Genomic DNA, 57,671 nt, shown 5'->3' on the forward strand with positions numbered 1-57,671 from the left:
GCTCCCGGTTTTGCTCACCGTCGACTCCAGATTATTCAGAGTCGACAGCATGAGCTATCTAGCAAAATCGGACATTTCTACTTTGCTAGAACCGGACATTACTACTTTGCTCTTACACACCCTACGGGATTCTACATATCCCACGTCGATAGTCCCTGCCAATAAAAAAGCGCCTCCGAAGAGGCGCTCTTGCTTGCAGGCTTAACCCACCCACTTCCGCGCATTGCGGAACATGCGCATCCACGGCGATTCATCCGGCCAGCTATCCGGCGCCCACGAATGCACGACGGTGCGGAACACGCGCTCGGCGTGCGGCATCATCGCGGTGAAGCGGCCATCCTCGGTCGTGACGGCAGTCAGGCCTCCCGGCGAGCCGTTCGGATTGAACGGATACATCTCGGTCGCCTGCCCGCGGTTGTCGACATAGCGCAGCGACTTGATTGCCGCGTTGACGTCGCCGGTCAGCGAGAAGTCGGCAAAGCCTTCGCCGTGCGCGATCGCGATCGGCGCCTGGGTGCCGGCCATGCCCTGGAAGAAGATCGACGGCGAATCCAGGACCTCGACCATGCCGAAGCGCGCCTCGAACTGCTCGGACTTGTTGCGGGTGAACTTCGGCCAGGCATGCGCGCCCGGGATGATCGATTTCAGGTTGCTCAGCATCTGGCAGCCATTGCACACGCCCAGGCCGAAGGTATCCTGGCGCGCAAAGAAGCCGGCAAAGGCGTCCGCCAACTGCGGGTTGAACAGGATGGTCTTGGCCCAGCCCTCGCCCGCACCCAGCACGTCGCCATACGAGAAGCCGCCCACGGCGATCACGCCCTGGAAGTCGTCGAGTTTCGCGCGGCCGGCGATCAGGTCGCTCATGTGCACGTCGATCGCGGCAAAGCCGGCCTGGTGCATCGCCCAGGCGGTTTCGATATGCGAGTTCACGCCCTGCTCGCGCAGGATCGCTACGCGCGGGCGTACGCCCGTCGCGATGAAGGGCGCGGCGACGTTTTCCTGCAAATCGAAGCTGATCTTCGGCGAGATGCCCGGATCGCTTTCGTCGAGCAGGCGGTCGAATTCCTGGTCGGCGCAGTCCGGGTTGTCGCGCAGGCGCGCGATGCGCCAGCTGGTCTCGCTCCACAGGCGGTGCAGGTCGGCGCGCTTCTGGTTGTAGATCACCTTGGCGTCGCGCGTGAATTCCACCACGCCGCGGTCGTTGAGCTTGCCGATGATGTGGCTGCAGGCGCCCAGGCCCTGCTCGCGCAGCACGGCCATCACGGCCTGCTTGTCCTCGGCACGTACTTGTACGACTGCGCCCAGTTCTTCGTTGAACAGCGCGCGCAGGGTCAGCTCGTTGCGGCGCTCGGCCACCTGGCCGGCCCAGTTCTTGGCGTCGCCCCAGTCCGCGCCATGCCCGTCTTCCATCGCCAGGATGTCGAGGTTGACCGAGACGCCGGCGCGGCCGGCAAAGGCCATCTCGACCAGGGTGGTGTACAAGCCGCCGTCCGAGCGGTCGTGGTAGGCCAGCAGCTTGCCCTCGCGGTTGAGCTGCTGGATGGCCACGAAGAAGGCTTTCAGGTCTTGCGGCGCATCGAGGTCCGGCACGCTGTCGCCCAGCTGCTGGGTAACTTGCGCAAGCGCGGACGCACCCATGCGGTTCTTGCCGCGTCCGAGGTCGACCAGGATCAGGGCGGTCTCGCCCAGGTCCGTGCGCAGTTGCGGCGTCAGCGAGCGGCGAATATCGGCCACCGGTGCGAAGGACGAGACGATCAGCGACACCGGCGAAATCACGGCCTTGTTCGCGCCATCGTCGTTCCAGGTGGTGCGCATCGACAGCGAATCTTTCCCGACCGGGATCGACACGCCCAGCGCCGGGCACAGTTCCATGCCCACCGCCTTCACGGTATCGAACAGCGCCGCGTCCTGGCCCGGCTGGCCGCAGGCCGCCATCCAGTTGGCCGACAGCTTGATGTCCGAGATGTCGTCGATCGCGGCGGCGGCGATGTTGGTGATCGCCTCGCCCACGGCCATGCGGCCCGAGGCGGCGGCGTTGATCACGGCCAGCGGGGTACGCTCGCCCATCGCCATCGCCTCGCCCACATAGCCCTCGAAGGACATCGCGGTGACGGCGCAGTCGGCGACCGGCACCTGCCACGGGCCGACCATCTGGTCGCGTACCGTCATGGCGCCGACCGTGCGGTCGCCGATCGTGATCAGGAAGGATTTATCAGCGACAGTCGGCAACAGCAGCACGCGGCGTGCGGCTTCCTCGAGCTCGATGCCGGTCAGGTCGACCGCCGGGAAGCTGTAGCTGACGTGCTCGACCTCGCGCAGCATTTTCGGCGGCTTGCCCAGCAAGACATCCATCGGCATGTCGACCGGCGACGCGCCAGTTGATTCCTGGTCGATCACGCGCAGCTGGCGTTCTTCGGTGGCGGTGCCCACCACCGCGTAGGGGCAGCGCTCGCGCTCGCACAGCGATGCAAATTTATCAAGGTCAGATGGCGCAATAGCCAAAACATATCTCTCTTGCGACTCATTTGACCAAATTTCCTTCGGCGCCATACCGCTCTCTTCGAGCGGCACCTTGCGCAGGTCGAACAGCGCGCCGCGCTTGGCGTCGTTGACGATTTCCGGGAAGGCGTTCGACAGGCCGCCGGCGCCGACGTCGTGGATCGAGATGATCGGGTTGTCCCCGCCCATCTGCCAGCAGCCGTTGATGACTTCCTGGGCGCGGCGCTCCATCTCCGGATTGCCGCGCTGGACCGAGTCGAAGTCCAGGTCGGCGGTATTGGTGCCGGTCGCCATCGACGAGGCGGCCGAGCCGCCCATGCCGATGCGCATGCCGGGGCCACCCAGCTGCACCAGCAGGCTGCCGACCGGGATCTCGTCCTTGTGGGTGTGGCTCGAGGAGATGCTGCCGATGCCGCCGGCGATCATGATCGGCTTGTGGTAGCCGTACACGGAGCCGGCTGCGCCGACGTTCTGCTCGTAGGTGCGGAAATAGCCGCCCAGGACAGGACGCCCGAATTCGTTGCTGAAGGCGGCGCCACCCAGAGGTCCGTCGGTCATGATCTGCAGCGCCGAGGCGATGCGTTCCGGCTTGCCGTAGACCGCGTCCGCCCGGCCTGCGTCGCCACCCGTGACATCAAGCGCGTTTTCCCACGGACGCACCGCATCCGGCAGGTGGAGGTTCGAGACAGTGAAGCCGGTCAGGCCGGCCTTGGGCTTGGCGCCGCGGCCGGTCGCGCCTTCATCGCGGATCTCGCCGCCGGCGCCGGTGGAGGCGCCCGGGAACGGAGAGATTGCGGTCGGATGGTTGTGGGTCTCCACCTTCATCAGGATGTGGGTCAGGTCCGTCGCCGGGGCGTATTCCTGGCCAGGTCCGCGCGGGAAGAAGCGCGTCACGCTGGCGCCCTCGATGATCGAGGAGTTGTCGCTGTAGGCGACCACGGTGCCGCGCGGGTTGAGCTGGTGGGTGTTCTTGATCATGCCGAACAGAGACCGGTCCTGCTTGACGCCGTCGATGATCCAGTCGGCGTTGAAGATCTTGTGGCGGCAATGCTCGCTGTTGGCCTGTGCGAACATCATCAGCTCGACGTCGGTCGGGTTGCGCGCGGCCTTCGTGAAGGCGTCGTTCAGGTAGTCGATTTCATCCATCGACATCGCCAGACCCAGCTCGGTGTTCGCGCGCAGGAGCGCGTCGACGCCCTGCCCCAGCACGTCCACCGTTTCCAGCGGCTTGCCTTCGAGCTCGTCGAACAGGCGCGAGGCTTCGGTTGCGGAGCGCAACACGGTCTCGGTCATGCGGTCGTGCAGCAGGCTTGCTACTTGCGCGAGCTGGTCGTCCGCCAGCTTCTTTGGTGCGCCGATGCCGGTGCCGAGCAAACCGCCCTTGAGCACCACGGTGTAGCCGACGCCGCGCTCGATGCGGTGCACATGCGCCATGCCGCAGTTGTGCGCGATGTCGGTGGCCTTCGAGGCCCACGGCGAAATCGTGCCCAGGCGCGGGATCACGAAGAATTCCTCGGTCACGCCCTCGAACAAAGTCTGCGCCGCCGGTTCGCCATAGGTGAGCATGGCGGTGAGGCGCTCGGTATCGGCGGTGGTCAGCGGTGCGCTGGCGTCGATGAAGTGGAAGAAGCGGGCCTGGACTGCTGCAATCGATGGGGCGACTGCTTGGAGTTGCGACAGGAGGCGTTGGCTACGGAAGGCGGACAGGGCATTGGAACCCGGCAGAATCAACATGGCTGAGAAGTCGGTTGATGCAGCGTCGCTGCTTGGGTGGAAGATAGCCCGCCATTATACAGTGTTGCAATGCAGCGTTGCATTCCAGGCAGCGCCGACCTTGTAGTACGGACATTTCTTGATCCTTCTGGAACTTATCGGTATTGTAACGGCTACATAATTACAACAGGTGCGCCGCATTGAGCGCGCCCAAACGGGGACGAGAGCGAAGATGCAAGAAAATGCAAACCTGTCGGTGCTGGTGGTCGATCCGAATCCCGGCATGCGCGCCAGCCTGCAGAACATGCTGAACCAGGCCGGCATCACCAAGGTCGAATCCGCGGTCAATGCCGGCACGGCGATCAAGCAGCTGGGCAAGCGCAGCTTCGACGTGATCCTGTGCGAGTACGACCTCGATGGCCCCGGGGGCGACGGCCAGGACGGCCAGCAGCTGCTGGAAGACCTGCGCCACCACCGCCTGATCACCGCCTCGACCATCTTCATCATGCTCACCTCCGAGGGCGTCTACGGCAAGGTGGTCAGCGCGGCCGAACTCACGCCGACCGACTACGTCCTCAAGCCCTTCACCGTGGACATGCTCAGCGGCCGCATCAAGCGCGCACTCGAGCGCCGCACCGCCCTGCTCCCGGTCTGGCAGCTGGCCGCGCAAGGCAAACCGGTTGATGCGATCCGCGCCTGCGGCACCGCCGCCCTGGCCGCTCCGCGCTACGCGCTCGACTTCCTGCGCCTGAAGGCCGAACTGCATGTCTCGGTGGGCGAACACGTCGAAGCCGGCGGCTTGTATCGCAGCGTGCTGGCCGAACGTCCGCTGGGCTGGGCCGGCCTGGGCCTGGCCCGCACCATGGTCGCGCAAGGCGCGTATGACGAGGCGCGCGAGACGCTCGAGCACCTGGTGCAGGGCAATCCGCGCCTGATGGGCGCCTACGACCTGCTGGCGCGCTGCCACGAGCAGCTGGGGGCGAACAGCGAAGCGCAGAAGATCCTCGAAGAAGCCGTCTCGATCTCGCCGCACATGGTGCGCCGCCTGCGCAAACTCGGCGAAGTCGCGCTCGAAAACGGCGATGCCGAAGCAGCCGAGAAATCGTTCAAGCAGGTGGTGACCAAGGCCCGCTATTCGGAATTCCGCGATCCGGAAGACCACGTCAACCTGGTCAAGGCCATGGTCACGCGCGGCGACGTGCAGGGGGCCGGCGGCGTGATCCGCGATCTCGAGCGCTCGCTGCGCTCAAGCACCAACCTGGACGCCTGCAAGGCCTACTCCAGCGCCCTGCTGCACGAAAAAATGGGCAATGTCAGCGCCGCGGTGGCCGAACTGCAGATGGCCGTGAGCGCCACCCGCGCCAGCAGCGGGCTGTCCTCGAACCTGAAGATCGGCCTGGCCCAGGCCTGCCTGGAGCACCAGATGGACGAGCAGGCGTCGAGCGTGATGATGACCGTGATGGGTGATGCGTCCAGCCCGGTGACGGTGGACCAGGCCATCGGCGTGTTCGTGCGCGCCGGCCGGCCCGATCTGGCCGACGGCATGGGTCAGCAATTGCGCGCCCAGGCCCAGATCCTGCTGGGCGTCGCCGACGAGAAGCGCAACATGGGCGACGTGCGCGGCGCGGTGCAGACCCTGATGGAAGCCCTGCACATGGCGCCCGGCAACCAGCAGGTGATGGTGGCGGTGGCCGGCGGCATCCTGCGCCAGGTGAACGAACTGGGTTGGGACCACGCCCTGGGCGAGGTCGCCGCCGGGCAGATCGATCGCTTGCGCGCGCTCGATGCGAACCACCCGCGGCTGGCGGCGCTGGAGCAGGAATTCCAGCAGGCCAGGCGCAAGTACGGTATTTCGGGCTAGGTCGCGGCTCACCGGCCGCGGCCTGGCCGCAGCCGGTCTGTCAGTCGATGCTGACCTCCTTGCGGTTGTCGCGCGAGACCCGGTCGATCATCTTGTTATAGGGATCGACGCCGACTTCAAAAGGCTGCTCCTTGACCGTGACAGTGACCACCGGCTTGTCGGCCGACAGGACGCGTTTCTCCAGCAGCAGCACCCGCTCGTCGGCTTCCTTGGCGCCCTTGGCGCGGGCAAAGATGCCGATCTCCACCGGCTCGTCGTAGGCGCGCGGCGTTTCCTTGCCCTTGCCGTCGGCTTCCATCTTCGCCAGGTGCAGCTTCATGGTCACGTCCCATTGGCCATCGGAGCGCTTCTTCGCGGTGGCATCGAGCACGCGGTTATCGTAGAAGACGATCTTCTCGAACAGGTCCGTGATCAGGGCGTGCCTGGATTGCGGCGCCTCGGCGCGGATGTAGTCGAGCAGCTCGGCGGACGTGGTGAACGGCGACTCCTGGTAGCCCTTGTCCTGCAAGAAGCGCTTGAGTGCGCGGTTGAGCGCTTCCTCGCCGATCTCGTCGCGCAGACGGTAGAACACCAGGCTGCCCTTGCGGTAGTGAATGTAGTCCTGGTTTTCCACCCGCGCCAGCGGCAGTTCCTCGATGCTCTCGCCGCCGCGCGAGCGCAGGTAGCGATCGAGCTCGTGGCGCAGGAAGCGGCGCATCTTGTCGCGCCCGTATTCCTTTTCCATCACCATCAGCGCCGAATACTGCGACAGCGATTCGATCAGCATGCTCGCGCCCTGCACGTTGGCGGCCGTGACCTGGTGGCCCCACCACTGGTGGGCCACTTCGTGGGCGGTGACGTAGAACACGTAGTCGATGTCTTCCTTGTCGCGCAGGTCGGCGATGAAGCCGATCGATTCCGAGAACGGGATCGTGTTGGCGAAGGATTGGGCGAACGCGCTGTAGTTCGGGAATTCCAGGATGCGCACCTGCTTGTGCTGATAAGGCGTGAACTGGGTGCTGAAATAGTCCAGCGCCTTCTGGGTGCCCGCGATCATCCGGTCGACGTTGTAGGCGTGCCTGGAATCGTGGTAGACCTCGATCGGGATGCCACGCCAGTCGCCCTTCTTCACCTGCCAGTCGGCCGACAGGTAGGCGAAGAACGGCATCATCTTCTGGTCCATCTTGTACTGGTAGTAGTTGCGCCCGTTGGCCTTCCACGACTTCTGCAGGTAGCCCGGCGCCAGCGCGGTCTGGTTGCCGCTGGTCGAGACGACCGTCTCGAAACTGATCCAGTCTGCCTCGCCACCGAACATCGAATTGGCGCGCGCGGCCTGGTCTTCCAGCTTGGCCATGCGTTCGGGCTCGCCCAGGCCGCGCTTGCGGCGCTCGTTGCGGTCGGTCAGCTCGAAGCCGGGCTGGTAGCCGACCATCGGGAAGAACTGGCGGTTGTTGAAGAAGGTGCCGTTCAGGTTGATGGTATCGGGCGTGCCGCCGTTCGAGAAGCCCGGACGGCGCACGTCCACGGTGAAATCAAACGGCAGGCGCGCGCCCGGCTGCAGGGGCTGGGCCAGCTTCAGGATCATGAAGCCCGACTCCTTGTCATTCAGCTCGACCCGGTGCGCCGGCAGGCCCGACAGGGTCGTCTCGACGTCCGAATTGAGCTGCAGGCGCAGGGTGTCGAGCGGCTGCGCGGTCTTGTTCTCGAGGATGTAGCTGCCCTTGATCATCACCCGGCGCTCCTCGGGATAGATGTCCACCGCCGCGCGCACGTCGGTGATCTTTGCATGCGGCAGGTCCTTGTACTTGCGGTAGTTTTTTTCGTACAGCGCCTGCTTGTCCATGCTCACGTCGCGGGCTTCGTAGTGCGCCAGCGTGTTCGTGTTGTGGAAGATCCAGCTGCCTACGCCGGCGAAGGCGAGCAGGCAGGCAGCAAACGCCGCACCGGCAGGACCCTTGAGGCGGCGGCCGGCTTCGCGCACGCGGCTGCGCCACTCGAGCGACAGGCCGCGCACCCAGAAGGCCTGGGCCACGATCAGGGCCGCCACGGTGAACAGGCTCCAGTACAGCGCGAACCATGCCCAGCCCGCGATGAAGTGGCCGAAGCCGTTCATGTCGGAATACGGCGTGTTCGGCAGGCCGCCGAAGTTATACAGGTTGTGGTCGAGGTGCATGACGCCCGCCACCACCTGCCACACCATCAGCACGATCACGAGCAGGTAGCCGATGAACTTGTTGTTGGTGACTACCTGCAGGACCACGGCGATCAGGCCCATGAACACGTAAGGCAGACCGGCGATCAGCACGCCCTTGAGGTAGACCAGCGGCTCGACCGGCGCGCCTCCCTTGAACAGCTGGATAGCGATCGCCGTCGCGATACCGGTGAGCAGGAAGGCCAGCACGACGCCGACCAGGGCCAGGCTCTTGGCCGCCAGCGGCGCCCAGTTCGGGACCGGCATGGCGTCGTTGACGTCGGCGATCCTGGCCTGGCGCTCCTTGAAGATCAATTCACCGGCATAGAAGGTGACGATGATGATGAGCATGAAGTTGAAACTGCCATTGAGCAGCTCGACCATCAGGTGGGTCACCGGATACACGGTGGTGCCGAACATCTCGCCCAGCTGCGATGCGGCGCCGACCATGTTCAGCACGGCGAACAGCAGCATGACGAGGAAAGGCACGCTCCGGAAGACCGCATGGGCGTCGAAGGCGAAGATGTGCCAGCACTGGACCCAGGCGGTCGCGCGCGTGAAGCGCGGCGCGCTGCGCGGCAGGGCCAGTTGCGCCGCGACCGGTGCGCCGGCTGCCTGCACCCTGGCCTTGCCGAACAGGCGTTTCCCGGTGCCGGCGCGCTGCCGCTTGAACAGCACCAGGGTCAGGCCGAACAGCGCGAGGGCGACGACGCCCCACAGGACGCGGTTGGCCAGCATGTAGCCCATGATGTCGGGCAGGCCGGCATTCGATTCGGCGGTGGAGAAATAGCGGGTGGCCCGGCCGAGGGCGCGGATGCCGAAGGGATCGGCCAGCACGGCCACCCATTCGTTATTGATGTTCGAGGTGAATTTGCCGGCGACGATCCACAGCACGAAGAAGGCCAGCACGCCGACGTAGACCAGCATGATCGAGCGCGTGGTGGACGCCAGCAGCATCAGCAGCGCGCCCACGAAGAACAAATTGGGGACCACGATCACGCCCAGCGCCCACAAATAGGCTCCGCCGGGGAAGGGACCGACGCGCTGGCTGTCGACCCAGGGCATCAGGGGCCCGAGCATCATGCCCACCACGACCAGGGCAAAGATGACCAGGCAGGCCACCAGACCGGCGGCGAAGCGGCCGACGAGGTAGTCGCGCTTCTTCATCGGGGTGGCGAACAGCATGTCGGAGATGCCGACTTCGCTGTCGCGCAGCACGGTGCCGGCGATGAAGATGGTGACGACGAACATCGACATCAGGCTGAAGACGCTGAGCAGCTGGGCAAGGACGACCGGCGCATTGCGGTTGACGTTGCCGATACTGCCGCCGACCGTGATCGCGTCGGTGGTGGAGGCGCCAAAGGCGAGCGCGCCGAACAGCAGTGCGCAGACCCACAGCAAGGGCTGGCGCAGCTGGGTACCCAGCTCGAAGCTGAAGAATTCTCTCAACATGTCCGCTCCTTAGGCCGTCACGGGAACGCTGGCCGCGGGCGCCGCCGCGCTGGCCGGCGCGCTGCGCCCGGCATTGCGGATCTGCAGGAAGTAGACGTCTTCCAGGTCCGGCTCGACGCTGCGGAAACCATCGTCGGGCTGCGATTCGGCATACACGTTGATCTGCGGCTGGCCCGCCACCAAACGGGTGGAGAGCACGTTGAAGCGCTCCTGGTACTCAAGCAGCGCGTCCTGGCTCACGGTGCGGCGCCAGACGCGGTTCTTCAGGGTGTCGATCGCCGCCTGCGGCTCGCCCTGCAGCAGCACCGTGCCCTTGGCGATCATGGCCATGCGCGGGCACAGGTCGGTCACGTCCTCGACGATGTGGGTGGACAGGATGACGACCACCTGCTCGCCGATCTTGGCCAGCAGGTTCAGGAAGCGGTTGCGCTCATCCGGATCGAGGCCGGCGGTCGGCTCGTCGACGATCACCAGCCGCGGCGCGCCCAGCAGCGCCTGGGCGATGCCGAAGCGCTGGCGCATGCCGCCCGAATAGGTGCCGAGGCCGCGCTTGCGCGATTCCCACAGGTTGGTCTGGTGCAGCAGCGCTTCGACCGCTTCCTTGCGCGCGCCCTTGCCGCCGATGCCCTTCAACACAGCGAAATGGTGCAGCAGCTTTTCGGCGCTGACTTTCGCATACACGCCGAAATCCTGCGGCAGGTAACCGAGCTGGCGGCGCAGCGCTTCTTTTTCTTTCAGGACGTCGAGGCCGTGGAAATGGATGCTGCCGCTATCGGGATCCTGCAACGTCGCAATGGTGCGCATCAGCGAGGACTTGCCGGCGCCATTCGGTCCGAGCAGGCCGAACATGCCGTTCGGAATCTCGAGACTGACATTGTTGATCGCCTTCACGCCATTGGCATAGGTCTTGTTGAGCTGCTTGATCGATAGCATCGGCTTGTTTCTCCAGGGTTTATAGACAGTTTTCTTCCTTGTCGCGCAGGGCGAACGGAGGGAGATTATTTCCTCTTGGCTAATGTATCGTTAATGGAACGCAATGTCTGCATAATGTGACAGGCGGTGGAAAAGCGGGAATGGACGACGAAAATCGCGGCATATGCATGAGCCATAAATAGGCGCAGGTTGGCCATCTCAAGGCTGCCCGAAGCCGCCCCCGCCCGGCGTCTCGATCACGAACAGGTCTCCCGGCTCCATCCCCACCTTGCCGATATGTCCCAGCGTCTCCACCGTCCCATCGGCCCGCACGACGGTATTGCGTCCCCGTTCGGCCGGCTCCCCGCCCGCCATCCCGAAGGGCGCATGGATCCGGTTGTTCGACAGGATCGCCGCCGTCATCGGTTCCAGGAAGCGCAGCTTGCGCACGCCGCCATTTCCGCCATGCCAGCGCCCTGCTCCACCGGAGCCGTGGCGGATCTCGTAGCTCTCCAGCCGCACCGGGAAGCGGAATTCGAGGATTTCCGGGTCGGTCAGCCGCGAATTGGTCATGTTGGTCTGCACGACGTCGGTGCCGTCGAAGCCCTCGCCCGCGCCCGAGCCGCCCGAGATGGTCTCGTAATACTGGTAACGGGCATTCCCGAAGGTGAAGTTGTTCATGGTGCCCTGGCTGGCCGCCATCGCGCCAAGCGCGCCGTACAGCGCATTGGTGATGCAGGTCGAGGTTTCGACATTGCCCGACACGACCGAGGCCGGGTAATGCGGGTTGAGCATCGAGCCCGGCGGAATGATCACCTTGAGCGGCTTGAGGCAGCCGGCGTTCAGCGGAATCTCGTCGTCGACCAGCGTACGGAACACGTAGAGCACGGCCGCCATGCAGATGCTTGATGGCGCATTGAAGTTGTTCGGCAGCTGGCTTGACGTCCCCGTGAAATCGATTTCGGCGCTGCGCCTGGTGCGGTCGACGCGGATCGCCACCTCGATACGGGCGCCGTTATCGAGATCGTAGCTGTAGCGGCCATCGCTCAGGGCCGAGATCACGCGCCGCACCGCTTCTTCGGCGTTGTCCTGCACGTGGCCCATGTAGGCGCGCACGACGTTTAGGCCGAAATGGGCCACCATCTTGTGCAGCTCTTCGACGCCCTTCTGGTTGGCGGCCACCTGCGCGCGCAAGTCGGCCATGTTCTGGTCCGGATTGCGCGCCGGATAGCGCGCGCTCGTTAACAGCTCGCGGGTTTCCTGTTCGCGCAGGATGCCGTCCGCGCCATCGACCAGCTTGAAATTGTCGATCAGGACGCCCTCCTGCTCGATATGGGTCGAGTCCGGCGGCATCGAGCCCGGCGTGGTGCCGCCGATGTCCGCGTGGTGGCCGCGCGAGCCGACGTAGAACAGGATCTCCGCGCCTGCTTCATCGAACACCGGCGAGATCACGGTGACGTCCGGCAGGTGGGTGCCGCCGTTGTACGGATCGTTGAGCATGTAGACGTCGCCCGCGCGCATGCGGCCGGCGTTCTCGCGCATGACGGTCTTGATGCTCTCGCCCATCGAGCCAAGGTGCACCGGCATATGGGGCGCGTTGGCGACCAGGTTGCCTCCCGCGTCGAAAATGGCGCAGCTGAAGTCCAGCCGCTCCTTGATGTTCACCGAATAGGCCGTGTTCTGCAGGCGCAGGCCCATCTGCTCGGCGATCGACATGAACAGGTTGTTGAAGATCTCGAGCATGACCGGGTCGGCCGTGGTGCCGATGGCGCGCCGCTCGGGCAGCGCTTCCACGCGCTTGAGCACCAGGTGATTGTGCGGCGTGACCTGGGCCTGCCAGCCCGGCTCGACGACCGTGGTGGCATTGGCTTCGGCGATGATCGCCGGGCCGCGCACGATGTCGCCGGGCTTGACGTCCTGGCGCAGGAACACGCCCGTGTCGTGCCAGGCGCCGCCGCTGTACATCGGTACGGTCTCGTTGGGTGCGGGCCGCGCACCGCCGGAGCCTGCTACTGCCGGGGTCTCGAGCGGTGCGTCCGAGCGCCCGATCGCCTCGACGGACACGGCTTCGACCACCAGGCCGCGCGAAGGCATCAGGAAGGAATAGCGCCGTTTGTACAAGGTTTCGAACGCCGCCTGCATGGCCTGGGCATCGGCAAACGGCACGACGATGGCCGAATCCGTGCCCTCGTAGCGCAGGTGCACGCGCTCGACCAGTTCGATACGCTCGAGCGGGACGCCCTGTGCCAGCAGCTGGCCGCGGGCCGCATCGCCCAGCACGGCCAGGCGCGCGGCCAGCAGGTCGGCGCCGGAATCGACCAGGCGCAGCTCGACCGCCTGCTCGCGCATCGCGCTCTGGTCGGCCAGGCCCATGCCGTAGGCCGACAGCACGCCCGCCAGCGAATGGATGAAGACCGTCTTCATGCCCAGCGCGTCGGCCACCAGGCAGGCGTGCTGCCCGCCGGCGCCGCCAAAGCTGGTCAGTGCGTAGTCGGTCACGTCGTGGCCGCGCTGCACCGAGATCTGCTTGATGGCGTTGGCCATGTTGCCGACCGCGATTTGGATGAAGCCCTCGGCCACCGCTTCCGGCGCCGGCCTGCTGCCAGTACCAAGCGCGATCTCCTCCGCCATCGCCGCGAAGCCCGCGCGCACCGCCTCGACGTCCAGCGGCTCGTCGCCGCGCGCACCGAACAGCCGTGGGAAATGGCGCGGCTGGATCTTGCCCAGCATGACGTTGCAGTCGGTGACGGCGAGCGGCCCGCCGCGGCGGTAGCTGGCGGGGCCCGGGTTGGCGCCGGCGCTGTCCGGTCCTACGCGGTAGCGGGTGCCGTCGAAATGCAAAATGGAACCGCCCCCCGCGGCCACCGTGTGGATGCTCATCATCGGCGCGCGCATGCGCACGCCCGCCACCTGGGTCTCGAAGACGCGCTCGAATTCGCCCGAGAAGTGCGACACGTCGGTCGAGGTGCCGCCCATGTCGAAGCCGATCACGCGCTCGAAGCCGGCGAGCTGGCTGGCCCGCACCATGCCGACGATGCCGCCGGCGGGACCGGACAGGATGCTGTCCTTGCCCTGGAAGGCGCGCGCATCGGTCAGGCCGCCGTTCGACTGCATGAATTGCAGGTTCACGCCGGGCAGCTCAACAGCGACCTGGTCGACGTAGCGGCGCAGGATCGGCGACAGGTAGGCATCCACCACGGTGGTGTCGCCGCGCGCGACCAGTTTCATCAGGGGGCTCACTTCATGCGACACCGACACCTGCGTGAAGCCGATCTCGCGTGCGATGCGCGCCACGGCCGCTTCGTGCTGCGTGTAGCGGTAGCCGTGCATGAAGACGATGGCGAGGCAGCGCAGGCCGCGGTCGTGGGCCGCCTGCAGCGCCGTGCGGGCGGCAGCTTCGTCCAGCGGCGTGACGACCTCGCCATGCGCACCCATGCGCTCGGCGATCTCGATCACCTCGCCGTAGAGCAGCTCGGGCAGCACGATGTGGCGGTCGAACAGGCGCGGGCGGTTCTGGTAGGCGATGCGCAGCGCGTCGCGGAAACCGCGCGTAATGGCCAGCACGGTCGGCTCGCCCTTGCGCTCGAGCAGCGCATTGGTGGCGACCGTGGTGCCCATCTTGACGGCCTCGATCTGCCCGGTCGGGATGGTCTGCCCCGTGGCGACGCCCAGCAGGTGGCGGATGCCGGCGACCGCGGCGTCGCGGTACTGTTCGGGATTCTCGGACAGCAGCTTGTGCGTGACGAGCTGTCCATCGGGCTTGCGCGCCACGATGTCGGTGAAGGTGCCGCCGCGGTCGATCCAGAACTGCCAGTCCATGTAAGTACTCCTGCCGATGCTGTTGATCGAATATTGTAGCTTGGGCGCGCGACCGTGCCCGCGAAAATGCAGCACAATCCCTGGCATGGACAATCATCTTTATACCGTGGCGCAGCTGCGCGCCATCGAGGCCTCGGCCTATGCGGACCTGGCGCCCGGAACCCTCATGCAGCGCGCCGGCAGAGCCGCCGCGAAGTTCGCCATGCAACTGCTGGGCGAGCGCCGCGACAAGCCGGTGCTGGTGCTGGCCGGACCCGGCAACAATGGCGGCGATGCGTTTGAGATGGCCGCCGTGCTCGCCGACGCCGGCATCGACGCCCTGGTGCTGCACCTGCCCGGGCAAGGCGACGCCTCGGTCGAGACTGCCAGCGCACACGAGCGCGCACGCGAAGGCACGGTCGGCTTCATCGACATGCTGCCGCCCGACGGCGATTGGGCCCTGGTGGTGGACGGCCTGTTCGGCATCGGCCTGACGCGCCCCATCGACGACGAGTATCGCGAAGCGATCGCCTCCCTGGCCGGCATCCGCTGCCCCATCCTGGCGCTGGACGTGCCCAGCGGGCTCGATGCCGACGCCGGCGCCGTGGTCGGACCGGGCGGCATCGCCGTGCGCGCCACGCACACGATCACCTTCCTGGGCGACAAGCCGGGGCTGCACACGGCCGACGGACGCGATTACGCCGGCCTGGTGCACGTGGACATGCTCGGCATCACGCCGGAGCACCTGCCGCGATCGAACACGCGCCTTGGCACCGACGACGTCTTCTCGCACCGGTTGGCGGCGCGCCGCCACAACACCCACAAGGGCAGCTTCGGGGATGTCGCCATCATCGGCGGCGCCCACGGCATGGCCGGGGCGCCGGTACTGGCGGCGCGCGGCGCCTTGTTTGCGGGCGCGGGGCGGGTGTTCGTGGCGATGATCGATCCGGGGCCCGGCTACGACAGCGTGCAGCCCGAAATCATGTTCCGTGCCGCGGACGAGTTCGACATCGACAAGCCTACGCTCGTCATCGGCCCCGGCATGGGCGGCTCGGCGAGCGCGATGCGGCTGCTCGCCAAGGCCCTCGACAGCGACAGCCCGCTGGTCATCGATGCCGATGCGATCACGCTGATCGGCGCCAGTCCCGACCTGCTGGCGCGCCTGGCCGCGCGCCGTGCGCCGGCGGTGCTCACGCCCCACCCGCTGGAAGCCGCGCGCCTGCTCGGCCGGGAGGCCGGCGCGGTCCAGGCCGACCGCCTTGGGGCCGCGCGCGAGATGGCCGTGCGCACGAATGCCACCGTGATCCTCAAGGGCTCGGGCTCGGTCATCGCGCGGCCCGATGGCGAGGTGGTGATCAACCCGACCGGCAATGCGGGACTGGCGACCGCCGGCAGCGGCGACGTGCTGGCGGGGATTTGCGCAGCGCTGTTGGGACAAGGCTGGCCGGCATGGGAAGCGGCCAGCGGTGCGGCCTGGATCCACGGCGCGGCGGCCGACCTGTTGGTCGCCAATGGCGTGGGCCCGATCGGATTGACGGCCGGCGAGCTGCCCGCGGCGGCGCGGGCGGTGCTGAACATGCTGGTGGCGGAGGCCGCCGAGGAAAATTAAACCAGGCGGCCGGCCGCGATGGTGATGGTGCGCCCGCAGCGCGCCGCCATGGCCGGGTCGTGCGTGACCAGCACGAGGGTCGAGCCGCGCTCGCGGTTCAGTTCGAACATCAAGCCGATGATCGATTCGCCCGTGGCGGCGTCCAGGCTGCCGGTCGGCTCGTCGGCGAACAGCAGCGGCGGCTCGGTGACGAAGGCGCGCGCCAGTGCCACGCGCTGCTGCTCGCCGCCGGACAGGTATTTGGGATAGTGCTTGAGGCGGCTCGACAGGCCGACCCGGCCCAGCATGGCCTCGGCCTTGGCGCGTGCGTCGCCGTCGCCGCGCAATTCGAGCGGCAGCATGACGTTTTCAACGGCGTTCAGGTGGGCCAGCAACTGGAAGGACTGGAACACGAAGCCCAGCTTGGCCTTGCGGAACGCGGCGCGGCCATCCTCGTCCAATGCAAAGATATCGGTGCCGTCGAGCAGCACCTTGCCGCCGGATGGGGTATCCAGGCCGGCAAGCAAGCCGAGCAGCGTGGATTTGCCCGAACCCGAGGCGCCGACGAGCGCGAGCGTCTCGGCCGGTTGCACGGTAAAATCGATGTTTTGCAGGATGGTGAGTTCGCCGCTGGCGTCCGCCACCCTCTTCGAGAGGCCGCTGACTTCGATCGCAGGCGGCTGCCCTGCCGCATGTGCGGCATTCGCCCTTGCACCACCCTTGGAATCCTCGGAGTTATCACGCATGCTAGCTGTTCTTAAAAAATGTTGTGTCGTTGCGGTCCTGACGCTGGCAGCGTCGGCGAGCGCCTATTCTGCACCAAAAACCATACTCGTGGTGGGCGACAGCCTGTCGGCCGAATACGGCATCACGCGCGGCGCCGGCTGGGTCGCACTGCTCGAACAAAAGATGAAAGCAGAAAAGATCCAGGCATCAGTCGTCAATGCCAGCATCAGCGGCGAGACCACCATTGGCGGGCGCACCCGCCTGCCCGCCCTGCTCGACCAGCACCGGCCAAGCGTCGTGGTGATCGAACTGGGCGCCAACGACGGCCTGCGCGGCCTGCCGGTGGCTTCGGCCGAGAGCAACCTGCGCGCCATGATCGCCATGGCGCACAAGAAGAACGCAAAAGTGATGCTGGTGGGGATGCGCATGCCGCCTAACTACGGCCGCGCCTATACCGATAGCTTCTTCAACATGTTCAAGAAAGTCTCGACAGATACCCGCTCGCCGCTGGTGCCCTTCATGCTGGAGGGCGTGGCCGACAAGCCCGCGCTGTTCCAGCAGGACCGCCTGCATCCGACGGCGGCCGCCCACCCGATCATCCTGAAAAACATCTGGCCGCAGTTCGCCACCCTCGTGAAGAAACAATGAAATACCCTGCCGTCCTGAGTTTTGCCGACATCCTTCCCGAACTCGACGCCTTCGACGCCATCATCGATGCGCGCAGCAAGTCGGAATTCGCTTTGGACCGCATCCCCGGCGCGATCAATGCGCCGGTGCTCGACGACGAACAGCGCATCACCGTCGGCACCCTGTACAAGCAGATCGGCGCCTTCGAAGCCAAGAAGATCGGCGCGCCGCTGGTGGCCGTCAACATCGCGCGCCACGTCCAGACCCTGTGGGCGGACAAGCCCAAGGATTGGAAGCCGCTGGTCTACTGCTGGCGCGGCGGCAACCGCAGCGGCTCGATGGCCCATATCCTGGCCAAGATCGGCTGGCCGGTGATCCAGCTCGATGGCGGCTACAAGGCCTACCGCGCGCACGTTGCCGCCAGCCTTGAATCGCCCTCGGAGCTGGACTTCCGCGTCGTGTGCGGCACCACCGGCAGCGGCAAGAGCCGCCTGCTCGAGACGCTCGACGGCATCGGCGCCCAGGTGCTCGACCTGGAACGCCTGGCCGCCCACCGCGGCTCGGTGCTGGGCCACCTGCCCAACGAGCCGCAGCCGAGCCAGAAGATGTTCGAAAGCCTCATCTGGGACAAGCTGCGCCGTTTCGATCCGTCCAAGCCCGTGTTCGTCGAATCCGAGAGCAAGAAGGTCGGCAACCTGCGCGTGCCGGACGCCGTCATGCAGCGCATGCGCGCCTCGACCTGCATTTCCCTCGCGCTGTCGCGCGAGAACCGCGTGCGGCTGCTGATGGAAGACTACGAGCACTTCTGCGCCGATCCCGATTCGCTCAATTCCCAGCTGGACCACCTGGTGCAGCTGCACGGGCGCGCCAAGATCGACGCCTGGCACGCGATGGCCAAGGGCGGCGCCATGCCGGAACTGGTGGCCCAGCTGCTGGAGGAGCATTACGATCCGGCCTATCTGCGCTCGATCGACCGGAATTTCGTGCAGGTGGCGAAGGGGGAAGTCGTGGAATTGAAGGATATTGCGGAAGATGATTTCGTGGCGGCGGCGCGCAGGTTGCATGCGGCGTAGCGGCGACTACGGCCGGCCTCGCGACAACGCGCGAGCTGGTTGAACGCGCGGGCAGGAAACCTGCCCACCCTACGGATCAGCGGCTGCTCGTAGGGTGGGCAAGTCCCTTGCCCGCGCGTTCAACTCCCCGATGATCCGTCGCACAAACAAAAAAGCCCGGCTGCGCAAGCAAGCCGGGCTTTTTTAACACGCGCTGTCTTACTGCGCGTCGGTCTTCACACCCAACTGCGACGGCTGCACATCCACCTTGGCCTTGGCCTTGGTCTTGAGCGCCTCGACATAGTTGAACATCTCCGACTGGCCCACCAGGGTCGAGATCTGCTGCGCTTCCTGCTTGCGGCGGTTCGCGTCCGGCTGGGCAGGCTGCGAGATCTTGCCGATGCGGTAGACGCCATAGCCCTGGCCCGGCACGTCGACACCGACATAGGCAGGCAATTTGGTCACGTCGGCCTTGAGCACGGCGATCGCCGCGGTGGTGTTGATCGATGGCTCCTTGGTGCGCGAGATCATCTTCGCTTCGCCGAAACCGGTGGCATCGCCAGATGCCTTGGCGGCGGCGAGCTTGGCTTCGCCGGCCTGGCGTGCCAGGCGCGCTGCTTCTTCCAGCGTCACGCGCTGGCGGATGGCGGCGTCGACCTCAAGCAGCGGACGCTTGGCGGCCGGCTTGAACTCGACCACGCGGCCGGCGATCAGCACGCTCGGCGCGACTTCGACGGCTTCGGTGTTGCGCTTGTTCTTGACCGCATCCGCACCAAAAATCGCGGCCAGGAATTTCGGATGATTGAACGGCGCCTGCGCCATCTGCGGGCTCGGGGTACGGGTCAGCGCATCGACGGTTTCGATCTTCAGGCCCAGCTTGTCGGCGACGGGCTTGAGGCTGTCCGACTGCTCGTACACCATGTTGGTGAAGATCTCGGCCAATTCCGAATACTTCTTCGACATCTTCTGCTTCTTGAGGTCGGCGGCGATCTGCTCTTTCGCAGCGTCCAGCGGCTTTTGCGCAGCCGGCTTGACCGCGGTGACCTTGATGATGTGGTAGCCGAATTCCGACTGCACCAGGGCGCTCGTCTCGCCTTCTTTCAGGGCGTAGATCGCGTCTTCGACCGGTTTGACGAAGGCGCCCTTCTCCACCACGCCGAGGTCGCCGCCGGCCTGGGCCGAGCCCTGGTCCTGCGACTGCGCCTTGGCGATCTCGGCGAAGTTGGCCGGGTTCTTGCGCACCTCAAGCAGCACGGCTTCGGCCTTGGCCTTGGCCGCTGCCTGGTCGGCCGGCTTCGCGTCGCGCGCCAGGTTGATCAGGATGTGGCTGGCGGTGCGCTGTTCCGGCGTCGTGTAGCTCTTGACGTTCTTGTTGTAGTAGTCGGCCACTTCCGCGTCGGTGACCTGGGTCTGGCTGGCGACGACGTCGGCGTCGAACACGACGTATTCGGCCTTGACCTGCTCGGGCACGGTGAACAGCTGGGCGTTCTTGTCGTAATAGGCCTTGACCATCGCGTCGGTGACTTTCACCTGCGGCAGGTAGGCAGCCACCGGGAACAGCAGCTCCTGGACTTCGCGTTCCTGGTCGTTGATGTCCGACAGGCGGGTCGACACACTGCGCGGTGCGAAGGCAGTCGCTTCGATCGAGCTGGAGATCTGCTGCACGGCCAGGTCGCGGCGCAGGCGCTGGTCGAACATCGCCGGCGTCATGCCCTGCGCGGCCAGCGCGGACTTGTACTGTTCCATGTCGAACGTGCCGTCCGGCTTGCGGAAGGATTCGATCGCCAGGATGCTCTTTTGCAGGGCGGCGTCGCTGACGGTCAGGTTGCCGCGCGCGATCTCGGCGGCGACGGCGCGTTCTGCCACCAGGTTGTTCAGGATCGCCTGCTTGGCTTCCGGGGTCTCGAACAGCTTCTGGTCGAACTGGGCGCCCATCATGCGGCGCGCCTGGTCGATCTGGCGGCGCTGGGCTTCTTCCCATTCCTGCTGGGTGACCTTCTGGCCGGCGACGGTGGCGACGCCGGCTGCGGCGTCGCCGCGGTTCTGGTAGCTCTCGACACCGACCAGGACAAATGACGGCACGATCAGCACGAGCAGCAGGCCCTGCATCACGCGCTTGTTGTTACGGACAAATTCAAACATGGTCAGCCATTCAAGGTTGATAATGTAAAAAAAAAGGCGAACTCGCGTTCGCCCCTTCTTGTTTCCCGCACGGCTTTTGCAAGCTGCCGGGTACTTCTGAATTCTGGCGGAGCGGACGGGACTCGAACCCGCGACCCCCGGCGTGACAGGCCGGTATTCTAACCAACTGAACTACCGCTCCAGAATAATGTTGTGGATGTTGGCGGAGCGGACGGGACTCGAACCCGCGACCCCCGGCGTGACAGGCCGGTATTCTAACCAACTGAACTACCGCTCCAACAAAAACACGTCATTCACTACCTTTTCAGGCAGCTCCCCTGCATGTCACTGCAGAGAAGGCATTAGTTTACAGCATCTTTCAGTGCTTTACCAGCCTTAAATTTTGGAACCTTGGCAGCCTTGATCTTGATGGGTTCCTTGGTGCGCGGATCGCGGCCGGTGCGCGCGGCGCGATCGCCCACGGTGAAGGTGCCGAAGCCGACCAGCGTGACGCTGTCGTTCTGCTTCAGGCTTTCCGTCACAGCGTTGATCATCGCGTCGAGTGCGCGCGTGGCCGAGGCCTTGGTGATGTCCGCGGACTTCGCGATTTCTTCGATCAGTTCTGTCTTGTTCACTCTAACCCTCGTTTATTCGTTCGACGCTCATGCGCCTGCATGCAAAAGTGCAAGCGCGTATTAAACAAGGGCAACATTAGTCTGTCAAGCAACATGCGTGGGGCATGGGGATGCGGTGTGCCTATGTCGTTGTTTGGGCGCTGCCCGGGTCGTCCAAAAAAAACAGGCGCCGCAGGCGCCTGTTTTACCGATCAATACAAGCGATCAGTGCTTGACCACATCCGTCTGCCCATCCACAGCCGCGGCAGGCGCCACGGCCACCGTGGCCGGTGCGTCGACGATCGGTTCCGGCAGGCGTTCCAGGGCGACCTCGAGCACCTTCTCGATCCAGCGCACCGGCACGATCTCGAGCTTGTTCTTGACGTTGTCAGGAATCTCGGCCAGGTCCTTCACGTTCTGCTCGGGGATCAGGACCGTCTTGATGCCGCCGCGGTGGGCTGCCAGCAGTTTCTCTTTCAGGCCGCCGATCGGCAGCACTTCGCCGCGCAGCGTGATCTCGCCCGTCATCGCCACGTCGGCACGGACCGGAATGCCGGTGAAGGCCGAGACCAGGGCGGTGGTCATGCCGATACCGGCCGACGGACCATCCTTCGGCGTCGCGCCTTCCGGCACGTGGATGTGGATATCGTTCTTCTCGAACGCTTCCGCCTTGATGCCGAAACGCTGGGCGCGGCTACGCACGACGGTGCGCGCTGCCTCGATCGATTCCTTCATCACGTCGCCCAGGGTACCGGTGCGGATGATGGCGCCCTTGCCCGGCACGTTGACGGCTTCGATCGTGAGCAGGTCGCCGCCCACTTCGGTCCAGGCCAGACCGACCACCTGGCCGACCTGGTTCTGCTTCTCGGCCACACCGAAATCGTAGCGGCGAACGCCCAGGAACTTGTCCAGGTTCTTGCCGTTGACGATCACGCGCTTTTCCGTTTTCTTCAGCAGCAGCATCTTGACGACCTTGCGGCAGATCTTGGAGATTTCGCGGTCCAGCGAACGCACGCCCGCTTCACGGGTGTAGTAGCGGATGATGTCGCGCACCGCGCTCTCTTCGACCTTGATCTCTTCTTCCTTCAGGCCGTTGGCTTTGAGCTGCTTCGGCAGCAGGTAGCGCTGGGCGATGCTGGTCTTCTCGTCTTCGGTGTAACCCGACAGACGGATGACTTCCATGCGGTCGAGCAGCGCCGGCGGGATGTTGTACGAGTTCGAGGTCGCCACGAACATCACGTCCGACAGGTCGAAGTCCACTTCCAGGTAGTGGTCCGAGAACGTGTGGTTCTGTTCCGGGTCCAGCACCTCGAGCAGGGCCGACGACGGGTCGCCGCGGAAGTCCGCGCCCATCTTGTCGATCTCGTCGAGCAGGAACAAGGGGTTGCGCACGCCGACTTTCGCCAGCGACTGCAGCACCTTGCCCGGCATCGAGCCGATATAGGTACGGCGGTGGCCGCGGATCTCGGCTTCGTCGCGCACGCCGCCCAGGGCCATGCGCACGAACTTGCGGTTCGTGGCGCGGGCGATGGACTGGCCCAGCGAGGTTTTACCCACGCCCGGAGGACCCACGAAGCACAGGATCGGGGCCTTGAGCTTGTCGACGCGCTGTTGGACCGCAAGATACTCGAGAATGCGTTCTTTAATCTTGTCGAGGCCATAGTGATCGGCTTCCAGGACGTTCTGCGCGTTCTCGAGGTCGATGGTGACCTTCGACTTTTTCTTCCACGGCAGCGAGACCAGGGTGTCGATGTAGTTGCGCACGACGGTGGCTTCGGCCGACATCGGCGACATCAGCTTGAGCTTGCGGATTTCGGCCTGCGCCTTTTCCAGTGCCTCTTTCGGCATCCTGGCGGCGATGACCTTCTTCTCGAGCTCTTCGATGTCGGCGCCCTCTTCGCCTTCACCCAGTTCCTTCTGGATGGCCTTGACCTGCTCGTTCAGGTAGTACTCGCGCTGCGACTTCTCCATCTGGCGCTTGACGCGGCCACGGATGCGCTTTTCGACCTGCAGGATGTCCAGTTCGCCTTCCAGCTGGCCGAGCAGGTGCTCGAGGCGCTTGGCGACGTTGAAGATCTCGAGGATGACCTGCTTCTGCTCGAGCTTGAGGGGCAGGTGGGCGGCGACGGTATCGGCCAGGCGGCCGGCATCGTCGATGCCTGCCAGCGATGCGAGGATCTCCGGCGGAATCTTTTTGTTGAGTTTGACGTACTGGTCGAACTGCTGGACGATGGCGCGGCGCATGGCCTCGACTTCGGAGTCGTCGCCGACTTCCGAATCGACCGGGGTCAGTTCGGCGGTAAAGTGGGTCGCGCCATCGGTGATGGTGTCGATGCGCGCACGCTGCGAACCCTCGACCAGGACCTTCACGGTACCGTCCGGGAGCTTGAGCATCTGCAGGATATTGGCCACGCAGCCGATTTCGTAGATGTCTTCGGCCGAAGGTTCGTCCTTGGCGGCTGCTTTCTGGGCGGCCAGCATGATGCTCTTGCCCTGCTCCATCGCGGCTTCGAGGGCCTTGATGGATTTAGGGCGGCCAACGAACAGAGGTATCACCATATGCGGGAACACGACCACGTCGCGCAACGGCAAAAGGGGCAGCGTCGTTTGCTCGGTTAATTTCGGAGTTGTCATGGCGTACCTTATAAAAGCGTGTTGCTGAACTTGGGCACTCGCAGGGTAAATCTCAAGGCCACTGCGAAAATATTTTCTTCAAGTAAAAGTTTATCAATTATTGAAGAATATAGCCGTTCCAATAAAATCCGGTTTTCAAATGAAAAAGCCACCGCCCGGCTTACCCCGGCGAGTGGCTTTTCGAGTGAAGCCCGCGTCTTTTATTGAAGTAAATTGTACCTTCAAGAATCCGTACGGCAAGAGTTTTGTTGCAAGCGTGCAGGCCTTTTTTTAGTTTTCGCCGGAAGCTTTTGGCGATTCACTGTAAATAAGCAAAGGTTTAGCCGCATTCGTGATCGTATTTTCATCGATAACGACTTTTACGACATTTTGCTGACTCGGCAATTCGTACATCACATCCAGCAACGCGTGTTCGAGGATGGAACGCAGGCCGCGGGCACCGGTCTTGCGCGCCAATGCTTTACGGGCAATCGCGTGCAGGGCCGCAGGACGTATTTCGAGTTCGGCGCCTTCCATTTCAAGCAGCTTCGAGTACTGTTTGATCAAAGCGTTTTTCGGCTCGATCAGGATCTGGATCAGCGCTTCTTCGGTCAGCTCGTTGAGCGTGGCGACGACCGGCAGGCGGCCGACCAGTTCCGGGATCAGGCCGAACTTGATCAGGTCTTCCGGCTCGGCTTCCATCATGATCTCGCTGGCCGCACGCTGGGTCTGGCTCTTGACGGTGGCGCCGAATCCGATGCCGCCCTTGTCCGAACGGTTCTGCACGATCTTGGCCAGGCCGTCGAAGGCGCCGCCGCAGATGAACATGATGTTGGTCGTGTCGATCTGGACGAAGTCCTGGTTCGGGTGCTTGCGCCCGCCCTGGGGCGGCACCGAGGCCATGGTGCCTTCGATCAGTTTCAGCAGTGCCTGCTGCACGCCCTCGCCCGACACGTCGCGCGTGATCGACGGGTTATCGGACTTGCGCGAAATCTTGTCGATCTCGTCGATGTAGACGATGCCGCGCTGGGCCTTGTCGACTTCGTAATTGCAGCTTTGCAGCAGCTTCTGGATGATGTTCTCGACGTCTTCGCCGACATAGCCGGCTTCGGTCAGCGTGGTCGCGTCGGCGATCACGAAGGGGACGTTGAGCATGCGCGCCAGGGTCTGGGCCAGCAGGGTCTTGCCGGAGCCGGTCGGGCCGACGAGCAGAATATTGCTCTTCGCCAGCTCGATGTCGTCTTTCTTGCTCAGGTGCTTGAGGCGTTTGTAATGGTTGTACACCGCCACCGACAGGATGCGCTTGGCCGTTTGCTGGCCGATCACGTACTGGTCGAGCAGTTCGGTGATTTCGTGTGGCGTCGGCAGGTCGGACTTGGCGCCCGCCACCGACTCGACATTCGAAGTTTCGTCGCGGATGATGTCATTGCACAGATCGATGCATTCATCGCAGATGAATACCGACGGTCCCGCGATCAGCTTCTTGACTTCGTGCTGGCTCTTTCCGCAGAACGAGCAATACAGAAGTTTTTCGCCGCTGGAGGATTTTTTGTCAGACATGGGGCAGGTTATCTATTTAGTTGCTTGAATATAACGCTAATACGGACGCGCAACAAGTGCGCGTACGAACATGCTACCCGAAATAAAAACGAAACGCCCGAACGTCATGCGCCCGGGCGTTTTTTGGCAACACCTTCGCGGCGTCGCAAGGCGTTTGCTTATGCGCGGTTGGTCAGAACGCGGTCGATCAGACCGTACTCGACCGATTCTTCCGCCGACATGAAGCGGTCGCGGTCGGTATCCTTGTGGATCTGCTCGATCGTCTGGCCGGTGTTGTCGGCCATGATGCGCGCCAGGCGCTCGCGCAGGTACAGGATTTCCTTGGCCTGAATCTCGATGTCCGAAGCCATGCCCTGCGAGCCACCGGACGGCTGGTGGATCATGACGCGCGAGTTCGGCAGCGAGAAACGCTTGCCCTTGGCGCCGGCAGCCAGCAGGAAGGCGCCCATCGAGGCCGCCAGGCCGGTACACAGCGTCGACACATCGGGCTTGATGAAGTTCATCGTGTCGAAGATCGCCAGGCCCGCCGAGACGGAACCGCCAGGCGAGTTGATGTAGAGCGAAATATCCTTGTCCGGATTCTCGCTTTCCAGGAACAGCATCTGGGCCACGATGAGGTTGGCCATCTGGTCGTTGACAGGACCGACCAGGAAGATCACGCGTTCCTTCAGGAGGCGCGAATAGATGTCATAGGCGCGCTCGCCGCGGCCGCTTTGTTCGACCACCATCGGCACGAGGCCGAGTGCTTGGGTATCCAATGCCGGATTATGAATCATACCTGTCTCGTTCCTTGTTAAAAGTGGATTGCAAAAACCCCGGCCACGATACACGTAGGGTGGGCAGCTTCGCTGCCCGCGCGGTGATAGTCGTCGGCTCCGTCATCGAGCATGATGATCTTGCCTCAACCAAAACAACCGTGGGCGTTCGTAATTCAGGTCACTGACCTGAATCACCCCGCCCACCCTACGAAAACCACATCCTACCCTTGCGGGCCGGGTGTTTCAATTAACCCTGAGCGTTGCCACCCATCAGTTCATCGAAAGCGATGGTCTTGGTGCTGACCTTGGCCTTACCGAGCACATAGTTAACGACGTTTTCTTCCAAAACAAGTGCCTCGACTTCGCCCAGGCGGCGACGGTCGCTGTAATAGTACTTGAGGACTTCTTTTGGATCTTCGTAACTTTGCGAGAAGTCTTCGATCTGGGCTTTGACCTGTTCCTGGGTTGCCTGCAGATTGTTGTCGCTAACCAACTGCGACAGGATCAGGCCCAGGCGCACGCGGCGCTCTGCCTTATCGGCGAACATCTCGGACGGGAAAGGCATCGCCTTGACGTCCATGCCACGCTGCATCATGTCCTGGCGGGTCATTTCGGCCAGGCGCTCCGAATCCTGCTGGATCATGGCCTTCGGCACTTCCATCTCGGTCGCCTTGACCAGCGCGTCCATCACGGCTTCCTTGTTGCGGGCCTTGACGCGGGCGGTGACTTCACGCTCGAGGTTGGTCTTGATGTCGTCGCGCATCTTTTCGACGGCGCCGTCTTCGATGCCCAGCGACTTGGCGAACTCGGCGTCGATTTCAGGCATGTGCGCCCACTCGAGCTTGTTCAGGGTGATGGTGAAGTCGGCGGTCTTGCCGGCGACATCTTTACCGTGGTAATCCTCAGGGAAGGCCAGCGGGAAGGTCTTGCTTTCGCCGACTTTCAGGCCGATGGTCGCTGCTTCGAATTCCGGCAGCATGCGGCCTTCGCCCAGCACGAAGGCGTAGTTGTCGGCCTTGCCGCCATCGAATTCGACGCCGTCGATCTTGCCGACGAAGTCGACGGTCACGCGGTCGCCATTGGCGGCCACCGGCTCGCCGCCGTCGCCGTGCTCGCCCGCCACGCCCTTGGTGTGGTAGTGGACGCGCTGCTTGCGCAGGATGTCGATGGTCTTGTCGATTTCAGCGTCGGTCACGTCGGCGGCGACGGTTTCGACTTCCATGGTGGACAGGTCGGCCAGCACGACTTCTGGATAGACTTCGAAGGTCGCGTCGAATTCGAGCATGCCTTCAGGTGCGTCCTGTTTCGGCTCGATTTTCGGGAAACCGGCAACGCGCAACTGGTTCTCGTTGGCTGCTTCGTTGAACGCGCGGCCGACTTTGTCGTTCAGCACGTCCGATTCGATCTGGTAACCGTATTGCGCCGCGACCATCTTGAGCGGCACTTTGCCAGGGCGGAAGCCAGGGGCTTTTGCCGTCTTGGCCTGCTGCTTGAGGCGCTTTTCGACCTCCGTACGGACGTCAGCTACCGGAAAAGAGATCGTCAAGCGACGCTCGAGTTTACCCAGGGTTTCGACTGCAGTTGCCATTATAAAAATCGTCCAAAAAAATAATTATTCGTGGTGCGAGGAGGGGGACTCGAACCCCCACACCATTGCTGGCGTCAGGACCTAAACCTGGTGCGTCTACCAATTTCGCCATCCTCGCGCAGGATTGCATTTTCTGCCACAAAAACAAAGGGCGCCCGACAGTGAAACCGGCCGCCCTGCACTCCTCTGTTTATGGGCTACAACTTCAGCCAATTATTTTACTGGATTTTCTGTCACTATTGGGCGTTTTTTGCTTGGCGTGCGAGGGATGGAGCTCTTCTATATAGGGGAAGCGTGACTCTGCCATATGCATACCCTCGTCGAACGCGCCTGAATTCACGCGAGCTTGGCCCCCACCGGCTTCTTGACCCTGAACCACGCCGCATACAAAGCCGGCAGGAACAACAGCGTCAAGGCGGTCGCCACCAGCAGCCCACCCATGATCGCCACCGCCATCGGCCCCCAGAACACCGAGCGCGACAGCGGAATCATGGCCAGCGCCGCGGCGGCGGCCGTCAGCAGGATCGGCCGGCAGCGCCGCACCGCCGACTCGACGATCGCATCCCAGGCCTCGGCACCGCCCGCGATATCCTGCTCGATCTGGTCCACCAGGATCACCGAATTGCGGATGATCATGCCGAACAGCGCGATCACGCCCAGGTTGGCGACGAAGCCGAAGGGCCGGCCGAACACCAGCAGCGCCATCGCCGCACCGGCAATGCCCAGCGGGCCGGTCAGGAACACCAGCAGCGCCCGCGAGAAGCTGTGCAGCTGGAGCATCAGCAGCGTGAACACGATGAACAGCACCAGCGGCACGTTGGCCATGATCGAGGCTTCCGCGTCCGAGCTGTCGGCCGCCGCGCCTTCCACCGTGACGCGGTAGCCGGCCGGCAGCTTGCCGCGCATGGCGGCGAGCTTGTCGTCCACCTGGGCGGTGACGGTCGGACCCTGGATGCCTTCGACAACGTCGGACTGGACCATGATGGCCCACTCGCGGCCCTCGCGCCAGACCACGCCCGGCTCCCACACGAACTGCACCCGCGCCACCTGGCCCAGCGGCACGAAACGACCGCCGGTCGTGGCTACCTGCGCTTCCGACAGCCGGCTGATGGTCGAGCGCTCCTCCAAAGGCTGGCGCACCACGATGTCGATCAGGCGGTTGGTCTCGCGGAACTGCCCGACCGGGGTGCCGGTCAGCGCGGTATTGACGACCCGGCGCACCGCCTGCGAGGTCACGCCAAGGGCGCGCAGCTTGTCCTGGTCGAGGTCCAGGCGCAGCACTTTCACCGACTCGTTCCAGTTGTCGTTGACGCCCACCGTGTTCGGGTTGGCGCGCAAGGTGTCCTTCACCTGGTCGGCCAGGGTGCGCACGATGCCGATGTCCGGGCCCAGCACCTGGAATTGCACCGGATACGCCACGGGCGGGCCATTCGGGAGCAGCTTGACCCGGCCGCGCACCTCTGGAAAATCATTGCGGAAGGCTTCCTCGATTGTCAAGCGCAAGGCTTCGCGCGCGGCCGCATCGACGGGCAATACCACCAGCTGGGCGACGTTCGACTGCGGGAAGATCTGGTCGAGCGGCAGGTAGAAGCGCGGGCTGCCGGTGCCGACATAGCTGGTCACGCTCTGCACGCCCTTCTGCCCCTTCAGGAAGCCTTCGAAGCGCTTCACCACCGCCTCGTTGGCGGCAAAGCTGGTGCCCTCGGGCGACCACATTTCTACCATCAGCTCGGGGCGGCTGGAATCCGGGAAGAACTGCTTCTCGATGAAATTGAAGCCGAATACGCCCAGCGCGAACACGCCCAGGCTCAGCGCGATCGTGGTCTTGCGCCATTCGACGCAGCGGTGCACCAGGCGGCGGAAGCGTTCGTAGGCCGGGCTGTCGAAGACCTCGTGCGAGGATTCGCCCTGGGCGTGCGGTTTTACCCGCAGCAGAACGTAGCCGATATAGGGCGTGAACACCACCGCCGCCACCCACGAAATCAGGAGGGCCAGCGCGTTCACCGAGAACATCGTGAAGGTGTATTCGCCGGCGGCCGATTTCGCCAGGCCGATCGGCAGGAAGCCGGCCGCTGTGATCAAGGTCCCGGTCAGCATCGGCATCGCGGTCGAGGTGTAGGCGAAGGTGGCCGCCTCGAAGCGCGACATGCCCTCCTCCATCTTCCGCACCATCATCTCCACGGCGATGATGGCGTCGTCCACCAGCAGTCCCAGTGCAATGATGAGCGCGCCGAGCGAGATCTTGTGCAGCGAAATATCCAGCAGGCGCATGAACAGGAAGGTAATTGCCAGCACCAGCGGAATCGTCAGCGCCACCACCAGGCCCGGGCGCACGTCAATGCGCAGCCGGGGCTTGGTATGCAGGCCGAGCGCGATGAAGGAGACCGCCAGCACGATGACCACCGCTTCGGCCAGCACCTTGACGAATTCGTCGACCGAGGCCGTGACGGCGGCCGGCTGGTCGGTGACGCGTTCGAGCTCGATCCCGACCGGCAACTGGGCGCGGATGCGGGTGACGGTCGCGTCCAGGCCTTCGCCCAGCTTGATGATGTTCCCGCCCTTCTCCATCGACACGCCCAGGCCGATCACTTCCTTGCCGTTGAAGCGCATCTTGTCCGCCGGCGGGTCCTGGTAGCCGCGCTTGACGGTGGCGAAGTCGCCCAGGCGGAAGGTGGTGTTCCCCGCGCGCAGCTGCAGGTTTTCCAGCAGGCCGACCGTCTTGAGCGCCCCCGTCACGCGCACCTGCAGGTAGTCGGTGGGCGTGACCAGCACGCCGCTGGCCTCGACCTGGTTTTGCGTCGCGATCTGGCCCACGATCTGCTCGAAGGGAATGCCCAGCTGGGCGAATTTCTTGCTCGAGAATTCGATATAGACCTTCTCGTCCTGCACGCCGAACTGTTCGACCTTCGCGACCAGCGGCACGGTGAGCAGCTGCTGGCGCACGAAGTCGGCGTAGTCGCGCATCTCGGCCTGCGAGAACCCGTCGCTCGACAAGGCGAAGATCGACCCATAGGTGTCGCCGAATTCGTCGTTGAAGAAGGGACCGATCACGCCTTGCGGCAGCGTGCGCGCCATGTCGCCGATTTTCTTGCGCACCTGGTACCAGGTCGGCGCCGTTTCCTCGGGCGGCGTCGATTCGCGCAGCTCGATGATGATGGTCGTCTCGCCCGGCTTGGAAAAGCTGCGGATGCGGTCGATGTACGGGGTTTCCTGGAGCTTGCGTTCGAGCGGGTCGGTGACCTGCTCGGCCATCTGCACGGCGGTGGCGCCCGGCCAGACGGCCTTGACCACCATCGCGCGGAAGGTGAAGGGCGGATCTTCGTCCTGGCCCAGCTGCTGGTAGCTCAGGATGCCGCCGATGAGCAGCGCGGCGATCAGGTAGCGCGTGAGCGGGATGTGCTCCAGCGCCCAGCGCGAGAGATTGAAACCCCTCATCGAGCGCCCCCGCCCACCGCTGCCGCTTCGGTGTCACCCCTGCGCGCCACGTCGGCAGTCAATATGCGTACCTTCTGGCCGGGTTTGAGCAGGTGCACGCCGGCCGTGACGACGGTCTGGCCGGGCTGCACGCCGCTGGAGACCAGCAGGTCGTTGCCGGACTGCCCGGCCAGCTGCACCCGGCGCAGCTGCACCGCTTCTTTTTCAACTACCCAGACGGATGTAGCGCCCTTGTCCTGCACCAGGGCGCTCAGCGGCAGGCGCAGCGCGGCAGCGTTGCCGGCGCCCGTCACCAGCTCCACGGTGGCGGTCATGCCCAGGCGCACATCAAGGCCAGGAGGCAGCGCCACCTTGACCGCATAGGTGCGGGTGGCGGGATCGGCCACCGGCGAGACTTCGCGGATCGTGCCGGGAATGCCAGACTCGCGATTGGCCCACAGCCGCACGGTGACGCCGCTCGCCTGGCGCAGCTGGCCGACCCGGTCTTCGGGAACGCCGATCACGACCTCCTTCTCGAGGGTACGGGCCACCCGCACCACGGGCGCGCCGGCCGCGACCACCTGGCCGACTTCGGCGTCGATGGCGGTGACCACGCCCTCCATGTCCGAGGCCAGGACGGCATAACCGGCCTGGTTCGACTGGCCGCGCAAGAGCGCGCCCGCCGCGTCGACATTGGCCTGGGCCGCGCGCAAGGCCGACTGCTTGGCGTCCAGCACCGCCTGGCTGACGAAATTCGCGGCGCGCAGGCCCTGGTGTCGCTTGAAGTCCGACTGGGCCAGGTCGCGCTGGGTTTCGGCCGCGCGCAGCGCGGACCTGGCCTGGGATTCGGCCAGGCGCAAGTCTTGCGGATCGAGCCGCATCAGCACCTGGCCCACCTTGACGGCGGCGCCGACGTCCACCTTGCGCTCGACGATCTTGCCGCCGACCCGGAAGCCCAGGCGCGACTCGTAGCGCGGACGCACGTCGCCGGAAAATTCCACGTGCTCGGCGCCGTTGCCGGCGGCGAGCCGGATGACGCGCACCGGGCGCACCTCGTCGGTCCTGGGGGCGGGCTTGTTGCATGCAGCAAGCATGGCAAGCAGGAGTGGCGCCACCAGGACGGCGCGCGGCAGGCGGGAAGACTGGAACACGGCGGACCCCTTGTCGTAGGCATGCCCGAGTTTGGGCATTTGTTATCGAGCAATTATAATCTTGGAAACACCGAACAAAATGGCTTTAGAGGCAACCGTCGAATATGCCCGTCGAGCACTACGAAAACTTCCCGGTCGCATCCTTTTTGCTGCCGCGCCGCCTGGCGCCGGCCGTCGAGGCGATCTATGCCTTCGCCCGCAGCGCCGACGATATCGCCGATGAAGGCGACGCCACCCCAAGCGAGCGACTCGCGGCGCTGGCAAGCTACGCCCAGGCATTGGAAGCCATCGAACGCGGCGCGGTTCCCGCGGACCCGATGTTTGCCCGGCTGGCCGGCGTGGTGGCCGAGTTCCGGCTGCCGGTGGCGCCGATGCACGACCTGCTGTCGGCCTTCCGCCAGGACGTGGTCACCACCCGCTATCCCGATTACACCGCCCTGCTCGACTATTGCCGGCGCTCGGCCAACCCGGTCGGGCGCCTGATGCTGGAACTCTACGACGCCGTGGACGAGCGCAACCTGCGCGATTCGGACGCGATCTGCACTGCCCTGCAGCTGATCAACTTCTGGCAAGACGTCGCGATCGACCTCACCAAGGGCCGCATCTACCTGCCGCTGGAAGACCTGGAACGCCATGGCGTCAGCGAGGCGGACCTGCTGGCCCACCCGGCCACCCCGGCCTGGCGCGCCCTGATGCGCTTCGAGGCCGAGCGCGCCCGCAGCCTGATGATGGGCGGCGCGCCCCTGGCGCGGCGCCTGCCGGGCCGCATCGGCTGGGAGCTGCGCCTGATCGTGCAGGGCGGCCTGCGCATCCTGGACGCCATCGAGCGCGCCGATTACGACGTCTTCGGGCGCCGGCCCACCCTGGCCGCAGCCGACTGGCTGGCCGTGGGCTGGGGCGCGCTGCGCATGTAGCTCTACCGTCCCGTCGCACCCAAGCCCGCAACAACGCTAGAATAGCGGGTTAGCATCGCCACCCTGATAAGCAATCATTACATGTCCCCCGACGAATACTGCCAGCAAAAGACCGTCCAGAGCGGCTCCAGCTTCTATTACAGCTTCCTGTTCCTGCCCCAGGAGCGCCGGCGCGCGATCACCGCGCTCTACGCCTTCTGCCGCGAGGTGGACGATACGGTGGACGAAGCGACCGACCCGTCGGTGGCGCGCATCAAGCTGGCCTGGTGGCGCACCGAAGTCTCCAGCATGGTCAAGGGCGCCCCGACCCACCCGGTGACCAAGGCGCTGCAGCCGCACATCGCCGTCTACCAGCTCGAAGAACAGCACCTGCAGGCCATCATCGACGGCATGGAGATGGATCTCGACCAGAGCCGCTACCTCGATTACCCCGGACTGCAGAAATACTGCTGGCGCGCGGCGGGCGTGGTCGGCATCCTGTCGGCCAGCATCTTCGGCTACACCAACCCGCAGACCCTGGCCTATGCCGAGAAGCTCGGCCTGGCCTTCCAGCTCACGAATATCATCCGCGATGTCGGCGACGACGCGCGCAAGGGCCGCATCTACCTGCCGGTCAACGAATTGCAGCAGTTCGGGGTGACCGCCGCCGACCTGCTCAATTTCCGCCACAGCGAGAAGTTCGAGGCGCTGATGCGATACCAGACCGAGCGCGCCCAGCGCACCTATGACGAGGCGTTTGCCCTGCTGCCGAAGGAAGACCGGCGCGCCCAGCGCCCGGGCCTGATGATGGCCGCGATCTACCGCACCCTGCTCGACGAGATCGAGCGCGACGGCTTCCACGTGCTGAACCAGCGCATTTCGCTCACGCCGCTGCGCAAGCTGTGGCTGGCCTGGAAGACCTATGTCCGCACCTAGCGGCGGGCAGCGGGTCCTGGTCGCCGGTGGCGGCTGGGCCGGTTGCGCCGCCGCCGTCGAACTCGCGCGCGCGGGCAGCCGGGTCACGCTGGTCGAGGCCGCGCGCACCCTGGGCGGCCGCGCGCGCGGGGTCGAGGTGCAGGGCAAGATGCTCGACAACGGCCAGCACATCCTGCTCGGCGCCTATGACGAGACGCTGCGCCTCTTGCGGCAGGTCGGCATCGACCCGGAACTGGCCTTGCTGCGCCTGCCCGTGCAGATGCGTTACCCCGAGGGCAGCGGCGGCATGGACTTCGTCGCGCCGCGCTGGCCGGCGCCCTTTCACCTGTTTGCCGCCCTGCTGCGCGCCAAAGGCCTGGGGCGCGCCGACAAGCTCGCGCTGGCGCGCTTTCACAGCGCCGCCAAATGGATGGGCTGGGTGCTCTACCAGGACTGCACGGTGGACGAACTGCTCGAGCGCTTCGGCCAGACCGCGCGCCTGAACCGCCTGCTGTGGCATCCGCTGTGCATCGCCGCCCTGAATACGCCGCCCGCGCGGGCCTCGGCCAAGGTGTTCCTGGCGGTGCTGCGCGACAGCCTGGGCGCGAAGCGCCGCGCGGCTTCGGACATGCTGCTGCCGCGCCTCGACATGGGAGCCTTGTTCCCGCAGGCCGCGGCGCGCTATCTCGAAGCGCATGGCGGCGCCGTGCGCACAGGGGTCAAGCTCACGGCCATCGCGCGGGACGGGGACGGCTGGCAGGCGGCGATCGGCGACGAGCCCCACTCGTTCGATGCGGTGGTGCTGGCCACGCCCGCCAGCCAGTCGGCGGCCCTGCTCGGCGACCATCCGGAAACGGCGGAGCTCTGCGCCCAGTTATCTAGCTTCAGCTACGAGCCGATCGCCACCTGCTATCTGCAATACGATGCGTCCGTGCGCCTGAACCTGCCCTTCTACGCGCTGCTGGACGAGCCCGAGGCCGGCCGTTGGGGCCAGTTCGCCTTCGACCGGGGGCAGCTCGACGCCGCCCACCCGGGTCTGCTGGCGGTCGTGCTCAGCGCCGCGGGCGATGCCGCCCAGATCAAGCAGGACGCGCTGGCGGCGCACATCGCCGCCCAGCTGGCGCAGGATTTTCGGCGTCCCGAGCTGGCCGCGCCCCAATGGACGCAAGTGATCACGGAGAAGCGCGCGACCTTTTCCTGCACCCCCGGCCTGGCGCGCCCCGGCAACGGGACCGCGCTGCCGGGACTGGTTCTGGCGGGCGACTATACCGCCGGCGACTACCCCGCCACGCTGGAGACGGCGGTGCGCAGCGGCGTGCAGTCCGCGGCGCTTATCCGCGCCTGCGGCGCCCTGCCCCGCGAAAAGCGCAGCCCATCGCACGGCGGTGGCGGCCAGGAGCAGGCTTTCATAAAGTAGCAGTATCGAATTCCTTCTTTACGGAAGCAAATACATGAACGTCCGACTCGGTTTACGCACACTTGTCCTGTTGGCCTTTGTCGCCGCCAGCACGGCGGTGCTGGTACAGCCTGAGCTCATCGGCGGATCAAAGACCGCCATGGCGATCGGCAGCATCCCGGTCGTCGGCCACCACTGAATCAAGAGGTAAGCATCACATGGGCAAACTGGAATATCTCGACGCGCTCAAGCGCGCCATGACGGGCCTGCCGCCGGAAACGCAGGCCAAGACGCTGGCCTGGTACGAACAGCGCTTCGTCGACGGCATCGCGGCCGGCCGCAGCGAAGACAGCATCGCGGAAGAACTGGGCGACCCGCGCAAGGTCGCGGTCACGCTGCGCGCCAGCGCCCACATGGACGCCTTCAAGGAAAAGAAGTCGCCGGCCAATGCGCTGCGCATGGTCGTCGCCGGCGCCGGCCTGCTGGTGTTCAACCTGTTCATGGCGATTCCGGCCGCGGTGTTCGGCGCGCTGCTGGTCGCGGCCTATGTCTCCGCGCTGGGCTTTTATGTGTCCGGCATCGCGATCACGGCCAGCGGCCTGGCAGGCGCCAATGAGCTGGTGCTCAACAATCCGCTGCACCGGGTCGAGATCGGTGAGGACGGCGTGCGCCACGAAACCAGCGAAAACCGGCGCACCCGTGTGTCGATCAGCGAACAGGGCATCAATATCTACGACGACGCGCCCGAACCGGTCGAGGCGGTCGACGAGAGCGAAGACGGCGCCAGGTCGGCGGTGGTGATGCGGCGCGCCGAGAAAGTGGCCGACGCCGGCATCCAGATCAGCACCGACATGGACGGCGAGTCGCGCACCACCCAGACCATCGTCGGCGTGGGCATGGTGCTCGGCGGGATCCTGCTGTTCCTGCTGTCGCTGGTGGTCACCAAATACACCCTCATCGGATTGAAGCGCTATATCCGCATGAATTTGTCGCTCTTGAAGGGAGCCTGACCATGCGCTCTCTCCTGAAAGTCGGCTTGAGCCTGCTGCTGCTGGCAGTCGTCCTGGTTGGCCTGAGCTACGGCGTGCTGCGCGCCAACGGCGTCGCGGCTGCCGCCGAGGGCCGCCAGGTGACCACCGAAACCCGCGAGGTGCCGGCCGGCGTGAACGCGGTGGACCTGAACGGCCCGATCGACCTCACGCTGCGCTACGGCGCCACCCCTTCGCTCAAGGTCAGCGGCGAATCCCGCCTGCTGGGCAATGTGGACGTGAACGCCGAAGGCGCCGTGCTGCACATCGATATCCGCGGCATGGTGCTGCGCCACCGCCGTCCGCTCGAAGTCGAACTGGTGCTCCCCAGCCTGGTCGGCGTGACGGTGGACGGCAGCGGCGAGAGCAGCGTCAACGGCTTCTCGGGCGAGCGCATCGAAGTCCGGATGGAAGGCCCGGGCAGCCTGCGCTTCAACGGGCGCTTCCGCCACGTGAACGCGGCCCTGAGCGGCAGCGGGGAGCTGGACCTGAATGCCGGCGCCGGCGTCGAGCGCCTCGAAGCGGCCCTGTCCGGCTCCGGCCACCTGACGGTGGTGGGCAGTACCCGCGAGCTGGAAGCCACGGCAAGCGGTTCGGGCCAGTTCGATGCCCGCCACCTGCGCGCCGAGGCCGTCAAGGTCGGCCTGACGGGTTCCGGCAGCTCGACCGTGCAGGCACGGAGAACCGTGGCGGCCGCGATCTCGGGCAGCGGCGACATCGAGGTGAGCGGCAATCCGGCCGAGCGCAGCGTCAGCCGCACCGGGACCGGCAGCGTCACCTTCTCCGATTAAGCCAGGCCAGCGCGTCGCGCCCCGCGGCGCGCCCGCTGCCGAAGCAGGCGGTCAGCAGATAGCCGCCGGTCGGCGCTTCCCAGTCGAGCATTTCTCCCGCCACGAACACCCCCGGCAGCGCGCGCAGCATCGCGCTGCCGTCCGACAGGGCCTCGAAACGCACGCCGCCGGCGCTGCTGATCGCCTCCGCGATCGGCCGCGGGCGCCGCAAGACCACCGGCAGCGCCTTGAGCGCAGCCGCCAGGCGCGCCGGATCGGCGTAATCCTCTTTCGACAGGCATTCGTGCAGCAGGCCGGCCTTGACGCCCTTGATCCCGAGCCGGCTTTGCAGGTGGCTGGCCAGCGAGCGCGAACCGCGCGGGCGCGCGACCTCCGCCAGGATGCGGGCGCCATCGAGGTCGGGCAGCAGGTCGAGCCAGATGGTGGTACTGCCGGCGGCTGCGATCTGGTCGCGCAGGGGCGCCGAAATCGCATACACCAGGCTGCCCTCGATGCCGGACTGCGTCACCACGAACTGGCCCTGGCGCCGCTTCCTGGCGCCATCACGCCCGCGCCAGGCGATCGCCACGGTGGTGAGCGGCGCGCCCGCATGCTTCGCACTAAAATGCGCGCTCCAGTCGACGTCGAAACCGCAGTTCGACGGCAGCAGCGGCGCCACGTCGACGGCGCGTTCTGCCAGCAGGGGCGCCCAGGCGCCGTCTGAACCCAGGCGCGGCCAGCTCGCGCCGCCCAGTGCCAGCACCGTGGCGTCGGCATCGACCAGGATCTCGCCCGCCAGGGTCGCGATGCGCAGCTTTCCATCCTGCCAGCCCAGCCAGCGGTGCCGCATGTGGAAGCGCACGCCGGATTCGCGCAGGCGGTGCAGCCAGGCGCGCAGCAGGGGCGCGGCCTTCATGTCGGTCGGGAAGACGCGGCCCGAAGTGCCCACGAAGGTATCGACGCCGAGGCCGTGGATCCAGTCGCGCACCGCCTGCGGCTCGAACGCCTCCAGCCAGCGCGCCACCTCATCCTCGCGCGCGCCGTAGCGGCGGCGGAAGTCGGGCATGGCTTCCGAATGCGTGATGTTCATCCCACCTTTCCCGGCCAGCAGGAACTTGCGGCCCACGGAGGGCATGGCGTCATACACGTCCACCTGCACCCCGCCCGCGCTGAGCGTTTCGGCCGCCATCAGGCCGGCGGGGCCGCCGCCGATCACGGCAACGCGTTGGGGTTCCTGGGAAGACTCGGTCATGGCGAAAACGAAGGGCGGGAAAGGAGCGGCATTGTAGTCGAAATGCGCCCCGCCTAAAAATGTAAAGGGAGCTTGACACCATGGATATTCGCGCCCACGATGTAAAGCATACTTTACTTTCCCTGCGTGCTGCGCCGCCTGAAGAGCCGATGAACAACCATATCAGGGCCCTGCGGGCCGAACGCGGCTGGAGCCAGGCCGAACTGGCCGAAATGCTGCAGGTCTCGCGCCAGAGCGTCAACGCCATCGAGACCGGCCGCTACGACCCCAGCCTGCCGCTCGCCTTTGCGATTGCCCGCCTGTTCGGTCAGGCGATCGAATCGATTTTCATTCCCGATGCGCAGACTCCATGAACGCACCGCGCCGGCCGAGCGCTTCGAAGCACCCGTCCGTTTCCTCAACCATCCCTGAAAGAGCACCCATGCGACAGTTTATTTATTGGAGCGGCCAGTACCTGCTGGCCGCCGGTTCGATGTTCCTGCTGATCGAAGCGGTCGACACCCTGCGCGGCGAAGCCTTCGGGGCGGCCTGGCGCGAATCGCTGGCCTGGGCGGTGCTGGCGGCGGCCATCTTCATCGGCTCGCGCTACTACCAGGCGAAACAGGGCGCGCCCTGCGTCGTCTGCCCCGACAAGCCGGCCAAAAAGCGCTGAGCTTTTCATCCTCCAGGGTATGTATTTGCCATATCCACAAGATTCCGCTTGACAATAGATCTGGCAGGAATATTCTTGTACCCGCTACAAGGAACGATGACGCCCGTACAACGAGCTGTAATGTGCGAGGCCGCCACGATTCTACGAGCGTGTTGTCTTATCATCTTGGAGGATGTGTATGTCGGTAATGACCAGGGCAGCAATGTCCCGCAGGGCGATGCTGGGCGCAATCGCGACCACGCCGCTATGGATGCAGTCCGCATGGGCGCAGCCAAACAATCTGAAGATCTCGCACCAGTTCCCCGGCGGCAGCATCGCCCAGGGCGATTTCCGTGACCGCTTGTGCCGCATGTTCGCGGCCGACGTCGAACGCCGCACCCGCGGCGGCCTGAAATTCTCGATCTATCCCGGCTCGAGCCTGATGGGCGCGAACGCCCAGTTCCCGGCGCTGCGCAGCGGCGCGCTGGACATGGCCCTGGTGCCGCTGTCCTATGCCGGCGCCGAGGCGCCGGAAGCGAACATCGGCCTGATGCCCGGCCTGGTGACTTCCTACGAGCAGGGTTACGGCTGGAAGAACGCCCCGGTCGGGCGCGAGCTGACCCGCATCCTGAACGAACAGGGCCTGGTGGTGGTCAGCTGGATCTGGCAGGCCGGCGGCGTCGCCTCGCGCGGCAAGCCGATCCTGCATCCGGAAGACGTGGCCGGCCTGAAGGTGCGCGGCGGCTCGCACGAGATGGACCGCCTGCTGCTCGACGCCGGCGCCACCGTCGTGAACATGCCGTCCAACGAGATCCAGGCCGCGATGCGCGCCGGGACCCTCGACGCGGCCCTCACCTCGTCGACCTCGCTGATGTCCTTCCGCCTGCAGGACAGCGCGCGCTCGCTCACCACCGCGCGCGGCGGCGCCTACTGGTTCATGTTCGAGCCCCTGATGATGTCGCGCACGGTGTTCGACCGCCTGAGCAAGCAGCAGCAGGCAGCCGTGATGGCCGTCGGTGCGGACCTGGAGACCTTTGCATTGAAGGCCGCGCGTGCGGACGATGCAGCCGTGGCCTCGGTCTACCAGGCCACCGGCGCCCGGGTCGTGGACATGAATGCGGAAGCCCTGCGCAAATGGCAGTCGATCGCCCGCACCAATGCCTGGCGCGAGTTTGGCGAGCGAAATAGCAATTGCGCGAAGCTGCTGGAACTGGCCGAGCAATCCATCGCCATGATCTAAATTGTAGGGTGGTCGGCTTCGCCGACCGCGCGTTCTACTAAACGATGAAGAGTCGCGCTACGTCTTTTCATGCTCGGTTTGAACGCGCGGTCGGCAGAGCCGACCACCCTACCCGCCTGTCACGGGCGGAAAAAAGGCGACTTCGGCGCCGTCGTCGACTTCCTGGCTTGGGGCGCACATCACCTGCTTGTGCGCCATGCGCACCGCGCGCTCCGGCCCGAGGGCCTCCGCCCACGCGCCGCCGCGCGCGACCAATGCCTCGCGCACCTCGCCGACCGTAACCGCCTCGCCCGGCAATTCAATCGCTTCCTGCCCCATTCCCACCGCTTCGCGTACCGACGCGAAGTACCGTAACGTGATCTTCATGCTTTTCCTAATGCTGTAATTCCGCGAACGGGATGAAGCGAACCAGGTCGCCCTCGCTAATGGCCTGGCCCGGCGGATTGTCGACCAGCCCGTCGCCCCAGACCGTCGAGGTCAGCACGCCCGAGCTCTGGTTCGGGAACAGGTCCAGCCCCCCGGCGGCGTTCAGGCGCACGCGCAGGAATTCGTTGCGGCGGTCGGCCTTTGGCAATGAAAAGTCGGCGCGCACCGAGTAGCCGCGTGGCTCCACCGCCCCGCCGGCGCCCTGAAGGCGCAGCAGGAAAGGCCGCACGAACAGCAGGAAGGTGATGAAGCTCGAGACCGGATTGCCCGGCAGGCCCATGAAGTACGCTGAACCTTCGTTCTCCCGGCGCACTTCGCCAAAGGCCAGCGGCTTGCCCGGCTTGACGGCGATCTGCCACATGTTCAGCCGCCCTTCCGCCTCGACCGCCGGCTTGATGTGGTCTTCCTCGCCGACCGACACGCCGCCCGAGGTGATGATCAGGTCGTGCTCCTGCGCCGCGCGGCGCAGGGTCGCGCGGGTGGCATCCAGCGAATCGGGCACGATGCCGAAGTCGCTGATCTGGCAGCCGAAATTCTCCAGCAGGCCACGCAAGGTGAAGCGGTTCGAATTGTAGATGGCGCCCGGCTTGAGCGGCTCGCCCGGCATGGCCAGCTCGTCGCCCGTAAAGAAGACCGCGACCCGCACCCGGCGCAGGACCGGCAACCGGGCCAGACCGACGGATGCGGCCAGGCCCAGCTCCTGGCTGCGCAGGCGGGTGCCGGCCGGCAGGATGACCGCGCCCTCCATCACGTCCTCGCCCGTGCGGCGGATCCATTCGCCGGCGCGCGGCGCGTGGTGCACGGTGACGCTGTCGCCCACCGCTTCGCACTGCTCCTGCATCACCACCGCGTCCGCACCTGGCGGAATCATGGCGCCGGTGAAGATGCGCGCGGCGGTGCCGGGTTCCAAAGGCTGGCCGACGCTGCCGGCCGGGATGCGCTGGGCCACGCGCAGGGTCGCGCTGCCGCTCGCGCAATCTTCGGCGCGCACGGCATAGCCATCCATCGAGGTATTGTCGGCCGAGGGCACGTTGAGAAGCGAGCGCTGGTCTTCGGCCAGCACACGGCCGTTGGCCTCGAGCGTCGGCACGCGCTCGACACCTTCTACGGCACGCGCGGCATCGAGCAGCCGGGCCAGTGCGTCGCGCACGGAAAGCATGGGTGGCTTCATCTCACAGCCCCGTATGTTCGGCGATATACGCCTTCATGCGCTCGACCTCGGCCGGCATCACGACAAAGCGCTGCGGCAGCGACTCGATGTCCTCGAAACCTGGCGGACGCTCGGCATCCGTGCCCAGTGCGTCGAGGATGGTCTCGTTGAATTTGGCGGCCAGCGCGGTCTCCAGCACGATCATGGTCACGCCAGGCGCCATGTGTTCGCGCGCGACCTTGATGCCGTCCGCGGTATGGGTGTCGATCGTGATGCCATAGTCGTCTGCCGCATCGCGGATCGTCTGCAGTCGGTCGGCGTGGGTGGATTTGCCCGAGGCGAAGCCATACTGCTTGCTGAGCTTCCATTCGTCGCCATCGCTGCCCGGACCGCCCGAGAGGTCGAAGCCGCCGTGGGTGTCCACCTTGCGGAACAGCGCATGCGTGCGCTCGGAGTCGCGGCCCACCAGCTCGTAGACGAAGCGCTCGAAATTCGATGCCTTCGAGATGTCCATCGACGGGCTGCTGGTGTGCCAGGTCTCGGAAGGCTTGCGCACCCGATAGCGGCCGGTGCGGAAGAATTCGTCGAGCACGTCGTTCTCGTTGGTGGCGGCGACCAGCTTGTCGATCGGCAGGCCCATCATGCGCGCGATATGGCCGGCGCAGATGTTCCCGAAATTCCCCGACGGCACGGTGAAGGAGACTTTCTGGTCGTTGCTGGAAGTGGCCCCAAGATAGCCGCGGAAGTAATAGACCACCTGCGCGACGACGCGCGCCCAGTTGATCGAATTGACGGTGCCGATCTTGTGGCGCGCCTTGAAGGACAGGTCGTTCGACACCGCCTTGACCAGGTCCTGGCAGTCGTCGAATACGCCCTCGACCGCGATGTTGTAGATGTTCGGGTCCTGCAGGCTGAACATCTGGGCGGTCTGGAAGGCGCTCATCTTCCCATGCGGCGAGAGCATGAATACGCGCACCCCGCGCTTGCCGCGCATCGCGTATTCGGCGGCGCTGCCGGTGTCGCCCGAGGTGGCGCCGAAGATGTTCAAGGCATCGTTGTTTTTCGCCAGCGCATACTCGAACAGGTTGCCGAGCAGTTGCATGGCCATGTCCTTGAAGGCCAGGGTCGGGCCGTTCGACAGCGCCTGCAGCACCAGCTTGCCCTGCGGGCCTTCTTCCAGCACGCGCAGCGGAGTGATCTCGGCGGCCGATTCGTCGGGACGCGCGTTGCGGTAGACCTCCGGCGTGTACGTTTTCGCGGTCAGGGCGCGCAGGTCGGCGTCAGGGATATCGGTAGCGAACTTGCGCAGGATCTCGAAGGCCAGGTCGGCATAAGACAGCGAACGCCACGCATCGAGCTCTGCCTTGCTTACCTGCGGATAGTCTTCGGGCAGGTAGAGGCCGCCGTCCGGGGCCAGGCCGGCGAGCAGGATGTCGGAAAAGTGCTGGGGATTGCGTGCTGCGGACGCGCTCGTGGCGCGGGTGGACACATATTGCATACGTTGAACGATCCGATGACGGCACAAGTGGAAACTTGATTATAGCGCCTGTCGCGAAGGGTACCCCGGCGCTCCATCTTTCCTCCACATTCGCGCGTCAGGATGAGTCCGTCGTACTCCCCCGTCAACCCACCTGGAACGAATAAACAAGATGCCCCTACTTCGCAGCGCACTCAGCCTGGCCCTCCTGCTCGCCCTTCCCTGTGCCGTCCACGCCGGTCCCGTCAAGGATCACCAGGGCCGCTGGCTCGGCGACATGGTCATTCCCAAGGGCCCGACCCTCAAGATCGGCGCCGAGTTCTACGCCCGCGCCGATGGCTCGCTGTGGGCGAGCATCGCCAGTCCCGACCAGGGAGCCTACGACCAGCCGGTGTCGAGCGTCAAGGAAGATGGCAATACGGTCGAGATCGACCTGAACGTCGCCACCCTGAAGATGACCTGGGCGAACGACCACTTCGATGGCGTGTTTTCCCAGGGCGGCCGGTCCTTCTCCTTCCCTCTGCATCAGGTCGCGGAATACCCGCGCAAGTCGCGCCCGCAGACTCCCAAGGGTCCTTTCCCCTACTCGGAGCAGGAACTGAACTTCACCGCCCCGGATGGCATCGTGCTCAGCGCGACCCTGACGACTCCCCGCGGCAAGACCCGTCCGAACCTGGTGGTGCTGGTCACCGGAACCGGGCCGGCCACCCGCGACAGCGAGGTGGCCGGGCACCAGCAGTTCCTGGTCATGGCCGACTACCTGGCGCGCCGGGGCATTGCGGTGCTGCGCTACGACAAGCGCGGCAATGGCCGCTCGACCGGCGACTATGCACAGCTGACCACCAGCCAGCTGGTCGGCGACCTCGGTGCGATCATGAAGGGCATGGATGGACGCAAGGAATTCGGGCGGGTCGGCATCGTCGGCCTGAGCGAAGGGCCGGGCATTGCCGCCGCGGTAGCCGCGCGCGCCCCTGGAACGGTCGACTTCATCGTCTCGCTGGCGGGGGTGGGACTGTCCGGCCATGAACTGATCCTGCTGCAGGACCGCATCGTCGCCAAGGACAACGGCGCCGGGCCGGCTGAAGTCGAGCGGCTGATGTCCTATGTCCGCGCCTGGTACGAAACGATCCTCGCCCATGCCGAGCCGCAGCCGCGCATGGCGGCGCTCAAGGCGCTGCATGCGAGCCTGAGCCCGGAAGACCAGGCACTGGTGGAAAAACACGGGATGAACGTCGGTTCGCTGTCGATGGCGGAAGCCGGGAAGCCACACCTGCGCACCATGCTGCTGCAAAATCCGCAAACGGACTGGCGCAAGGTGAAGGCGCCGGTGCTGGCATTGAACGGCAGCCTGGATCACCAGGTGCCGGCCGAAGAAAACCTGGCGGGGATCGCCAAGGCGCTCAAGGCGGGCGGCAACCGCCGGGTTGAGTCAGCGGTCATGCCCTCGCTGAACCACCTGTTCCAGACCGCGAAGACCGGCAATACGAACGAGTACGACAAGATCGAGGAAACGATCGCGCCAGCGGCGCTGGCGCGGATCGCGGCCTTCGTCAGGCAGCAGCGCTAAGGCTTAACAAGCGGCGTGGTTGACGGTGATGACGTGTACCGCCAGCCCGCCCAGCGAGGTTTCCTTGTACTTCACCTGCATGTCGGCCCCGGTCTGGCGCATCGTCTCGATGACGTTGTCCAGGCTGACGAAGTGGGTGCCGTCGCCTTTCATGGCCAGCGAGGCGGCGGTGATCGCCTTGATCGCGCCCATGCCGTTGCGCTCGATGCAGGGAATCTGCACCAGGCCGCCGATCGGGTCGCAGGTCATGCCCAGGTGGTGCTCGATGCCGATTTCGGCGGCGTTCTCGATGCGCTCGTTGGAGCCGCCCAGCGCCGCCACCAGCCCGGCCGCCGCCATGGCGCAGGCCACGCCGACTTCGCCCTGGCAGCCCACTTCGGCGCCCGAGATCGAGGCGTTCTTCTTGCACAGCATGCCGATCGCGGCGGCTGTGAGCAGGAAGACGCGGATGCCCGCCACCGCATCGCTCGGGCGGCAGTCTTCGGCGTAGTAGCGCACGACGGCCGGGATGATGCCGGCCGCGCCATTGGTCGGCGCCGTGACGACGCGCCCGCCGGCGGCGTTTTCTTCGTTCACCGCCATCGCATACAGCGTCACCTGGTGGGTGGCGTCGTGCGGCAATTCGTTAATGCGGTTGCCGAGATCGCAGTGCGCCGCCTTCCACAGCTTGGCCGCGCGGCGCTTGACGTTCAGGCCGCCCGGAAGCTGGCCTTCGGTGACGAGACCATGAGCGATACAGTCGCGCATCACGGCCCAGATGCGGTCGAGGCCAGCATCGAGCTCGGCTTCGCTCATGCGCGCCAGTTCGTTCGCACGCAGCATGTGCGGGATCGACAGCCCGTGCTCTTTGCCCAGCGCCAGCAGCTGCTCCATGGTCGCGAACGGGAACGGAATGTGCACCGTCGGCGCTTGTTCCGCGCGCGCCTGGCTTTCGCCCGCGGCGGTAATGAAGCCGCCGCCGACCGAGTAGTAGATGCGTTCGATCAGGCTGCCGTCCGCCAGCTGCAGCACGAAGCGCATGCCGTTCGGGTGTTCCGGCAGGGTCGAGGCCTTGTGCCAGACCAATGAGGCCTTCTGCGTGAACGGCACCTCTTTCGTGCCGAGCAGGCGGATCACGCCGTCGAGCTCCGCTTCGGCCAGCTTGTCCTCGACCGTATCCGGATCGATGTCCTGCGGGGTTTCACCCATCAGGCCGAGAATCACGGCCTTGTCGGTCGCGTGGCCGACGCCGGTCAGGGCGAGCGAACCATACAGGTGGGCCTCGACGCCGACCGCATTCTCGAGCGAACCGCATTCCAGCAGAAAGCGGCGCGCCGCCACCATCGGGCCCACGGTATGGGAGCTCGATGGGCCAATCCCGATCTTGAACAGATCAAATACACTCATGTCCATCAGTTTGTCTCGACTATTTTCGTTTTTTATTGTTGTGGTTTTACGCCGACGCTCAGGCAGTGATACCGACGTCGATGTTCTTCAGCATGCTGGCGACCATCTCCTCGATGCCGATGCTGGCCTTCCAGCCCCAGTCTGCCGTCGCGCGGCTGTCGTCCAGGCTCTTCGGCCAGGAATCGGCAATCGCCTGGCGGCTGTCCGGCTTGTAAGCAACCTCGAATTCCGGCTGCGCCTTCTTGATGGCGGCAGCCAGCTCGCGCGGGTTGAAGGACACGCCGGCCACGTTGTACGAAGAGCGGATCAGGACTTTTTCTGGCGCCGCGTCCATCAGCTCGATGGTAGCGCGGATCGCGTCCGGCATGTAGATCATCGGCAGGGTCGTTTCCGGTCCCAGGAAGCATTCGTAGGTCTCGCCCTTGAGCGCCGCGTGGAAGATGGCGATCGCGTAATCGGTGGTACCGCCGCCCGGAGGCGACTTGTAGCTGATGATGCCCGGATAGCGGATCGAGCGCACGTCCACGCCGTACTTGCTGTGGTAGTACTCGCACAGGCGCTCGCCGGCCAGCTTGCTGATGCCGTAGATCGTGGTCGGGTCCATCACCGTGTACTGCGGGGTGCTTTCAGCCGGGGTGTTCGGACCGAAGGCGGCGATCGACGAGGGCCAGAAGACTTTCAAGGGCTTGCCCGCTTCGCCGCGCTCGCGCGCCACTTCCAGGATGTTGAGCAGGCCGTCCATGTTCAGCGACCAGGCCTTGAGCGGCGCTTTTTCGCCGGTGGCCGACAGCAGCGCCGCCAGCTGGTAGACCTGGGTGATGCCCTCGGCATCGACGAGGCTGGCCATTCGGTCCTTGTCCATCACGTCCAGCTGCATGTAGCGCGCCGCGCCGTACACATTGTTCGTGCTGATGTCCGAGGCGATCACATTGTCCTGGCCGTGCTGCTCTGCCAGTGCCGTGACCAGTTCGCTGCCGATTTGGCCGTTTGCGCCGATGATGAGGATGCGTTCCATGTCGTTTCCGTTCTAAAGCTTTGATTAGTTATTCTTGAGGATGCCGAGTTCGCGGCCGGCCTGCTCGAAGGCAGCCAGCACGGTGTCGAGCTGCTCGCGGGTGTGGGCGGCGGAGAGCTGCACGCGCACGCGCGCCTGGCCCATCGGCACCACCGGGTAGAAGAAGCCCGACAGCAGCACGCCCAGTTCGAACATGCGGGCGGCGAATTTCTGCGCAATCGGCGCCTCGAACAGCATCACCGGCACCACCGGGTGGGTGCCCGGCTTGATGGTGAAGCCGATGCGCTCGATCTGCTTGCGGAAGTAAGCGGTGTTATCCATCAGGCGGTCGCGCAGTTCGGTCGACTTCGAAATGCGGTCCAGCACCGCCAGGCTGGCGCCGGCGATCATCGGGGCCAGCGTGTTCGAGAACAGGTAAGGACGCGACTTCTGGCGCAGGGTCTCAATGACTTCCTTGCGGCCCGAAGTGAAACCGCCCATCGCGCCGCCCAGGGCCTTGCCCAGGGTGCCGGTGATGATGTCGATCTTGCCGATCACGCCGCAGTGCTCGTGGGTGCCGCGCCCTGTCGCGCCCATGAAGCCGGAGGCGTGCGATTCGTCGATCATGGTCAGGGCGCCGTACTTCTCCGCCAGTGCGACGATCTTGTCCAGCTGGGCGATCGTGCCGTCCATCGAGAACACGCCGTCGGTGACGATGATCTTGTGGCGCTTGCCGGCTTCGGTGGCGGCGATCAGCTGCTTTTCGAGGTCCGCCATGTCGTTGTTGGCATAGCGGTAGCGCGCCGCCTTGCACAGGCGCACACCGTCGATGATCGAGGCGTGGTTCAGGGCGTCCGAGATGATCGCGTCGTTCTCGTCGAACAGCGGCTCGAACACGCCGCCGTTGGCATCAAAAGCCGCCGCGTACAGGATGGTGTCTTCGGTGCCGAGGAATTCGGACAATTTGGCCTCGAGTTCCTTGTGCACGGTCTGGGTGCCGCAGATGAAGCGCACCGAGGACAAGCCGTAGCCGTATTTTTCCAGCGCGGCGGCGGCGGCCTTCTGGGTTTCCGGGTCGCCCGACAGGCCCAGGTAGTTATTGGCGCACATGTTGATCAAGGTACGGCCATCTTGCGCGACGACTTCAGCGCCCTGGCGCGAGGCCAGCACGCGTTCCGGCTTGAACAGGCCGTCGCTGCGCAGGGTTTCGAGCTTCTGTTGAAGGCCGCTATAGAATGCTTGATCGCTCATGTGTCCCACTCCCTAATTGTTCCGGCTTGACCGGCGGTTGGCGGTGTTGTACCGTTGGATCCGTTCGATTCAAAGAACCGAGTTCTGTATGCCGAACGAAAATTCAATATATTGAATATTACCCCTAGCTAATGTACTTGGCAAGCCGCCGGGGCAAACGCAGCGAACTATGACGGCAATGACGAAAACCATAACAAATAACGCCCCGCCCGAGGTGGGCGCCACGCTGCAGCGGATGCGCCTGGCGCGCGGCCTGACCCTGGAAGACCTGTCGCGCATCGCGGGGGTGTCCAAGTCGATGCTATCGCAGATCGAGCGCGAAAAGGCCAATCCGACCATTGCCATCACCTGGCGCCTGGCCAATGCCCTGGGCGTGGAGATCGGCGAGCTGCTGTCGTCCGAGGTGCGCTCGGTGGACCTGATCCGCGTGGTCGACGCCCATGAAACCCCTACCCTGCCCGGCGCCCATGCCGGCTATTCACTGCGCATTCTGGGCCCGATGGACCTGGCCGGCAAGTACGAATGGTACGAACTGACCCTGGCGCCGGGTGGCGAGCTGAAATCGCAGGCGCACGATCCGGGCACCAGCGAGCACCTGACCGTGCTTTCAGGGGCGGTCGAACTGGAAGTGGGGGCGGAGAAGCGCAGGATCAAGCATGGCGGGACGGCGCGCTATCCGGCGGACCATGATCATGTGATTCGCAATGCGGGGAAGACGGAGGCGAAGGCTTTGCTGGTGGTTGTGCAACGGTAATCAGCGCCGCGTCGCCGCGTCACCGCGTTGTGCGCGGCTCGCACAGACTTAGGTCCCGGCGCAGGCCGGGACCTCAGTTCGTCGCGAACCACAAGCATCCGAAAACAACAACGGCCGCCCGATCACCCGGGCGGCCGTTGTCATTTATACCCGGCATACGCCGGGCACTTGCGGCTTAGTGGCTACCGCCCACCGCCTTCTCGCCTTCACCCACCTTCAGCTCGCGCGCCAGGAAACCCCAGCGATCCGCCACTTCCTCGATCTGCTTGGTGGTCGGCTTGCCCGCCCCATGTCCCGCCTTGGTGTCGATGCGGATCAGGATCGGGGCGCTGCCGGCCTGCGCAGCCTGGGCCGCGGCGGCGTACTTGAAGCTGTGCGCCGGGACCACGCGGTCGTCGTGGTCGGCGGTGGTGACCATGGTCGCCGGGTAGCAGGTGCCCGACTTCAGGTTGTGCAGCGGCGAGTACTTGACCAGGGCCTTGAACTCTTCCGGGTTCTCCGACGAGCCGTAGTCCGAGGTCCAGGCCCAGCCGATGGTGAACTTGTGGAAGCGCAGCATATCCATCACGCCCACGGCAGGAATCGCCGCGCCGAACAGTTCGGGGCGCTGGGTCATGGCCGCGCCCACCAGCAGGCCGCCGTTGGAACCTCCGCCGATCGCCAGCTTCTTCGGCGAGGTCACCTTGTTGGCGACCAGCCATTCGGCCGCGCCGATGAAGTCGTCGAACACGTTCTGCTTCTGCAACTTGGTGCCGGCCTGGTGCCAGGCTTCGCCGTATTCGCCGCCGCCGCGCAGGTTGGCCACCACATAGACGCCGCCCATTTCCATCCAGGCCAGGTTGGCCGGCGAGAAGCCCGGGGTCATCGAGATGTTGAAGCCGCCGTAGCCGTACAGATAGGTCGGGTTCGAGCCATCCATCTTCAGGCCCTTTTTCGACACGATGAACATCGGCACCCTGGTGCCGTCGCGGCTCGTGAAGAACTGCTGGCGCGTTTCATAGTCCGCCGGGTTGAAGTCGACCTTCGGCTGGCGGAACACGGTGCTCTTGCCGGTCTTCATATCGAGGCGGTAGATCGTGGTCGGGGTGGTGAAGCCGGTGAACGAGTAGAAGGTTTCCGCTTCACCCCGCTTGCCCGACAGGCCGCCTACCGAGCCGATGCCCGGCAGGGCGATCTCGCGCACCGGTTTGCCCTTGAGGTCGTGCACGCGCACGACGCTGCGCGCATCCTTCAGGTATTCCAGCACCAGCTGGTTGTTGATGATGTCGGCGCCGGCCAGGGTGTCGGCGTTCTCGGGAACGATCACCTTCCAGTTGGCTTCCTGCGGCTTGGTGACGTCGATCGCGACGATGCGTTTCTTCGGCGCGTTGCGGTCGGTGGAGAAGTAGAACACGCTGCCGACGTTGTCGATGAAGGTGTAGCCGGCGTCGAAGTTGTCGACCAGGTCGATCACCTTCGAATCCGGTTTGCTCAGGTCCTTGTACGACACGCGGTATTTCGGCGCGGTGCCCTTGGTGGTCGTGATGATCAGGTAACGGCCGTCGTCGGTGGTCTGGCCGCCGAAGCCCCATTCCTTCTGGTCGGCGCGGTCGTACACGAGGGTGTCGGCGCTTTGCGGGGTGCCGATGCGGTGGAAGTACAGCTTCTGGAAGTAGTTGACGTCGGCCAGCTTGGTGGCTTCCTTCGGCTCGTCGTAGCGGCTGTAGAAGAAGCCCTTGCCATCCTTCGTCCAGGCGGTGCTCGAGAACTTGACGAACTTGACGTGGTCTTCCAGATCCTTGCCGGACTCGATGTCGCGCACGCGGATCTCGTTCCAGTCCGAACCCGAGGCGGCAGTGCTGTAGGCCAGCAGCTTGCCGTCGGGGCTCACTTCGATGCCGGCCAGCGCGATGGTGCCGTCCGCGGCCAGGGTGTTCGGGTCGAGCAGCACGCGCGGGGTGTCGCCCAGGCTCTTCTGGGTGAACAGGACCGACTGGTTCTGCAGGCCGTCGTTGCGGGTGTAGAAATAGCGCCCGCCTTCCTTGCCCGGGACGCTGAAGCGCTCGTAGTTCCACAGCCTGGTCAGGCGCTCGCGGATCGCCGCGCGTTGCGGGATCTGGGCCAGGTAGGCCTGGGTCACCTTGTTCTGGGCCGTGACCCACTCCTTGGTCTCGGCGCTGTTCGCGTCTTCGAGCCAGCGGTAAGGGTCGGCCACCGTGGTGCCGTGGTAGTTATCAAGCTGGGCGGTCGTTTTCGTGACCGGGTAGGTCACGGTTGGGCCAGATGCGGTTCCGTTAGCCGGGCAGTTTTGTGCCGGCGCCGCGTTGGCGCCGAAGGCTGCAGCCAGCAGGGTGACGAGCGTTGCGTGTCTCAGGATCATGTAGGTCTCGTTCGAGTTATTCATGGGGTCGGCAAGTGCCGCAGGCCATCATAACGCGAATTTCGGCCCCCGCCTATGGATGGGAAAGCCCGTGAATACGGGCGCGCCGGGCGGCTACCCGGCAGGCATGGAAGTCGAGGGTCGAACCTCAGTGACTTGCGCCCGGACGGCGCTGGCGGCGCGCCGACTGCACCCGGCTGGCCAGCGCCCTGCCCCAGGCGCCGCCGCCCGTGCCCGGCTTGTCCGGCCGCGGGCCGCGCGGGCGGCGCGCGCCTTGTTCGGCCCCGGCGGCGAGCAGCATCCACATGTAGGCGCGCAGCGGGTCGCGCTCGACGCCGCGCCCGCTGTTGACCATGCCGCCCAGGTTGTACTGGGCCAGCGCATGGCCCTGCTCGGCCGCCTGTCGGTACCAGTAGGCGGCGAGGGTGTCGTCGTGCGGGAGGCCCTGGCCGTTGGCGTACAGCACGCCGAGGTTGTTCTGGGCGCTGGCGTCGCCCTGCTGGGCCGCGCGCCGGTACCATTCGGCCGCGCGCGCCTCGTCGCGCGCCACGCCCTCGCCTTTGGCGTACATGACACCCAGGCTGAACTGGGCATTGGCCGCGCCCTGCTCGGCGGCGCGCAGATACCAGTCGACCGCGCGTCCCGGGTCGCAAGGCGCGCCGCGGCCGGTGGCCAGCATCGCGCCGGCGCAGTACTGGGCCTGGGCGTGGCCGCGGTCGGCCGCGCGTACGAACCAGGCCAGGGCGCGCTCGTCGTCGCCGGAGCCGTGGCCGGCCGCCAGCAGGGTGGCCAGCGCATACTGGGCGTCGGTGTCGTTTTTCAGGGCGGCGCGCTCGAGCCAGGCGACCGCGCGCTCGGGATCGGGCTGCACGCCCAGCCCTTGTGCGTAGGCGACGCCGAGGTAGCGCTGGGCCACCGGGTCGCCCAGTGCGGCGGCCTGGCGGAACCAGCACAGCGCCTGGGCGTCGTCGGCCTCGACGCCTTCGCCGCGCCGGTACATGAGGGCGAGATTGAGCTGGGCCGGAGCATGGCCCTGGCGCGCGGCCTTGCGGAACCAGGCCATGGCCAGCGGATGGCTGACCGGCACGCCCAGCCCGCGCAGATAGCATTCGCCCAGCACGTTCTGGGCGCTGGCCAGGCCCTGCTCGGCGGCGCGGTAGAACCAGCCGAAGGCCATGTCGTGGGATTGCGCCACGCCGCGCCCCTTACGGTAGAGCAGGCCCAGGTTCTGCTGGGCCGATGGATCGCCCTGCGCGGCGGCGCGCCCGAACCACCAGGCGGCCAGCTCGTCGCTGCGCTGGGCGCCCTTGGCATTGCAATACATGGCGCCGAGATGGTTCTGCGCCGCCGCCAGTCCCTGGCTGGCGGCGCGCTTCATCCATTTGAGGGCGAGGGTTTCGTTACGCTCGACGCCCTCGCCCTGCTTGTAGAGCAGGCCGAGGTTGTACTGCGCGTAAGCGTTGCCGCGCACGGCGGCGGGATGGAACCACAGGAAGACTTCGTACCCGTCGCGGGCAGCGTTCTGGCGATTCATCCCTTCCCCCTCCACCCTTGCAGCACGCTCGGCGATTCCGGCAACGCGGGAAGCAGCTCGAACACGAAGCTCCCGTCGTTGCTAAAATTTTAAGAGAGTTGGGCGTCCAGGGTTTGCGTGGGAACAATCGAGCGGACGGATAGTATTTACACCGGCAGGTTTTGCGGACGCGGGCCGAGCGAATATCCCAGTATGGCGAGCGCGGCCAGGCACCAGGGGACGCCGAGATGCGCCGGGCCGAGGCATCGGGTGCAGCTGCGGTCGTGCGCGAAGGCGCTGGACAATTCGGAGTCGTCGGCCACCTGGTTTCGCCTCAAGCGGCGCGCGCCTCTTCGATCCGCTGGCGCTCGAGCTTCATGTATTTATCGAGGAAGACCGGCACCTTGGCGGCGGCGACCTTGTTGACCGAGACCAGCAGGTCGGGCGCGACCTGCGCCAAGCCGTGGGTCGTTCCGAGATGGCGCGCCGCGTGCAGCAGTACTTCGGCGGCGACTTCGGCATCGGCCTCGGCCCGGTGGGCCGTCCCGCGAAACTGGATGCCCAGGCGGCTGGACAGGTTGCCCAGCTTGTAGCTCGGCAGGCCCGGGAACAGGCGGCGCGAGAGTTTCAGCGAGCACACCAGGCCCGTGTGGGCGGTGGGCCGGCCGATGCGCCAGCCTTCGGCCTTCAGGAATTTCTCGTCGAAGCTGGCGTTGTGGGCCGACAGCATGTCGCTGCCGATGAAGTCGAGCAGCTCGGGCACCACGCGCCCGGCGGACGGCGCCGAATCGACCATCTCCTGGGTGATGCCGGTGAGCTGGGTAATGAACGAGGGAATCCGCACCCCGCAGTTCACCAGCGAGACATAGCGTTCGCGGATCTCGCCGCCGACAATGCGCAGCGCGGCCACTTCGGTGATGCGGTCGCCCATGTCGGGCGAGAGGCCGGTGGTCTCGAAGTCGAGCATCACGATCGGGCGTTCAAACACACTCATCTTGTTTCCTTGTCGCTTGCAGGTGCTACAAAAGGATTGGCTCAGCCGAACTTGCGCAGCGCGTCGAGGGCCAGGCCGGCGCCGATGCTGCCGAACAGGTCGCCCTCGACCTTGCGCGCGCCGGGCACCACGGCCGCGATGCGCTCGCGCAGCAGCGACACGCCGCTGGAGCCACCGGTGAAGAATACCGTATCCACGTCGCCCGGCTCCACCCCGGCTTCGGAAAACAGCCGCAGCACGGTGGCGCCGACGCTGTCGACCAGCTGGGCGATCGCCGCTTCGAAGCCGGCGCGCTCCACCAGCAGCGACTCGCTCGGGGACAGGCGGTCGAGTTCGAGCGTGACAGTCGGGCTGCCCGACAAGCCGATCTTGGCGCTTTCCACCTGCATCGCCAGCCAGTGGCCGGCGCGTTCGTCGATCAGGTTCTGCAGGCGCGCCAGCTTGGCCGGCTCGCGCGCGTCGCGCGCCAGGTCGGCCAGCTGGGCGATGCTCTTGCGCGTATAGGCCTGGTTGATCGTGTGCCAGGTGGCGAGGTTGAAGTAATAGCTGGACGGGATGGCCGCGCCCGAGAGCATGCTGCTGCCATAGCCGAGCAGCGGCATCACGCTCGCCAGGCTCAGGTATTTGTCGAAGTCGGTGCCGCCGATGTGCACGCCGCCGTTGGCCAGGATGTCGTCGCGCCGCTCGATGCGGCCGGCGCGTCCGGGCCCGAGGCGCACCAGCGAAAAGTCCGAGGTGCCGCCGCCGATGTCGGCGATCAGGACCAGTTCCTCGCGGTCGATCTGCGACTCGTAGTCGAAGGCGGCGGCGATCGGCTCGTACTGGAAGGAGATCTCGCGGAAACCAACGGAGCGCGCCACTTCCTCGAGCGTATCCTGGGCGCGGCGGTCGGCGTCGACATCGTCGTCGATGAAGAACACCGGGCGGCCGAACACGGCGCTGGAGAATTCGCGCCCGGCCTGGCTTTCCGCACGGCGCTTGACCTCGCCGATGAACTGGCCCAGCAGGGCCTTGAAGGGCAGCGCGCGGCCGGCGACTTCGGTCTGGCCGTCGATCAGGCTGGTGCCGAGCAGGCTCTTGAGCGAGCGCATCAGGCGGCCTTCATAGCCTTCCAGGTAGTCGGCCAGCGCCGCGCGGCCATAGCTGACCTGTTCGTCGTCGGCATTGAAGAACACGACCGAGGGCAAGGTGGCCTTGCCGTCTTCCAGTACCAGCAAGGACTGGCTGCCCGGCTGCAGGCTGCTGCCGGGCAGCCAGCCGACTGTGGAATTCGAAGTGCCGAAATCAAGGCCGCAAGCGAGCGCCATAAGAACCTTTGTCTTTAAAGGGGCGGTATGGTAACAGATAACGGGCGGCATCAACTGCCCGGGCCGGCCTATTTTCAGGGCTGTGGCAAACTGGTAAACATTGGCATTGACGCCTATTTACCGATGAGCACCGGTCCCAGCCCAGGCGCGCAGCCCCTCCCGGCGGAGTGGCTCATGAAGCGCAACTGTTCGATGACGCCGCGCCAGGCGCTGCTGGTCTACGCCCTGCTGTGCTGCGCCACACTCGGCATCGCCCTGGTGTTCACGTTGCGCGGCGCCTGGATGGTGCTGGCCTTCGCATTGCTGGAAAGTGCAGCGGTCGGCGCGGCCCTGCTCCACTACAGCCGCCACGCGCTCGACCACGAACGCATCCGCCTGGCGGGGAGCGAGCTGCTGGTCGAGCATGCCGAGGGCGCGCGCCGCCGGGTGGTGCGCCTCGACCCGCATCACGCACGGGTCAGCCTGCCGGACACCCGGATGCGCACCCTGGTCGTGATCGAGGCGCGCGGCGTGCAAGTAGAGATAGGGCGTTATCTGACACCCTCCGCGCGGCTGGAACTGGTGCGCACCCTGCGCCGCGCGCTGCGCAGCAACGCATTCTTCGAGCCCCCGCGCGGATCAGTCCTGTAAGCAACTTCTTACACAAACACGGCAACACTACCGATATGGCGCGCCGGGCTTGTTGCGGATAATGCGTTATTGACTGCGTGACAATATTTTCACGCGAAGCACAGTACACAGGATCACCCAACCCATGAGCAATACCCAACAAGCCGGCGCCGTCGTGGTCCATGGCGGCGCAGGCGCGTCGTGCGAGCACGAAGACGGCTGCGTGCAGGCCGCGCGCCGCGCCCTGGCGCAACTCGAAGCCAGGGGCGACGCGCTCGACGCCGCGATCGAAGCCGTGACCACCCTGGAGGACGACGGCCGCTTCAATGCCGGCAATGGCGCCGCCCTGGGCCTGGACGGCGCCACCATCGAGATGGACGCCTCGATCATGGACACGCGCGGGCGCCTGGGCGCCGTCGCCTGCGTGCGCGACGTGAAGAATCCCGTGCGCCTGGCGCGCGCGATCGCCGACACCCCGCACGTGATGCTGGCCGGCGAAGGCGCCCAGCGCTTTGCGCGCAGCCTCGGCATGCCGGAAAGCGCGCCGGTCTCCGAACGCCAGCGCGCCGACCACCGCCGCCTGACGGCAGAGCTGGCCGGCTCGGTGCCCCTGATGGCCGGCATCGACAACCGCCTGTTCGACCGCTTCTGGAACTACAAGACCCCGCTGCAGCTGCCGAAATCCACGGCCTGCGATACGGTGGGCGCCGTGGTGCGTGGCCCCGACGGCCATTTCGCCGTGGCCTGCTCCACCGGCGGCTCGGCCCCCGCGCTGCTCGGCCGCGTCGGCGACAGCCCGATCATCGGCTGCGGCTTCTATGCCGGCCCGTTCGGCGCGATCGCGGCCACCGGCATCGGCGAGCACATCATGCGCCACCTGCTGGCGCGCACCGTCTACGGCTGGATCGAAGGCGGCATGCCGCTCGAGCAGGCGCTGGCGCGCGGCATCGGGCTGTTCGACAAGGACGTCAGCATCGGCCTGATCGCCGTGACCCGTACCGAAGCCGGCGCCCATTCCAACCTGGGCATGCCTTATTCGAAGATGACACAGCGATGAACGAACCAGCACCGAAGAACGGTCATCTCGTGATCATCGGCGGCCACGAAGACCGCCATCACGACATGCACATCCTGAGCCGCTTCGTGGAACTGGCGGGCGGCGTTGACGCGAGCATCGTCGTCATCACCGCCGCCAGCCAGATCGCGGCCGAAATGTGGGAGGTTTACGACCGGGCCTTCGGAGCCCTGGGCGTGAAGCGCTGCAGCCACCTCTTCATCGACAGCCGCCAGGATGCCAACAGCGACGAATTCGTGAAGCTGGTCGACGAAGCCACCGGCATCTTCATGACCGGCGGCGACCAGAAGCGCCTGCTGGCCCTGATCGGCGGCAGCGCCCTGGACTCGGCCATGCATGCGGCGCTCAAGCGCCGCGGCGCCACCATCGGCGGCACCAGCGCGGGCGCCTCGGCCATGTCCGGCCACATGCTGGCCCAGGGCCGCGCCGAGACCCTGCCCGAAAAAGGCTCGGTCAGCCTGGCCGCC

General features: G+C 65.5%; 43 protein-coding genes and 3 tRNA genes (1 of these 46 running past the window's edge). 18 read left to right on the forward strand and 28 right to left on the reverse strand.

The window, feature by feature from the left end; genetic code table 11:
* Positions 1 to 201 precede the first annotated feature (201 nt).
* Positions 202 to 4,233: a phosphoribosylformylglycinamidine synthase gene (gene purL, locus AC56LR_RS18245; protein ID WP_497132387.1), complete on the reverse strand. Its 4,032-nt coding sequence runs from the start codon at positions 4,231 to 4,233 to the stop codon at positions 202 to 204.
* Positions 4,234 to 4,444: 211 nt separating this feature from the next.
* Between purL and AC56LR_RS18250 the strand changes: the two genes are divergently transcribed.
* Positions 4,445 to 6,073: a response regulator gene (locus AC56LR_RS18250; protein WP_497132388.1), complete on the forward strand. Its 1,629-nt coding sequence runs from the start codon at positions 4,445 to 4,447 to the stop codon at positions 6,071 to 6,073.
* 40 nt (positions 6,074 to 6,113) lie between these two features.
* Here the strand turns inward: AC56LR_RS18250 and AC56LR_RS18255 are convergent, their stop codons facing one another.
* From AC56LR_RS18255 to AC56LR_RS18265, 3 genes are all read right to left on the reverse strand, one after another.
* Entirely contained in the window at positions 6,114 to 9,695 is a 3,582-nt protein-coding gene (locus tag AC56LR_RS18255) for a M1 family aminopeptidase (RefSeq protein ID WP_497132389.1), read from the reverse strand.
* A 9-nt stretch (positions 9,696 to 9,704) separates the two neighbouring features.
* On the reverse strand, positions 9,705 to 10,628 hold the full coding sequence (locus AC56LR_RS18260) for an ABC transporter ATP-binding protein (protein ID WP_497132390.1): 924 nt from the start codon (positions 10,626 to 10,628) through the stop codon (positions 9,705 to 9,707).
* Between the two features lie 198 nt (positions 10,629 to 10,826).
* Positions 10,827 to 14,426: a hydantoinase B/oxoprolinase family protein gene (locus tag AC56LR_RS18265; protein ID WP_497132392.1), complete on the reverse strand. Its 3,600-nt coding sequence runs from the start codon at positions 14,424 to 14,426 to the stop codon at positions 10,827 to 10,829.
* A gap of 85 nt (positions 14,427 to 14,511) precedes the next feature.
* On the opposite strand from AC56LR_RS18265, the gene AC56LR_RS18270 reads away from it, so the two are divergent.
* The gene (locus AC56LR_RS18270; protein ID WP_497132394.1) at positions 14,512 to 16,014 is read left to right on the forward strand and encodes an NAD(P)H-hydrate dehydratase; all 1,503 of its coding nucleotides are present in this window, start codon (positions 14,512 to 14,514) and stop codon (positions 16,012 to 16,014) included.
* Here the strand turns inward: AC56LR_RS18270 and AC56LR_RS18275 are convergent.
* Complete coding sequence (locus tag AC56LR_RS18275) at positions 16,011 to 16,739, reverse strand: ABC transporter ATP-binding protein (RefSeq protein WP_497132396.1); 729 nt, start codon at positions 16,737 to 16,739, stop codon at positions 16,011 to 16,013. The two genes, AC56LR_RS18270 and AC56LR_RS18275, sit on opposite strands and share 4 nt — an antisense overlap.
* Here AC56LR_RS18275 and AC56LR_RS18280 point away from each other — a divergent pair.
* Together AC56LR_RS18280 and mnmH are read left to right on the forward strand one after the other, a co-directional pair.
* A complete protein-coding gene (locus AC56LR_RS18280; RefSeq protein ID WP_497132398.1) occupies positions 16,738 to 17,367 on the forward strand; it encodes an arylesterase in 630 nt (209 codons plus the stop codon). The genes AC56LR_RS18275 and AC56LR_RS18280 overlap by 2 nt on opposite strands.
* Positions 17,364 to 18,419 carry a tRNA 2-selenouridine(34) synthase MnmH gene (gene mnmH / locus AC56LR_RS18285; RefSeq protein WP_497132399.1) on the forward strand — a complete coding sequence of 352 codons (1,056 nt, stop codon included), beginning with the start codon at positions 17,364 to 17,366 and terminating at the stop codon, positions 18,417 to 18,419. Before AC56LR_RS18280 ends, mnmH begins: the two co-directional genes overlap by 4 nt.
* 198 nt (positions 18,420 to 18,617) lie before the next feature.
* Here mnmH and AC56LR_RS18290 read toward each other — a convergent pair whose 3' ends face one another.
* From AC56LR_RS18290 to AC56LR_RS18340, 11 genes are all read right to left on the reverse strand, one after another.
* Positions 18,618 to 20,540, reverse strand: coding sequence for a SurA N-terminal domain-containing protein (locus AC56LR_RS18290; RefSeq protein WP_497132401.1), 1,923 nt, complete (start codon positions 20,538 to 20,540; stop codon positions 18,618 to 18,620).
* Between the two features lie 104 nt (positions 20,541 to 20,644).
* A tRNA-Asp gene (locus AC56LR_RS18295) sits at positions 20,645 to 20,721 on the reverse strand.
* Positions 20,722 to 20,740: 19 nt separating this feature from the next.
* A tRNA-Asp gene (locus tag AC56LR_RS18300) sits at positions 20,741 to 20,817 on the reverse strand.
* A 64-nt stretch (positions 20,818 to 20,881) separates the two neighbouring features.
* Positions 20,882 to 21,154 (reverse strand): HU family DNA-binding protein, encoded by a 273-nt coding sequence (locus AC56LR_RS18305; RefSeq protein WP_497132402.1) that lies wholly within the window; start codon positions 21,152 to 21,154, stop codon positions 20,882 to 20,884.
* A gap of 204 nt (positions 21,155 to 21,358) precedes the next feature.
* Complete coding sequence (lon, locus tag AC56LR_RS18310; protein WP_497132404.1) at positions 21,359 to 23,767, reverse strand: endopeptidase La; 2,409 nt, start codon at positions 23,765 to 23,767, stop codon at positions 21,359 to 21,361.
* A gap of 270 nt (positions 23,768 to 24,037) precedes the next feature.
* On the reverse strand, positions 24,038 to 25,306 hold the full coding sequence (clpX, locus tag AC56LR_RS18315) for an ATP-dependent Clp protease ATP-binding subunit ClpX (protein WP_497132406.1): 1,269 nt from the start codon (positions 25,304 to 25,306) through the stop codon (positions 24,038 to 24,040).
* Positions 25,307 to 25,464: 158 nt separating this feature from the next.
* Complete coding sequence (gene clpP, locus AC56LR_RS18320; RefSeq protein WP_091875986.1) at positions 25,465 to 26,082, reverse strand: ATP-dependent Clp endopeptidase proteolytic subunit ClpP; 618 nt, start codon at positions 26,080 to 26,082, stop codon at positions 25,465 to 25,467.
* A 229-nt stretch (positions 26,083 to 26,311) separates the two neighbouring features.
* Entirely contained in the window at positions 26,312 to 27,652 is a 1,341-nt protein-coding gene (tig, locus tag AC56LR_RS18325) for a trigger factor (protein WP_497132408.1), read from the reverse strand.
* Positions 27,653 to 27,683: 31 nt separating this feature from the next.
* A tRNA-Leu gene (locus AC56LR_RS18330) sits at positions 27,684 to 27,770 on the reverse strand.
* A gap of 218 nt (positions 27,771 to 27,988) precedes the next feature.
* Positions 27,989 to 31,087 carry an efflux RND transporter permease subunit gene (locus tag AC56LR_RS18335; protein ID WP_497132410.1) on the reverse strand — a complete coding sequence of 1,033 codons (3,099 nt, stop codon included), beginning with the start codon at positions 31,085 to 31,087 and terminating at the stop codon, positions 27,989 to 27,991.
* Positions 31,084 to 32,256, reverse strand: coding sequence for an efflux RND transporter periplasmic adaptor subunit (locus AC56LR_RS18340; RefSeq protein WP_497132412.1), 1,173 nt, complete (start codon positions 32,254 to 32,256; stop codon positions 31,084 to 31,086). The genes AC56LR_RS18335 and AC56LR_RS18340 overlap by 4 nt, the downstream gene beginning before the upstream one ends.
* 65 nt (positions 32,257 to 32,321) lie before the next feature.
* On the opposite strand from AC56LR_RS18340, the gene hpnC reads away from it, so the two are divergent.
* From hpnC to AC56LR_RS18370, 6 genes are all read left to right on the forward strand, one after another.
* Positions 32,322 to 33,131 carry a squalene synthase HpnC gene (hpnC, locus tag AC56LR_RS18345; RefSeq protein ID WP_497132413.1) on the forward strand — a complete coding sequence of 270 codons (810 nt, stop codon included), beginning with the start codon at positions 32,322 to 32,324 and terminating at the stop codon, positions 33,129 to 33,131.
* Between the two features lie 81 nt (positions 33,132 to 33,212).
* A complete protein-coding gene (gene hpnD / locus AC56LR_RS18350) occupies positions 33,213 to 34,046 on the forward strand; it encodes a presqualene diphosphate synthase HpnD (RefSeq protein WP_497132415.1) in 834 nt (277 codons plus the stop codon).
* Complete coding sequence (gene hpnE, locus AC56LR_RS18355) at positions 34,033 to 35,442, forward strand: hydroxysqualene dehydroxylase HpnE (protein ID WP_497132417.1); 1,410 nt, start codon at positions 34,033 to 34,035, stop codon at positions 35,440 to 35,442. The genes hpnD and hpnE overlap by 14 nt, the downstream gene beginning before the upstream one ends.
* A 34-nt stretch (positions 35,443 to 35,476) precedes the next feature.
* Positions 35,477 to 35,620 (forward strand): hypothetical protein, encoded by a 144-nt coding sequence (locus AC56LR_RS18360; RefSeq protein WP_497132419.1) that lies wholly within the window; start codon positions 35,477 to 35,479, stop codon positions 35,618 to 35,620.
* A gap of 19 nt (positions 35,621 to 35,639) precedes the next feature.
* Positions 35,640 to 36,431, forward strand: coding sequence for a DUF1700 domain-containing protein (locus AC56LR_RS18365; RefSeq protein ID WP_497132421.1), 792 nt, complete (start codon positions 35,640 to 35,642; stop codon positions 36,429 to 36,431).
* Between the two features lie 2 nt (positions 36,432 to 36,433).
* Positions 36,434 to 37,240, forward strand: a complete 807-nt coding sequence (locus tag AC56LR_RS18370; protein WP_497132423.1) for a GIN domain-containing protein — start codon at positions 36,434 to 36,436, stop codon at positions 37,238 to 37,240.
* Here the strand turns inward: AC56LR_RS18370 and AC56LR_RS18375 are convergent.
* On the reverse strand, positions 37,224 to 38,471 hold the full coding sequence (locus AC56LR_RS18375; RefSeq protein ID WP_497132425.1) for a TIGR03862 family flavoprotein: 1,248 nt from the start codon (positions 38,469 to 38,471) through the stop codon (positions 37,224 to 37,226). The genes AC56LR_RS18370 and AC56LR_RS18375 overlap by 17 nt on opposite strands.
* A 149-nt stretch (positions 38,472 to 38,620) precedes the next feature.
* Between AC56LR_RS18375 and AC56LR_RS18380 the strand changes: the two genes are divergently transcribed.
* The 3 genes from AC56LR_RS18380 to dctP all read left to right on the forward strand — a co-directional run bounded on the left by AC56LR_RS18380 (position 38,621) and on the right by dctP (position 40,342).
* A complete protein-coding gene (locus AC56LR_RS18380; RefSeq protein WP_497132427.1) occupies positions 38,621 to 38,824 on the forward strand; it encodes a helix-turn-helix transcriptional regulator in 204 nt (67 codons plus the stop codon).
* A gap of 68 nt (positions 38,825 to 38,892) precedes the next feature.
* Positions 38,893 to 39,123 carry a hypothetical protein gene (locus tag AC56LR_RS18385; protein ID WP_497132429.1) on the forward strand — a complete coding sequence of 77 codons (231 nt, stop codon included), beginning with the start codon at positions 38,893 to 38,895 and terminating at the stop codon, positions 39,121 to 39,123.
* Between the two features lie 202 nt (positions 39,124 to 39,325).
* On the forward strand, positions 39,326 to 40,342 hold the full coding sequence (gene dctP / locus AC56LR_RS18390; protein WP_497132431.1) for a TRAP transporter substrate-binding protein DctP: 1,017 nt from the start codon (positions 39,326 to 39,328) through the stop codon (positions 40,340 to 40,342).
* A 108-nt stretch (positions 40,343 to 40,450) separates the two neighbouring features.
* Here dctP and moaD read toward each other — a convergent pair whose 3' ends face one another.
* The 3 genes from moaD to thrC are packed head-to-tail and all read right to left on the reverse strand — an operon-like array spanning position 40,451 to position 43,416.
* A complete protein-coding gene (gene moaD, locus AC56LR_RS18395; RefSeq protein WP_497132433.1) occupies positions 40,451 to 40,708 on the reverse strand; it encodes a molybdopterin converting factor subunit 1 in 258 nt (85 codons plus the stop codon).
* 7 nt (positions 40,709 to 40,715) lie between these two features.
* A complete protein-coding gene (locus AC56LR_RS18400) occupies positions 40,716 to 41,927 on the reverse strand; it encodes a molybdopterin molybdotransferase MoeA (protein ID WP_497132435.1) in 1,212 nt (403 codons plus the stop codon).
* Positions 41,928 to 41,940: 13 nt separating this feature from the next.
* Positions 41,941 to 43,416: a threonine synthase gene (thrC, locus tag AC56LR_RS18405; protein WP_497132437.1), complete on the reverse strand. Its 1,476-nt coding sequence runs from the start codon at positions 43,414 to 43,416 to the stop codon at positions 41,941 to 41,943.
* Between the two features lie 151 nt (positions 43,417 to 43,567).
* On the opposite strand from thrC, the gene AC56LR_RS18410 reads away from it, so the two are divergent.
* Positions 43,568 to 44,962: an alpha/beta hydrolase family protein gene (locus tag AC56LR_RS18410; protein WP_497132439.1), complete on the forward strand. Its 1,395-nt coding sequence runs from the start codon at positions 43,568 to 43,570 to the stop codon at positions 44,960 to 44,962.
* Between the two features lie 3 nt (positions 44,963 to 44,965).
* Here AC56LR_RS18410 and AC56LR_RS18415 read toward each other — a convergent pair whose 3' ends face one another.
* The 3 genes from AC56LR_RS18415 to AC56LR_RS18425 are packed head-to-tail and all read right to left on the reverse strand — an operon-like array spanning position 44,966 to position 48,593.
* Positions 44,966 to 46,354 carry an L-serine ammonia-lyase gene (locus tag AC56LR_RS18415; protein ID WP_497132440.1) on the reverse strand — a complete coding sequence of 463 codons (1,389 nt, stop codon included), beginning with the start codon at positions 46,352 to 46,354 and terminating at the stop codon, positions 44,966 to 44,968.
* Positions 46,355 to 46,406: 52 nt separating this feature from the next.
* On the reverse strand, positions 46,407 to 47,363 hold the full coding sequence (locus AC56LR_RS18420) for an NAD-dependent epimerase/dehydratase family protein (RefSeq protein ID WP_497132442.1): 957 nt from the start codon (positions 47,361 to 47,363) through the stop codon (positions 46,407 to 46,409).
* Positions 47,364 to 47,387: 24 nt separating this feature from the next.
* Positions 47,388 to 48,593: a glycine C-acetyltransferase gene (locus AC56LR_RS18425; RefSeq protein ID WP_497132444.1), complete on the reverse strand. Its 1,206-nt coding sequence runs from the start codon at positions 48,591 to 48,593 to the stop codon at positions 47,388 to 47,390.
* Positions 48,594 to 48,771: 178 nt separating this feature from the next.
* Between AC56LR_RS18425 and AC56LR_RS18430 the strand changes: the two genes are divergently transcribed.
* On the forward strand, positions 48,772 to 49,347 hold the full coding sequence (locus AC56LR_RS18430; RefSeq protein WP_497132446.1) for a helix-turn-helix domain-containing protein: 576 nt from the start codon (positions 48,772 to 48,774) through the stop codon (positions 49,345 to 49,347).
* A gap of 175 nt (positions 49,348 to 49,522) precedes the next feature.
* Here AC56LR_RS18430 and AC56LR_RS18435 read toward each other — a convergent pair whose 3' ends face one another.
* The 5 genes from AC56LR_RS18435 to AC56LR_RS18455 form a co-directional block, all read right to left on the reverse strand.
* Positions 49,523 to 51,706 carry a prolyl oligopeptidase family serine peptidase gene (locus tag AC56LR_RS18435; RefSeq protein ID WP_497132448.1) on the reverse strand — a complete coding sequence of 728 codons (2,184 nt, stop codon included), beginning with the start codon at positions 51,704 to 51,706 and terminating at the stop codon, positions 49,523 to 49,525.
* A 148-nt stretch (positions 51,707 to 51,854) separates the two neighbouring features.
* Positions 51,855 to 53,240 (reverse strand): tetratricopeptide repeat protein, encoded by a 1,386-nt coding sequence (locus AC56LR_RS18440; protein WP_497132450.1) that lies wholly within the window; start codon positions 53,238 to 53,240, stop codon positions 51,855 to 51,857.
* Positions 53,241 to 53,386: 146 nt separating this feature from the next.
* Entirely contained in the window at positions 53,387 to 53,557 is a 171-nt protein-coding gene (locus AC56LR_RS18445; RefSeq protein WP_497132452.1) for a hypothetical protein, read from the reverse strand.
* Entirely contained in the window at positions 53,554 to 54,213 is a 660-nt protein-coding gene (locus AC56LR_RS18450; RefSeq protein WP_497132453.1) for a 3'-5' exonuclease, read from the reverse strand. Before AC56LR_RS18450 ends, AC56LR_RS18445 begins: the two co-directional genes overlap by 4 nt.
* A gap of 41 nt (positions 54,214 to 54,254) precedes the next feature.
* Complete coding sequence (locus tag AC56LR_RS18455; RefSeq protein ID WP_497132455.1) at positions 54,255 to 55,520, reverse strand: Hsp70 family protein; 1,266 nt, start codon at positions 55,518 to 55,520, stop codon at positions 54,255 to 54,257.
* A gap of 174 nt (positions 55,521 to 55,694) precedes the next feature.
* Between AC56LR_RS18455 and AC56LR_RS18460 the strand changes: the two genes are divergently transcribed.
* The 3 genes from AC56LR_RS18460 to AC56LR_RS18470 form a co-directional block, all read left to right on the forward strand.
* Complete coding sequence (locus AC56LR_RS18460; RefSeq protein ID WP_497132457.1) at positions 55,695 to 56,150, forward strand: DUF2244 domain-containing protein; 456 nt, start codon at positions 55,695 to 55,697, stop codon at positions 56,148 to 56,150.
* 124 nt (positions 56,151 to 56,274) lie between these two features.
* Positions 56,275 to 57,186, forward strand: a complete 912-nt coding sequence (locus AC56LR_RS18465; protein WP_497132459.1) for an isoaspartyl peptidase/L-asparaginase — start codon at positions 56,275 to 56,277, stop codon at positions 57,184 to 57,186.
* A protein-coding gene (locus tag AC56LR_RS18470; RefSeq protein ID WP_497132461.1) for a cyanophycinase crosses the window boundary here: on the forward strand, positions 57,183 to 57,671 show its 5' portion. 387 nt of this gene lie beyond the right edge of the window; only the first 489 of its 876 coding nucleotides appear in the window; it begins with the start codon at positions 57,183 to 57,185; its stop codon lies off the right edge, out of view. Before AC56LR_RS18465 ends, AC56LR_RS18470 begins: the two co-directional genes overlap by 4 nt.

Source organism: Telluria sp. ZT3P39 (assembly GCF_059685935.1).

What these genes read in the sequence shown, in the direction of transcription:
- AC56LR_RS18440 (WP_497132450.1), bottom strand. Translation starts at nt 53,240, where the DNA reads ATGAATCGCCAGAACGCTGCCCGCGACGGGTACGAAGTCTTCCTGTGG.
- AC56LR_RS18430 (WP_497132446.1), top strand. Translation starts at nt 48,772, where the DNA reads ATGACGAAAACCATAACAAATAACGCCCCGCCCGAGGTGGGCGCCACG.
- moaD (WP_497132433.1), bottom strand. Translation starts at nt 40,708, where the DNA reads ATGAAGATCACGTTACGGTACTTCGCGTCGGTACGCGAAGCGGTGGGA.
- AC56LR_RS18385 (WP_497132429.1), top strand. Translation starts at nt 38,893, where the DNA reads ATGCGACAGTTTATTTATTGGAGCGGCCAGTACCTGCTGGCCGCCGGT.
- hpnC (WP_497132413.1), top strand. Translation starts at nt 32,322, where the DNA reads ATGCCCGTCGAGCACTACGAAAACTTCCCGGTCGCATCCTTTTTGCTG.
- AC56LR_RS18255 (WP_497132389.1), bottom strand. Translation starts at nt 9,695, where the DNA reads ATGTTGAGAGAATTCTTCAGCTTCGAGCTGGGTACCCAGCTGCGCCAG.
- AC56LR_RS18340 (WP_497132412.1), bottom strand. Translation starts at nt 32,256, where the DNA reads ATGCCCAAACTCGGGCATGCCTACGACAAGGGGTCCGCCGTGTTCCAG.
- AC56LR_RS18270 (WP_497132394.1), top strand. Translation starts at nt 14,512, where the DNA reads ATGGACAATCATCTTTATACCGTGGCGCAGCTGCGCGCCATCGAGGCC.
- hpnD (WP_497132415.1), top strand. Translation starts at nt 33,213, where the DNA reads ATGTCCCCCGACGAATACTGCCAGCAAAAGACCGTCCAGAGCGGCTCC.
- AC56LR_RS18420 (WP_497132442.1), bottom strand. Translation starts at nt 47,363, where the DNA reads ATGGAACGCATCCTCATCATCGGCGCAAACGGCCAAATCGGCAGCGAA.
- AC56LR_RS18375 (WP_497132425.1), bottom strand. Translation starts at nt 38,471, where the DNA reads ATGACCGAGTCTTCCCAGGAACCCCAACGCGTTGCCGTGATCGGCGGC.
- dctP (WP_497132431.1), top strand. Translation starts at nt 39,326, where the DNA reads ATGTCCCGCAGGGCGATGCTGGGCGCAATCGCGACCACGCCGCTATGG.
- hpnE (WP_497132417.1), top strand. Translation starts at nt 34,033, where the DNA reads ATGTCCGCACCTAGCGGCGGGCAGCGGGTCCTGGTCGCCGGTGGCGGC.
- thrC (WP_497132437.1), bottom strand. Translation starts at nt 43,416, where the DNA reads ATGCAATATGTGTCCACCCGCGCCACGAGCGCGTCCGCAGCACGCAAT.
- tig (WP_497132408.1), bottom strand. Translation starts at nt 27,652, where the DNA reads ATGGCAACTGCAGTCGAAACCCTGGGTAAACTCGAGCGTCGCTTGACG.
- AC56LR_RS18370 (WP_497132423.1), top strand. Translation starts at nt 36,434, where the DNA reads ATGCGCTCTCTCCTGAAAGTCGGCTTGAGCCTGCTGCTGCTGGCAGTC.
- AC56LR_RS18435 (WP_497132448.1), bottom strand. Translation starts at nt 51,706, where the DNA reads ATGATCCTGAGACACGCAACGCTCGTCACCCTGCTGGCTGCAGCCTTC.
- AC56LR_RS18335 (WP_497132410.1), bottom strand. Translation starts at nt 31,087, where the DNA reads ATGAGGGGTTTCAATCTCTCGCGCTGGGCGCTGGAGCACATCCCGCTC.
- AC56LR_RS18265 (WP_497132392.1), bottom strand. Translation starts at nt 14,426, where the DNA reads ATGGACTGGCAGTTCTGGATCGACCGCGGCGGCACCTTCACCGACATC.
- AC56LR_RS18460 (WP_497132457.1), top strand. Translation starts at nt 55,695, where the DNA reads ATGAAGCGCAACTGTTCGATGACGCCGCGCCAGGCGCTGCTGGTCTAC.
- AC56LR_RS18465 (WP_497132459.1), top strand. Translation starts at nt 56,275, where the DNA reads ATGAGCAATACCCAACAAGCCGGCGCCGTCGTGGTCCATGGCGGCGCA.
- AC56LR_RS18360 (WP_497132419.1), top strand. Translation starts at nt 35,477, where the DNA reads ATGAACGTCCGACTCGGTTTACGCACACTTGTCCTGTTGGCCTTTGTC.
- AC56LR_RS18250 (WP_497132388.1), top strand. Translation starts at nt 4,445, where the DNA reads ATGCAAGAAAATGCAAACCTGTCGGTGCTGGTGGTCGATCCGAATCCC.
- AC56LR_RS18415 (WP_497132440.1), bottom strand. Translation starts at nt 46,354, where the DNA reads ATGGACATGAGTGTATTTGATCTGTTCAAGATCGGGATTGGCCCATCG.
- AC56LR_RS18280 (WP_497132398.1), top strand. Translation starts at nt 16,738, where the DNA reads ATGCTAGCTGTTCTTAAAAAATGTTGTGTCGTTGCGGTCCTGACGCTG.
- AC56LR_RS18400 (WP_497132435.1), bottom strand. Translation starts at nt 41,927, where the DNA reads ATGCTTTCCGTGCGCGACGCACTGGCCCGGCTGCTCGATGCCGCGCGT.
- purL (WP_497132387.1), bottom strand. Translation starts at nt 4,233, where the DNA reads ATGTTGATTCTGCCGGGTTCCAATGCCCTGTCCGCCTTCCGTAGCCAA.
- AC56LR_RS18260 (WP_497132390.1), bottom strand. Translation starts at nt 10,628, where the DNA reads ATGCTATCGATCAAGCAGCTCAACAAGACCTATGCCAATGGCGTGAAG.
- AC56LR_RS18425 (WP_497132444.1), bottom strand. Translation starts at nt 48,593, where the DNA reads ATGAGCGATCAAGCATTCTATAGCGGCCTTCAACAGAAGCTCGAAACC.
- mnmH (WP_497132399.1), top strand. Translation starts at nt 17,364, where the DNA reads ATGAAATACCCTGCCGTCCTGAGTTTTGCCGACATCCTTCCCGAACTC.
- AC56LR_RS18365 (WP_497132421.1), top strand. Translation starts at nt 35,640, where the DNA reads ATGGGCAAACTGGAATATCTCGACGCGCTCAAGCGCGCCATGACGGGC.
- AC56LR_RS18380 (WP_497132427.1), top strand. Translation starts at nt 38,621, where the DNA reads ATGAACAACCATATCAGGGCCCTGCGGGCCGAACGCGGCTGGAGCCAG.
- lon (WP_497132404.1), bottom strand. Translation starts at nt 23,767, where the DNA reads ATGACAACTCCGAAATTAACCGAGCAAACGACGCTGCCCCTTTTGCCG.
- AC56LR_RS18275 (WP_497132396.1), bottom strand. Translation starts at nt 16,739, where the DNA reads ATGCGTGATAACTCCGAGGATTCCAAGGGTGGTGCAAGGGCGAATGCC.
- AC56LR_RS18410 (WP_497132439.1), top strand. Translation starts at nt 43,568, where the DNA reads ATGCCCCTACTTCGCAGCGCACTCAGCCTGGCCCTCCTGCTCGCCCTT.
- AC56LR_RS18450 (WP_497132453.1), bottom strand. Translation starts at nt 54,213, where the DNA reads ATGAGTGTGTTTGAACGCCCGATCGTGATGCTCGACTTCGAGACCACC.
- clpP (WP_091875986.1), bottom strand. Translation starts at nt 26,082, where the DNA reads ATGATTCATAATCCGGCATTGGATACCCAAGCACTCGGCCTCGTGCCG.
- AC56LR_RS18455 (WP_497132455.1), bottom strand. Translation starts at nt 55,520, where the DNA reads ATGGCGCTCGCTTGCGGCCTTGATTTCGGCACTTCGAATTCCACAGTC.
- AC56LR_RS18290 (WP_497132401.1), bottom strand. Translation starts at nt 20,540, where the DNA reads ATGTTTGAATTTGTCCGTAACAACAAGCGCGTGATGCAGGGCCTGCTG.
- clpX (WP_497132406.1), bottom strand. Translation starts at nt 25,306, where the DNA reads ATGTCTGACAAAAAATCCTCCAGCGGCGAAAAACTTCTGTATTGCTCG.